The organism is Mucilaginibacter phenanthrenivorans, from assembly GCF_024721155.1.
GTDB classification, from domain to species: Bacteria; Bacteroidota; Bacteroidia; order Sphingobacteriales; family Sphingobacteriaceae; genus Mucilaginibacter; species Mucilaginibacter phenanthrenivorans.
The window spans coordinates 288,358-346,028 of the sequence record NZ_JAHVAP010000008.1; the positions used below are offsets into that span (position 1 = coordinate 288,358).

Sequence of the window (57,671 nt, forward strand, 5' to 3'; positions counted from 1 at the left end):
GATAATACCCTTTTTATTGTTGATGAAGCTTCCATGATCTCCGATGATATCGGGATAGGCCACAAGTCTTCACTATTATACGACCTGGTAAACTTTACCTATAACACTAAAAACTGTAAACTGATGCTGGTTGGCGATACGGCGCAGCTGCCGCCAGTAGGTTCCGATGATAGCCCGGCCTTGAACCCAAAGTTGATGAAGGACCGGTTTGGACTTGATGTTCACAGCTACGAGCTTACCGATGTGCTGCGCCAGCAAAAGGATTCGGGGATTTTATTTAACGTAACCAAAGTGAGGGATATCATTCGCCGGGGTAAGGAGAAAATGCCCCAGATAATTACCAAGGGCTATAAGGATGTTTACCGCATGGGCGGCGAGATGCTGGAAGAGGGGCTGAATTATGCCTATAACAAATACGGTAACGATAATACGCTGGTAATTTGCCGGTCTAACAAAAACGCCAACGCCTATAACAGGCAGATCCGTAACAGGATTCTTTATCGAGAAGAGGAACTTACCGGCGGCGACCAGGTAATGGTGGTTAAGAACAACTATTTCTGGATGCAGGAAAAGGAGGAGAGCAGTACAGGTTTTATCGCCAACGGCGATATTGCCCGCATAAAGAAGGTGCGCCGCTTTGAGGATATGTACGGCTTTCGCTTTGCCGATGTGCAGCTGGAGTTTATTGACTATGCTGAAGATCCGGTAATCGACTGCAAGATCATGATGGATCCGCTGTATTCCGAAGCGCCGGCGCTAACGCCCGATGATCAAAAGAAATTCTACCTGGAGGTAATGAAGGATTATGATCATATCCCAAACAAGCGCGCAAAGTGGAACGAGTTAAAGCAAAATCCTTATTATAACGCCCTGCAAATAAAATTTGCTTACGCTATTACCTGCCACAAGGCCCAGGGAGGGCAATGGGATGCTGTATTTATCGACCAGGGCTACCTCACCGATGAAATGGTGAATACTGATTTTCTGCGTTGGTTTTATACCGCCTGTACGCGCGCCGTAAGTGAATTGTACCTGGTTAATTTTAACAAACAGTTTTTTGTTAAGGGTGAAGATGATGATTAGTCAATAGTCATTAGTGTTCTTTTAGTCATAATCTACTTCGCACACAACCAATTACCACAAACGTTGTTATACCGCAAGGATGAAATCAAAAGTATTCATTTATATCTCCCTTGCCGTCGACCTGCTTATTGCAGTATCGAAATTTACAGCGGCCACGTTTACCGGGAGTTCGTCAATGATATCGGAGGGCATCCATTCAGTCATTGATGCGGTAAGCCAGTTATTATTGATCTGGGGAATAAAGACCAGTAACCGGAAACCTGACTTGAGCCGCCCGTTTGGCTACGGTAAGGAACTTTACTTTTGGTCGTTCATCGTATCGTTGATGATCTTTGTTTTGGGTGGATGTGTTTCAGTATACCAGGGGATCGTACGCATTCAGCACCCGGTGCTTGACGGTAATGAGGCGTGGGATTACAGCGTTTTAGGAATAGCATTCATATTTACATCAATCTCCCTTTATGCAGCTACAAAGGAATTTAACCGGCAGCGTGGCCGCATTTACTTCTGGAAGGCTATAATTCAAACAAAGGACCCGTCGACTATTATTGTTTTGTTGGGAGATTTAGGCGATATGGCGGGCCTGCTTGTAGCTTTCCTCGGCGTATTTTTAGGACATTATTATCATAATGCCTATTATGATAGTATTGCTTCCATGGTGATAGGCTTGATATTGATAGCTATATCGGCCGTGCTGGTGCGTGAAAGTAAGAGCTTGCTACTGGGCGAATCAACCAGTCGGAAAACGTTGAAGAAAGTGATATTACTTACCCAGGCTGACGAAGCAGTTATAAAAGTGAAAAAGCATTTCAGCACCTATATGTCTCCGGAGGAAGTTTTGCTGCAATTGAATACCGTATTTAAGGATAACCTGACCACCCACCAAATAACGGATGCCATTGAGCGCATCACCAAAACTATTCAAAAAGACTTTCCGAGATTTAAACAGATTTTTATTGAACCGGTTAGGGAATAGTCTTTAGCCATTAGTCATTAGTCATTGGGTCATTAAGTCATTTGTTATTGAGTCGAAATGGTGTAATAACCATGTTTGACGCGTGGAAACGTTTGGTTAAATTAATACCAAGTTGTCAATATAGTGCTTGATCATCAGGTACTCAATTAGTTGTTAAAGATTAAGTATCTGATATTCAGTATGTTTCACTTTGTTCCGGGTGTTCCACATATAAAAATGGAACACTTTGCCGGGCTGGACACACTAACTTGCGCTTCGTCTCACCTGGCGCCGAGACTGCACATGGTTGGAAAAAGGTTTGAGGTGAGGTAACCATTTGCTTAGTCGAAATCACATTAAATTAAGGCTTTTTTAAATCTGTCCATACAACCGTATTGTTTATAGAACATTTTATATCAAACTAAATAAAATTTTCTTGAAAAATTCTTTTGGCACGGTTTTTAAACTATGGTTAATACATTTAACTTAAAAAACAAACACCATGAAATCACTACTTTATATCATCGCAGTCATCCTGATCATAGGTTGGGCGATTGGAGTATTTGCTTACTCTGCAGGCGGAATTATCCATGTTTTATTGGTAATCGCAATTATTTCATTCCTGATCGGCATCATCAGAAGCCCGTCGGCTATTTAATAAAGACTTTATTTATTTTTAGTTGATAGTAAAAGGCGGCCATAAGGTCGCCTTCATTGTTTATAACAAGGGAGCTTCTTGCCATCATCTATGAACCATCAACCATGAACTCCTCACAAAAATCCGTATGTTTATAATTTCTTAAACACAACTATGCAGGAAACTATTCTATCCCGCCTGGAGGCATCGCGTAAGGAGCTTTTGGATTTGGGTTTACGCAATCCGCTGTTAAATTATAAAACTTCGAAGGCCCGCGGGCTTCATATCATACAGGAAAAGTCGGTTTATATTTATGAGATCCTCGTAAAGCAAAATAAATCGATGACGTTTTTGGGCCTGCCAGAAAAGGTTGGCGAAGAACAAGGTGCCTTGTTCCCTGAACTGTCGCAGCCCGAAATAATGGAGGCTTACCAGGACACCAAACTGCAAACCAGCGAGGTTGATTTGAAGCTGCAGGTAAAGTTGTTAAACACATACTATTTTTCTAAAACCAGCATTGAGGAGCAGGGTGTAAACACCTTGTATCTTTCGTTGGGGATGTTGAACTGGTACGAGGAAGGAAACGATGAGGATGTAAGACAAGCGCCACTATTGCTGATCCCGGTTTCATTGGAACGCTCAAGCGCCAACGAACGGTTCCGCTTGCGGTATACCGGGGTCGAAATTGGCGCAAATCTGTCCTTACAGGCCAAGATGATGGCTGATTTTAACATCACTATTCCCGATCTTCCGGAAACAGATGATTTTAATATCGAACAATATTTTGCCGATATAAGGGAACGTATCACACGTTATCCAAAATGGAAGATCGATGATGATGCTATGGAGCTGGGATTTTTCTCGTTCGGTAAGTTCATGATCTATCATGACCTTGACAGCAGCAAATGGCCCGAAAAGGATGCGCCTGCTATTCATCCTAATATTAATGCGCTTTTTTCGGATGGATTTAAAGATGCAGAGCCGACCGCCACTGAAGAGGATTATTTGGATACAGACACGGTAGCCAATGAATTGTTCCAGGTAGTGGATGCGGATAGCTCACAGGTGCTGGCTATGCTGGCCGTACATGAGGGCCGGAACATGGTAATCCAGGGGCCGCCGGGAACAGGTAAATCACAAACCATTACCAATATGATTGCCAATGCCATAGGTCAGGGCAAAAAGGTTTTGTTTGTGGCCGAGAAGATGGCTGCGCTCGACGTTGTAAAAAGACGCCTGGATGCCATTAATTTGGGTGAAGCCTGCCTGGAATTGCATAGCCATAAGGCAAACAAAAAGGAGTTGCATGAGGAATTGAAGCGCGTGCTCGAATTGGGGAAACCTACTTTTGAAGCCTTGCAGCAGGAACTGGTTTTACTGGAAGCTTATCGGAAGGAACTCAATGAATATTGCAGCGCCATCAATAATGCCATTATCGGCAGCGGCTTATCGGCACAAAAAATAATCGGTTTTTTGCTGAATATTTCAAAAACTTCGTCGCAGGTACACCTGCCAAAAATTGCCATAGAACAGATTGAACATTGGGACGCTAATCGCATGGGAATCGCCGAAGCTATGGCCGACAGGATCCAGGCGCGACTGAATGATATTGGGATCCCGTCAAAATTGCTTTTCTGGGGTAGCAAGCTCAACGTATTGATGCCTCATGAAGAGCAACCTGTTCAGCAATTATTATCAGGGGCGTTGCAATCGTTAAAATATTTACAGCAGGAAGTTGAAAATGTTGCAGCTCAATTCAGCATCGCTGCGCCTAAAAGCAGGTTGGGTTCAATTCAGCTTTTAGAGCTTTGCGAATTGGCCTCACAAAGCCCGGATCTAAAGGGTATCAGTGTAAATAACGACGCATGGCTGCTTAATCAGCATGATATTACCGAACTACTGGAAACCGGCAAGCGCTTTGCCGCACTTCGCCAGGAATATAAAGACATTCTGATCCCTGAGGCATGGGATCAAAATGTGCTGGAGATGCGCCAGAACCTTATGGCCTATGGCGATAAATGGTATAAGTTTATGATCGGCGCTTATGGCAATAGTAAGAAGCAGTTAGCTGCCATGAGCAAAGTGCCGCTGCCATCCGGCGCAGCCGAAAAGATAAGAATGGTTGATGCTATTTCTGAGTCGCGCAGATTAGAAAATACTTTGAATGAGTTGGAGCCGTTGGCTGCACGTTTGTTCGGCAACCGTTGGCTAAAACAGCGGTCGGACTGGGATGGATTGATTAAGGTGGCGACTTACCTGGCGCAATTACAAGGCGCCATTGCCTCCCGAACCGTTCCAAGGGAAATTATTGAATACCTGGCGAAAATAGAAAATGGCGATGCCGCAAAAGCAAGCTTTAATCTGCTAACCACTAAACTAAATGCACAGCTGCAAAGCTTACAAGCAGTTTTAGAAAAATTGCAGGTGGATTTAGCGGTTCGTTCACCCGGAACATCATTAGATCAAATCTTTTTCGAGGCGCAGCAGCAAATGCTTGAAAGCTGGATCAGCAAATTCCCGGAGCTGCAAAAGATGATCGCGTGGAACAACCTGGCAAAGACAGCCAAAGAGGAGGGGTTGTCAGTATTGATAAATTCGTCGTTGGAATGGGAGGGGGCAAGGGAACATTTAAAAACTGCATTGCAAAAAACATGGTACGAATATTTGATTGACCAGGTATTTGCCTTTAGCCCTGCACTGATAAAATTCGAACGTGCCAGCCACGAGGAAGTAATTGAGAAATTCAGGAAACTCGACCTGTTGAACCTGCATTATAATCGTGCCCGTGTCGCTTTAAAACATTGGGAAGGCGTGCCAAGACAACAGGCTGGCGGACAGGTAAATATCCTACGTAACGAGTTTAACAAGAAGGCAAGACTAATGCCGATCCGTAAGCTGATCTCGGAAGCAGGGTTGGCTATCCAGGCCATCAAGCCTGTTATCATGATGAGCCCAATGTCGATAGCCAATTTCTTTGCACCGGGTAGTATCGAGTTTGATTTGGTAATATTCGACGAAGCCAGCCAGGTGCGCCCGGTTGAGGCTTTGGGTGCTATTGCACGGGCCAAACAATTGGTCGTTGTGGGCGATTCAAAGCAATTGCCGCCTACCAGCTTCTTCGATAAGATGAATACGGATATCGAAGACGAAGACAACGTAACAGCAGATCTGCAAAGCATTTTAGGGATGTGCGATGCACAGGGAGCACCACAGCGCATGCTGAGGTGGCACTACCGCAGTCGGCACGAGTCGCTGATCAGTCTCTCGAACCGTGAGTTTTATGAAAATAAGCTGGTGATATTCCCAAGCCCGGGTTCACGAACGAAAATGGGCCTCGCGTTTCATTATTTGGAGGATGCCGTATACGATAGGGGGAAAACCCGCACCAACCCTATAGAAGCAGAAGCCGTTGCCGATGCGGTGATCCATCACGCACTAAATAATCCGAAGCAAAGTTTGGGGGTGGTGGCATTCAGTACAGCGCAAATGCAGGCTATTCAAAATACGCTGGAGGGCCGGAGACGGAAACATCCTGAAGTGGAGAACTTTTTTCGCAGTCATCCCAACGAACCATTTTTTGTGAAGAACCTGGAAAACGTGCAGGGCGATGAGCGTGATGTGATCTTTATCAGTATAGGCTATGGTAAAACCGAAGAAGGTAAGATCCCGATGAGTTTTGGCCCGCTGAACAATGAGGGCGGCGAACGACGGTTAAATGTATTGATAACCCGCGCAAAGCTTAGGTGTGAGGTGTTTACCAACATCACATCCGAAGATATCAAACCTACGGAATCCACCAAGTTTGGAATAAAGGCACTAAAAAGTTTCCTGTACTTTGCACAACATGGGCGGTTCGACTCGCTTGATGAAATTATTAATACTCAAAAGCGACCATTTGAAGACCAGGTGGCAGATCAGCTTGTTGCTAAGGGTTATACCGTTCGCAAAAAAGTAGGTTCCGAAGCTTTTTATATCGATATGGCAATTGTTGACCCGCAAAATCCGGGCAGATACATTTTAGGGATAGAGTGCGACGGAGAGGCTTATGCATCGGCAAAATCAGCTCGCGACAGGGACAGGCTACGTAAACAGGTAATGGAAACCATGGGCTGGAAGATCTTCCGTATCTGGAGCACCGATTGGTTCCGTAACCCCAAGCAGGAACTGGAGCGCCTGGTAGCAGCCATAGAAAAGGCGAAGGAACTTACCGCGCAGGATGATATTGACGACGAAGCACAGGATCACGAAGTGATTACCGTAAACCGCGAAAAGGGAGGCGAAGTAAAAAGCTCACTTCCGCCCTATGTTCTAACTAAATTACCTGCGGAAGTTGGGCTGCCTGAAATGCACCTGCACTCGTTTGCAAAACTTGCCGGGTGGATAACAGATGTTGTAAAAACAGAAGGCCCGGTGCATTTAGAAGAAATGACCCGTAGAATGGCCGATGCTGCACGGATAGGTAAAGTAAATTCGCGGGTTAAATATACCATCACCCAGGCAACTCAATATGCGCTTGACCAACGGATGATAAAGGCAAAAGGAGATTTTCTTTGGCCGGCAGACATAGAACAGCCAACATTGCGAGACAGGAGCGCTTTACCGTCAACTTCAAAGAAACTGGAATATATTGCACCGGAGGAAATTGACCTCGCTATACAGAAGGTGGTTGAAGAAGCCATCGGCATACAACCGGAAGCGGCGGTATCCTTTATCGCAAAAATGCTTGGGTTCGCGAGAGTGACAGAAGATTTGAAGAACGATATTTTGCATCATATCGACTTGAGTTTAGAAAAAGGCAGTGTTATCGAGGATGGAGAGTTTCTGAAGGCAAACTAAGATTTGTGAGATCGATAGGATTTCAGGATGAATTAATCGTGTTTCGCTTTTTCCTGTAGCTCATTCAAGTTACTGTCTATAGGGTTTGTTTTTAACAGCCTTGCAAAGTAGGTAAGATTAGCTATCATCCAGCGCAGCGTATAGTTGGTATAATAAAATTTTTCACCTCCGCCTTCTACATAATCTTCGCCACCTCCTGCCATACCCACCCAATAGGCATTTACGTTTGGCGGAATTGTAAAGCCAAGCTCCTGCATGGCCCAAAGCACCTGTGCCGCGCAGGCGTGTGCGCCATCCTCGTTGCCGGTTATCAAACAGCCTGCAACTTTGTTATATGTAAAATATTGACCAGTTTTTTCATCTGTAAACCCGTCTTCGTGAAAGATGGCATCCAGCCGTTCTATCAAGCGCTGGGTAGTTGATGCAAGATGCCCCATCCAGATTGGTGTGCCTACTATAAGAATATCGCATTTTTTTATCCTATTCAATACAGTTGGCCATTCATCGCCTTTGCCCATATCCGTTTCCGTGCCAGGTTTTACATCATAGTCAACCAACCGGATAACTTCTGTTTGTATGCCATTATCTTTTAATTGCTGCTCCGCTTTTTTTATAAGCGCGCCTGTATTCGAAAATTCGGGTGAGGGTTTTAGCGTGCAATTGATAATTAGCGCTTTCATATTGTTTTGATTAAATTATTAAACTACAAGTTTAACATCCAGTCAGTGATATTGTTAGGTGAAATATGAATTATTAATATATAAATTAATTATGCGTTGATAAAATTACTTTAAGAGGATAATACTTGTTTAAACATCTAATATTTTTGCTTCGATAAAAAAGAAGAAAATGTATAAGCTTAAAGTAATATCGTCTACAGTAAGGCCGGGCCGTAAAGGACCAATAGTTGCTGAATGGATAACAGCGTTTGCCAAACAACATGGCGAGTTTGAAGTTGAGTTTCTTGACCTGGGCGAAATAGACCTGCCGTTGATGAATGAGGCGGTTCACCCTATCATGCGTCAATACGAACATGAACATACCAAACAATGGAGCGCGAAAATTGAGGAAGCGGATGCCTTTATATTTGTAACTGCCGAATATGACTATAGCTACCCTGCGTCGTTAAAAAATGCCCTGGAATATTTGGTGCATGAATGGGCGTACAAACCCGTAGGTATTGTTAGCTATTCTGCAGGTCTGTTTGCAGGTGTAAGAGCAGTAATGAACCTGAAGTCTGATCTGCTTTCCTTAAAGGCCATATCACTTCACGAGATGGTGAACATCCCGGCGTTACAGCAGTTTGTTAACGAAGAAAACCAGTTTGTTGCCGACGAAAGATTAACTACTGCCGCAGGCGTAATGCTTAAACAATTGTTTAGGTGGACTAAAGGATTGAAAGTAATAAAAGAGGATAAGTAGTTCATGGTTAATAGTTGATGGATCATGGCAGCTGCGAATTCTATTTTGGCTATGAACTATGAACCATCAACTATGAACTTCCTCACTTCTCCAGCTCAAATCCCCAATCCCGTCCCTTGTTTATAGCAGGTACGCCCTTATCCAGCCATACCGGCAGCGGGGCGCCTTTTAAAAAGTGATCGAAGAACTGTTGTTCGCGAATAGAGATATCCTTGCGATTTTGGCGCTGAACGAGATTATGTGCCTCGCCATTATATTCCAACAGCCAAACGGGTTTGCCAAGCCTGCGCAACGCGGTAAACATCTCGATGCCCTGGTACCATGGCACTGCGCCGTCTGCATCGTTACTCATGATCATTACCGGCGTTTGAACCTTTGGTAACTGAAACAATGGGGAATTTTCAATATAAAGCTCAGGCTTTTCCCACAATGTTGCTCCAATACGGCTTTGCGTTTTTTCGTATTGAAACTGCCTGTTTACACCGCTTTCCCAGCGGATGCCACCATAGGCTGAGGTCATATTGGCCACAGGTGCGCCCGCCCATGCTGCTGCGTACATATTTGTCTGGGTGATAAGGTAAGCCACCTGGTAACCACCCCAGCTTTGTCCCTGGATGCCGATATGTGCGGCATCAACCCAGGGATTCTTCTTCAGCGCTTCAACCCCCGAGTTCACAAACTCTACAGCTGATGCGCCGGGATGCCCGGTTTGATAGCTGATATCGGGCGCAAAAACCAAATAACCATTGCTTACAAAAAATGAAATTGGCAGGCGGGATGGTGTAGGAGCGGGAGGAATATAATTATATAAGCCGTCGGAAAGCTTCTCATAAAAATAAGCGATCATCGGGTATTTTTTTGTTGGATCGAAGTCTTCGGGCTTGTAAAGGATGCCTTTTGAATGATAACCCTTTGGTGTTGTCCATTCCACCAGTTCAGCAGTACCCCAATTGTATTTTGCCTGCTGCGGATTGACGGTGCTCAGCCGGGTTTCTTTTTTTAGGTCAGTGGATAGGTAAAGATCAGGTGCTTGTTGATAGCTGTATTTAGTATAGATGAACACAGTTTCGTTTTTCGCTTTTTGCAGGCTGCTGTATCCATTTGGCGCTATCACTATTTTTTCGGGTGCGACCTCGCTACCCAGTTCCTTCTTATAATAGCCCCACTGTTTATCCCCTTCATTTTGAGCAATTATCCAAAGCATTTTTTTTGACGGGATAAACTTTTGTTCCGGGTCTGAATTGGTATACCGGAAGATGATCTTATTTTTTCTGCCGATGCCGCTGGTTAAATTAACTACACTACCTATAGCCGGATCGATGCTCCAGATATCATAACGATCATAAATCAGAATATTTTTATCGTGTTGCTCCCATCCGGAAATACCATACGGAGCCGGATCATCAGGGACATCATTTTCCTCTTCGCCCATTTTTACATGGGTTGCGGCGGTTAAATTTATTTTTTTACCGGTAGCAATCGAGTAACTGTGCCAGTTCTGATCCTTTACATCAAACCATACCACATACTTTCCATCGGGCGAGATGCTGTAGCGTGCCTTTAAGCGCTCGTTAATCCGTACCCTGCCGCCTGTTCGGGTATTTATCAGGTAAGCTTCCTGGTTCGATCCGCCTTCCCACTGGCTTTGCACGCGGGCACCGGTATCAGTTAGTCCTAACACAAAACCTGCATCGGTATTGTCCGGCACCAGGATATCCCTCATGTCATCATCCCCCAATTGAATAAGTCTTTTATCACCATTTGCCGGGCGGATCACAGCAAGGTAATTGCGCTTTAGGTCACGCTGCAAATTTTTTAATTGTTGGGGCTGCAGGTAATCATCCTTATAATTCCAGATATCCAGTTTTGCTACCTCGAATTCAACAATTGTCGTATCAACGGGTTTTGGGATAGGAGCAGTGCCGAAAAATAAACTACTGCCGGTTTTGCTAAAATACACCTTGCCGTCGCCGCTTACTGCCCATTTATCGGGCATGCCCATTGAATTTGGCGCGGCAATGGCCTCTGCGGTATCCTTTAATGTGCTATAATAATATAGCTTAAAGGGCTTTACCTGGGCCTTTTCCGGATTTTTTTCCGCGGTAAATGCCAGTTGTTTGCCCGCATCATCAAATACCAGGTTGCGGTAGTTTCCCCTGCCGGTACTTATCTTCTTTATGGTATCCCTGTCAATGTCGTAAATGTATAAGCCGGAAATAACTGTTTTTGATTTCTTTGGGGCAGTTACTGCATACGCCAGCAGCTTTCCATTTTTAGTAAGCAGGTATTCGGTAACGTATGCAAACGATCTTGTTTTACCGGTAATCAATTGTTTTACCGAAAGCTCAGCACCCTCCCGAATAGGTGGTGCGATGGTTGTTGCTATCGCTTTTTTTGAAGTATCGGATGCTGCTGGTTTCTTTACTGTATCGGCAGGTGATAAATAAGCCACAACAGCAGCCTTTTCAGCTATTTTAAACGAACGGATTGCCGGAATTTTTTCTACGTAGTTTTTCCCAAGCGCTACGATACCCAGCGTATCCTTAGGGAATTCGGCCGGTTTCTTCTTTTTTATTTTTGCCTGCCTGAGATCCTTAAAAAATGGCTTGATCAGCATTACTGCAAATTTCGAATCGGGGGTGAAGCGGGCCGTATCTGCTCTTGGCACCGTAAATTTACTGCTGTTTTTGGAATCAGCTATAACAAGGCTGGCATCGCCTTCCTGTTGCTTAATTACATATAGCACCCACTTCCCATCATTACTGATGCGTTCATTTTCGACGCTTTGCCACGAATCATAAACAGAATGATCCAGCGGCTTTTTGGAAACTTTTTGGGCAGATGCGGAAACAAATAAAGATAAAAGGGCAACAGCCAGTAATAATTTCCTCATAGCAATTTAATATCACTTAAATATGCTAAAAAATCCGCTTGTTTGTTAAAATTGAAGCGAAAAAGTTACAGGACGAGGTATTCGTAAAAGAAAAAACCTGCTCAACTGAGCAGGTTTTTGTAAGGTCAGTTATATGTCAATGATAGTTACGGATGGGCGTTGGTTACCAATACCGGTGTTAGTTTATCCGTTCCGCTTGAAGCAACAAGGCCCTCAAGGTAGATGGTATAAACATAACCATTGCCAATGTTCACGTTATTTAACGTTGCTAAAACGGTACTGGTGCCGGCCTGTCTTATCTCGAACGAATAAGTTTTACCTGTGATGGAGAAGAACGAGGTAAATCCTTTAAATCCTTTGTTTGCAGCTATTACCGATGCGTCCTTTACAGCAAGATCCACAGCAGGTGCGTCAGGGCTTAAGTTAACAAAACGCAGATAGGCGCTGCCGGATGCAGGTTGTGACAGAGAGTCGGTGAGTAAAAGATATGACAGTGTTGGCGTTTTACCCACGAGGCATAACGAATATGCAATGTTTTCCTTAAGGTTCACGGTGTCGCTAAAAATTTGTGTACTTGTACCTGTTTGACTAAAGCTTGCTGTTCTTTTGCCTGAATATGCCCTGAAATAGTCAAGGTTATTTCCCAGCGCAAGGCCGCTTCCGTTCACTCTTGTACCATCCAGGTAAAAGTCAAGGACAGGTTGCCCGGGGGAGGCCTGTACCACGCTCATCACAGACACAGCCGGTAACGGGGTGTTACTTGTGTGATCTTTTAGACACGAGGATAACATAACGGATAATATGCAAACCGCACCGATCCTCGCCACTAATCCCTTTGAAATGTTTTTAAAGTTTTTCATAATAAAAATTTTTATTGATGGAGTAATTATAATTACATAACGGGTAAAATAAACGGAACGCTACAGCGCCCGGCGGAAAAAAATGAATTTTTATAAAGATGCCTCAACATATAAGGAAATCGGTATGTAATTTATTTAGTTAATTAGATAATATATGTTTTAGTAGTTAAAACAAGGATACTTTTAAATGGTTGTACAAATACACAAATATCTATTTAAAACTAAATAACATGGCAACTAAAACATCAAACAGAAAACCTGCAGGTTTAACCGGAAAAATGGAAGACTCAGAATTTCACAAATTCTTTGTAGACGAACTTAAGGACATTTATTGGGCCGAAAAACACCTGGTAAAGGCACTCCCTAAAATGCAAAAGGCGGCAACAAGCGAAGACCTGGCTGCAGCTTTTCAAAAGCACACTGCCGAAACGCAAACTCACATTGACACCCTTGAACAGGTGTTTTCGCTGCTTGATGAAAAGGCAGTGGCAAAAAAATGTGATGCGATGGAGGGCTTACTGGCGGAAGCAACCAGTATAATAGAAGATACCGAAAAAGGAACCCATACACGCGATGCAGGTTTGATACTTGCTGCTCAAAAAGTTGAACATTACGAAATTGCTACATATGGTTCCTTGAGGACTTTTGCACAAACAATGGGACATACAGATGTAGCTGATCTTCTACAACAAACACTTGACAATGAAAAGGCAACAGATGAGGCTTTAACCCAGGCTGCCGAAAGCATGGTCAATGAAGCTGCCGCAGCGGAATAAGTAAACTCGTAAAATAAAGAAGCCGCCCACCAATATTTTGAAGGGCGGCTTTTTTGTTGTAAGTTGAATTCTATAAGCCGTCGAATACAAAAACTCCTTTTTCCAAAGGTTTCCTTGGCATCATATCAGCCCTGGTGCTGGTTTGGTAAACAAACGAGGCTACAATAATAGCCGCCTGTTTAAGATCCTCCATTTTCAGGTGATCGTAATTATCCATGTTGCTGTGGTGCGTGCGGGTTTCGTAATCTATAGGATCCTGGATGAACTGAAAGCCCGGGATGCCCGCCCAGTCAAACGAAAGATGGTCCGTTGAGCCGGTATTCGCCATTGTTACTGTGCTTGCTCCCAAATCAGCAAATGGTTTAAACCATTGTTCGAATATTGGCTTTATGGCTGTATTACCCTGTGCAAATATACCCCGGATCTTACCTGTACCATTGTCAAGGTTAAAGTAAGCAGATACTTTTGCCTGCTCTGGCTTAACTGTAAGGTCAACACCTCTGAAGTGATTTTTTACATAACCGTATGAGCCTAATAAACCCTGTTCTTCACCGCCCCACAAAGCTATGCGGATGGTGCGTTTTGGTTTTAAGCCCAATGAATCAAGTAAGCGAACAGCTTCCAGCATCACAATACAGCCTGCGCCATTATCGGTTGCACCGGTTGATGAGGCCCAGGCATCCATATGGCCGCCAAGCATTACCAGTTGTGATTTTAGTTTAGGATCAGTTCCGGGAATCTCGCCTACAACATTGTAGCCTTTAATGTCGGCATCATTAAATTTGCCCTGTACATTCAGGTTTAATTCAACTTTGTGTCCGGACTCAGTTAATCTTTTTATTCTTTGTCCATCTTCCGAAGATATAGCCACTTTAACTATGCTTTCGCTGGTATTGGTTTTATAGCCTATCAGTCCCTGTACAAAAACAGTTCCGTTCCTGTCCTCAGCGCCGGCAGTCAATATTGCCAATGCGCCTGATTGCTGAATCAGCTTCGGGACCCTGTCGATAAGGTTAAAATATTTAAGGTAGCCTTCCAGTACTTCCCTGCTCAGCATGTAGGTATCCTTCATGTTGGCCAGTTCGGTATCAGACAGGCGTTCGGCTGATGGCTTAAAGTCAGGCTCATAGCTTGGCGCTTTCCCGGCTATCAATACAAATTTTCCTTTAAAATCAGCGGCATGTTTTATGATGTAAACGGTGTCCATAGCGTTGGCCTGGGGCAACACGACAACTTCGCCGCTTATCGGGCCCTTTGTGTTGCCACTCCATGGTTCAGGATACGCAGTTATGGATTGCGAATAAGGTGCTTTAAACGAGATGCTAAAATCCTGGATCTCCCAGCCCTTGCCAAAATTGCCCCATGGTTCAAGTGCGGTGTTTGCCATGCCCCATTTTTTCATGGTTTCAACAGCCCATGTTCCGGCACGCAGATAGCCCGGAGAATTGGTAAGCCTTGGCCCGGATACATCTGTAAGGTAATGTGCAATTGACGGGATGTGCGAGTTGGTCATCTCCGCCTTCCTGATCCTGCTGAATACTGCTGTGTCAACAGTTTCCTGTGCATACAAGCTTGCGCTGGCCAGCATCAACGCAGCAAAGGCTGATTTAAAGTATAAATGCTTCATGTTTTGTGGTTATGATTTTTTAGTCAGTTAATTTATAGCTAAAACTATGGTATTACGCGTACAAACACAAGTTTATTTGTATGCTGAATTTAGAGCCGGTAATATGAAAAATGTTACAGGTCTAATATCAGGCAACCAATGATTCTTTGATCTTTTTGTCCTGCAATCCGGAGAAAAGCGTAACCATACAAATGGCGCCAATAGTTGCAAAAAGCATGTCCGACTGCGTATCCCAAACATCGCCCTGTGTGCCTAAAAATGAATCGCCGGACGAACCTGAGCTAACTGAAACGAACCATTCTAAAAACTCATAACACATGCTGATGCTCATACAAACCACTACGGTTAAAAACGGGATCCATGATTTTTTTTGAATGATGTTTTTGCGGATATAGATCTCCCTCACAATAAATGCAGGTATAAAGCCCTGTGCAAAATGACCAAGTTTATCGTAATTATTCCTGCCTTGATGAAAAACATCCCTGATCCAGTTAAATGCCGGTACCAAAGCGTAAGTATAGTGCCCGCCAATAAAAAGAATACAACAATGAACCAATATTAAGCAATAGGTTAGATAGGTGAACCGGAAATTCTTAAAGGTAAAAAGCAATATAAAAAAGCTAATGATAGCGGGAAAGACTTCCAGGATCCAGGTAAAATAATCGTGTGGGTTTATTGCTGAACCTATAAGTGCCGCGAAGAACAAAATGATAAGCAGGTAATATTTTTTCATGCACTAAGATGTAGATTAAAATCGAAACTAAATAATATGGTCTGCTGTGTATCAATAAGGCACTATCTGATAAACCTTTCAGTTTCTAATTTAAAGTGTATTTAAAAAATATAACTTTGATATTCATAAACCGAAATATCAAAGACAAGCGAAAAGACCGAGAAGCAGAAAAATGATCCTGTAGGTCGGCAGGGATTTCTTTTTCTATTATTCAAGAATGAAAACCAGGGTATTTCAGGGTGTGGGTTTATAAGCAAGCCTGCTCTTGATATCTGCAATATTGCATAGTTAAACGTTTATTAAGCCAATTTAATGTTTTACTGTATACATCATTTCTATGACAGATAAAAATTTTAGCGGACAAGTTGCAATAATAACCGGAGCAGGGCAGGGCATAGGTTTTGAAATTGCCCGGCAACTTGCTTTTAATGGCGTGTCGGTTATTCTTAATGACATTGACCAGGATCTAGCTGCGGAAGCCGCCGCCGCAATTGAAAAACAGAATGGCATTTGCTTCGCCATGGCAGGGGATGCCTCGGACGTTGATTTTATTCAGCACCTGGTTGACGAGGCGGTTGCGAAATTCGGTAAGCTTACCATCGCGATAGCAAATGCAGGGATAACCACCTTTGGAAAGTTTTTAGATTATCGGCCGGAATCGCTACAGAAAATCATGAATCTTAACTTGTATGGTAGTTTCTTTTTAACACAAAAAGCTGCGCTGCAAATGAAGAAGCAAGGCGATGGCGGCAGCATATTGCTAATGTCGTCGGTTACCGGTCACCAGGCGCACGAAAATTTAACCGCTTACGGAATGACCAAGGCAGGACTGAATATGCTGGCGAAAAGCCTTGTAATCGAGTTGTCTCCGTTCAACGTCAACATAAACACTATTGCGCCCGGCGCTACGCTTACCGAAAGGACCTTAATGGATGTAGAGTACCTGGAAACGTGGTCGCGCATTACGCCGATGGGGAAGCCGGCTACGGTTGAAGATATTGCCAATGCTGCGTTGTTTTTTGTATCGCCTGCATCAAGGCATATCACAGGACAAAGTTTGGTAATTGATGGCGGATGGACTGCGATGAGCCCTTCGCCATATTAAAGCAAAAGAGCGATGATTCAAATCATCGCTCTTTTATATTAGCTACAAGTACGATTGCAATGCACCGCTTCGTGATGACTGCTTTATCCTTTGTAATGCTTTATCTTTTATCTGGCGAACCCTTTCGCGGGTTAAAATGAATTTTTCGCCAATTTCTTCCAAAGTATGCGTATGGTTGTTGCCCAGGCCATAAAACAAAATAAGCACTTCGCGATCGCGCTCACCCAACTTGGAAAGGGAACGGTTTAGCTCGGTAGCCAACGAATCATGGATCAGCATGCTATCGGTTGACGGATCGCTGTTTTGCATTACATCAAGCAGTGTTCCTTCTTCGCCTTGTTGGAAAGGTGCATCGATAGAAACCTGGCGACCTGAATTTCTTAATGAATCGGCAATTTTTTCAACCGTAGTTTCCAACGTTTCTGCAAGCTCCTCAGGTGTTGGCTCACGCTCAAATTCCTGCTCCAATTGCGATTGTACCTTCCTGATCTTGCTTAAAGTGCCAATCTGGTTAAGGGGTAAGCGAACCGAACGGGACTGATCAGAGATAGCAGATATGATCGATTGCCTGATCCACCATACAGCGTATGATATAAATTTAAAGCCTTTGGTTTCATCAAAACGTTTTGCAGCTTTAATTAAACCAAGGTTACCTTCGTTAATTAAATCACCAAGTGTTATTCCCTGATTTTGGTATTGCTTGGCAACAGATACTACGAAACGTAAATTTGCCTTGGTTAAACGCTCTAAAGCTGCCTGGTCGCCGTCACGGATCTTTTGAGCAAGGATAACTTCCTCCTGTGCAGTGATCAGATCTACCTTGCCAATTTCTGTTAAATATTTATCCAGAGATTGGGTTTCGCGATTAGTTATAGATTGACTTATCTTAAGTTGTCTCATTGAAAATGAATTGTGCCGCAAAAAAGAGAGGCGGCTTTGAATGATTTTTTTAAATCGTTCGTTAGGGGAAATCTGCTGTTGATTAACAGCTAAGAAAAATAAAAGCATTTTCCGTTTTGGGCGGAAAATGCTTCGCGAATAATTATATAGATTGTTAAGCTATTTTTACTCTTACTGCGTTGGGGCCTTTTCTGCCTTCTTCCACTTCAAACTGTACGGTATCGTTTTCACGGATACGGTCGATCAAGCCTGATGAGTGAACAAATACTTCTTTGCCACCATTAGATGGGGTGATGAATCCAAAACCCTTTTCTTCATTAAAAAATTTTACTGTTCCTTCTTGCATTATGTTTATTTTAAATAGCCACAAAAGTAGCGTTTATTATTGAATAAACATGTTTAATTCTTACTTGTTTTCTTTTCATGGCTTTTTAGTGACTTAAGGCCATTTTTATAGGTAAAATAAATTTAATATAGCCTAAAAAGCAGCCAGCAAACCGCAGCTCCTGTCAATGTATTTGAAAAATTAACCAGGTTATTGCCTATTAAATGCCTGCGTTCCAGTGTGGCGCCTAAAAGGGAGTCGACAATATTTCCAATTATACCGGCAAGAATAATCCACAAAAAATTAATATTCCAATCATGACCAATGGAATAAATACAAGCGATAATAGCTGCTCCGGTTATGCCTATTAACGTCCCTCCTAGACTAATTACCCCGTCCTGCCCGCGTTGATCTTTTTTGAAGGTGATAATGCTATAAAACCGCCGCCCAAGGATGGTCCCCAATTCAGACGAAAGCGTATCGGCGGTTGCGGCGGCCAGGCTACCGGCCATCATTATTTGCACTACACGAGCATACTCCGGTCTGTACCATGAAATTGCGCCGAGTATTGCTGCCATACCGCCATTGGCCATTACCTGTCCGGCGGTCCGTCCACCCTTATTCTCTTCGGCTGCGCCTATTGCTTGTTTTTTATTCAGGCCAATACTTGTAGCGCCGGAGCCCAGGATAAAAAATGACGTCAGCATAATGATCCCGGTGTATCCACCGCCTTCAAAAACCGAAAAGCCAACTAAGCCGCCTAACAACGCCGCGCGAACGGTGAGTTTACGGGCAACGATGCTGAAAACAATACCTGCAACAAGGACGAAATATATTACATAACTGCCGAAGCCCATACCTAAAACCATTGTGGCTAAAGTATAAAATCTTTAGGGTTATAGAGTACTAGTGTGCGAATTTAGAGATTGCTGCCCGCAAACGATCTTTCAGCGATCTTACTCATTTGGTTGAAAATAAATGAGGGTAAAAAGCGGCCTAACAATGCCAGTATGAATGCTATCCCCGGAAAGATTTGGTATTTGTCTTTTTTTAATCCTTTGATGGCTGCAGCAACGAGTTTATCAGGTTCCATCATGGTTTTAGGATCTACATCGCCCGCAAATTTATCATTCAACGGGGTGTTTGATCCCGGCGCCACCAGCTCAAATACTTTAATATTATCCTTTTTTAATTGGCTACGGAGCGACCGGGTATAAGATTGCAAGCCTGACTTTGTTGCACCATAAATAGGGGCGAGAGGAAACGGTACAAAGGCAATGCCCGATGTAACATTCATGATTGCCGCGTTGGGCACACGTTGCAAATGTGGCAAAAATTGCTGCACCATCCGTACAGGCCCTGATAGGTTGATCTCGATTTCGCGGGTAATGTTGTCCAGGTCAATAGATTTGTCATGCAGATCAAGTTTACGCATTTCACCCGCGTTGTTTATCAAAATATTAAGGTTAGGGAATTGTTCTATCACCCGGCTATATAAAGTTTTGATAGCCTCCGGATCGCTAACATCGCTTTGAAAAGTATGCACTTTTGGGAGCTTTAGTTTGGTTGCGTCGAGCTTTACCGGGTCGCGACCGGTGATTATTACTGTATTGTCCAGTGCAATTAATTGGCGGGCAAATTCAAGGCCTATACCGCTTGCGCCGCCTGTTATTAATATGGTATTGTTGGTGGTTTTCATGTTCGTTTTTTTTAACAAAGATCAGGGGATCAGTAATATAAAGTTTGCAAGCATCAATCCATTGTTTGCGAAATTCAAATGCTAGTGGTTGATTTTAAGGTGCGCCTTCCAAGGTGTTTGTTCTGAATTGAGGTTTCAACCAGTTTTATTTTCAAAACTTTTCCCCGATGCTTTGTTACATATTCACTACCTTGTAAATATCAATTATGGCTACAGTAGCGCTTCGCAGTGCGGCAGGTAAATGGATCATGGTTTCGGCCATCCTCGCCTCTGCAATGGCATTTATCGACGCTACTGCGCTAAATGTTGTGTTGCCTGCACTGCAGCAAAGCTTGCAAGCCAGCGGCGCCGATCTGTTCTGGATCCTGAATGCCTACCTGCTTATGCTTGCTGCGCTCATCCTTATCGGCGGCTCATTGGGCGATAAGCTTGGTCGCAAGAAGGTATTCATGGCCGGCATTTTTATTTTTATTTGTGGATCGGCTGCATGCGGGATCTCGCCCGGCGTAACTTATTTGATCGTCTTCAGGATAATCCAGGGTGTTGGCGGGGCATTGATGATTCCCGGTAGTTTGTCGCTGATCTCTTCATCCATCAATCCGAAGGAAAGAGGAAAAGCAATCGGCACATGGTCGGCGTTTACAACTGTGGTAACCATGGGCGGCCCTATATTAGGCGGGGCTTTGGCCGATGCAGGTTTATGGCGGTATATTTTTTTTATTAATGTACCTATCGGCATTGCTGCCCTGGTAATGCTTTGGTTTAAGGTAGCAGAAACAAAGGACGAAGACAGCGACCACGCCATAGATTTTCCCGGAGCCATTGCTATAGCGCTCGGGCTGGCATTGGTAACCTTCGGCTTTTTGCGGATCCCTGCGGTTGGTTTGCATAACTGGCAGGTTTATCTTTCATTGCCTGCTGGTTTGTTGTTATTGGCATTGTTTATCATCATCGAGAAAAAAAGCAAACACCCGATGATGCCTTTGCAGCTATTTGCTAATCCAACTTTTACGGGGAGTAACCTGCTTACGTTTTTTCTATATGCTGGGCTGGGAGCAGGGATGCTTTTTCTTTCACTGAATATGGTACAGGTACAGGGCTATAGCCAGTTACAAAGCGGCTTAACATTTTTGCCCTTTACTATAATGATGATTTCCATTGCCCGGTTTGCAGGGTCACTTGCTGATAAATTTGGGCCGCGGCTGTTCCTCATTTGCGGGCCCGCGGTTGCCGGCACCGGCTTGCTAATCTTATCGTTTGTAAAACAAACCGCAGGCCCTGCTGATTACTGGACAACGTTCTTTCCCGGAGTGATAGTTTTAGGCTTGGGGATGTCGTTCACGGTGTCGCCGTTAACTGCCGCTGTGATGGGTTCGGTTGATGATCACTTTTCAGGTACCGCATCCGGGGTAAACAATGCGGTTTCGCGGATTGCCGGGGTGTTTGCTAACGCGATTTTTGGGGCGCTGGTGGTATTGTTCTTTGCCGGAGCACTACGGCAACAATTGAATGGCATAAAGCTCGATCCTAAACAGAGAGAAGTGGTTACTCAACAGGCGTCAAAACTAGGCGATGCTAAGGTCCCGGCAGGCGTGAATGTAAATAGTAAACAGGTAATTGCAAAAGCCTATCATGAAAGTTTTATAAGCGCCTACCGAAAAATTATGCTTATCTCTGGCGGGCTGGGCTTTTTAGGGGCTTTGATGGGAATGGTGTTTATTAAGGGAGTGGGGAGAGTCCGGAAGCCCGAAAGTCAGTAAAGTCCGAAAGATGGAAATGATGCATGGCGTGAATATCGCGTGCAGAGTGGACTCACCCGGTCGACGCTTCGCTGGACCTCCCTCTCTTCGCTTGCGCGGAAAGAGGGAAGAAAAAATCACAGCTTAAATAGTCCTTTTTTCTTTTACCTCTTTGCCGCTTGCGGCAGAGAGGTAAAAGAGCGAAGCAATGTTGGGTGAGTCCACTCTGCACCATGCTTTTGGCCGATGAGTTAATCTCCGCACGTATTTCCTCAATCAGGAATTTTATTTAAATTGCTACTGTAAAACTGACCGAATTTGAAAAAACTGTACTTAATCAAGGCCCTTCTAAAATACCTCTGCTTGTTCATTTTTTTGTTGCTTAATGCCGGTGCATTTTGTCAACCTAAAACCGTAGTGGAGCCTGATTTTTCATTAATTGTTGTAAATGAGAAACATCAACCAATTGATGGCGCTACAGTTAAGCTGTTAAAAGACGGGACGCTTATGAAAACTGTAGTAACCGATGCTGCCGGAACAGCTAAGTTTACTAATTTTCAAACAGGCGTTTTTTCAATAAGCTTTACAGGATATAAATCGCAAATCAGCAGGGTTTACCGTTCTGCCGGGGATGTAAATACTGATACCATAAAACTGCAACCATCAAACACCATTTTGCAGGAGGTAAATGTTACCGCGCACACACCTGCCGTTGAACAAAAGCAAGGCAAGGTTGTGCTCAATGTTGATGCATCGGTTACCAACGCCGGCTCCACGGTGCTGGAGGTGTTGGAAAAATCGCCGGGGGTGACGGTTGACAGAAACGGGGGCATCACCTTACAGGGTAAAACAGGTGTGCTGGTAACCATCGATGATAAGCCAACCTATCTTTCGGGTGCCGACCTGGAGAATTTGTTGAGCAGCATGAGTTCGTCTCAGGTATCGCAAATAGAACTTATTGCCAACCCGACTGCCAAATATGATGCAAGTGGTAACGCTGGGATCATCAACATAAAAACAAAAAAGAATAAGCAACGCGGTTTTAACGGCTCATTTACCACTTCGGCAGGGCAGGGTGTTTATCCCAAGAACAACAACAGTCTTGTTTTAAATTACCGGGTAGGAAAGATCAATACCTTTTTCAATTATAACATGAACTGGGTTAAATACCTGACCAACCTTTACGCCTTAAGAAAGTATTACGATGATAACGGTACCTTAACCGCAATGCTGCGGCAGCCATCGTATTTTAAGGGAACACTTTTTAACAACACCATTAAAACGGGGCTCGACTATTACATCAGTCCAAAAACCACCATCGGCATTGTTTTGGGCGGCTCCACCATTCACCGGCAGGGAAATAATACGGCAACTGCTACCTGGCTTGAACCGGCCGGTATTGTAGATTCGGCAATCGCCACCGGCAACAAAAATACCAGTCAATTTAAAAATGGATCGATTAACCTGAATTTGCGACAAACGCTCTCGTCGACGCAGAGCCTGGCCGCCGATTTTGATTACCTGCATTATAACATTCAAAGCGAACAGGATTTTATTAACCACCTGCTTGTCGACGGCGGATATACCGATGAAACGCGCAGCAATATTCCCACTACTATCAATATTACATCAGATAAGGTAGACTATACACAAAAAATAGGTGAGAGCGCCACGTTTGAGGCGGGCTTAAAATCATCATACAGCAATACAGATAACTCTGCAGCTTACCAAAACCTTTTGAGCGGCGGATGGGTTGATGATAACACCAAAAGCAATCATTTTTTGTATCGTGAAAACATTAACGCCGTTTATAGCTCCATCGAAAAAAAGTATAATAAACTAACCCTCCAGGCTGGTTTACGATACGAGCATACCGGGTATAAGGCCCACCAATTGGGTAATGCTATTCAAAAGGACTCAGCATTTTCGCGTAATTACGGCCAGTTTTTTCCGAGCGGTTACTTAAGCTATCAGGCCGATTCATCAAACAGCTTTACCCTAACTGCAAGCCGCCGGATCGATCGCCCGGTGTTTCAAAGCCTTAATCCATTTTACTTTATCGTTAACAAATACACGTATGAAACCGGCAATCCATATCTTTTGCCTCAGTATAGCTGGAATTTTGAGCTAACCCATCAATATAAAAACCTGTTGACCACAAGCCTGTCATATAGCCGGATAAAAAACTATTTTTCGCAACTGTTTTTGGCCGATACGACTAAAGGGATTTTGTTGTATTCGCAGGGCAATGTAGGCAGTACTTACAATATCGGGCTGTCGTCGGCTGTTTCGGTATCGCCGCTAAGCTGGTGGTCGCTTACAGCGCAAGCTACCTTTAACCATAAACAATTGCGGGGCTTCAACGGGAACACTTATACCAGCCAGATCAACCAACTGAACATCAACGTAAATAACCAGTTTACCATCGCAAAGATCTATACTGCCGAAATTTCGGGGTTTTATACCACCAGGGCGCGTAACGATGTGCAGGAGCTGTTGTATCCAACCGGGCAACTGTCAACTGGGATTGCAAGGCCCATTTTAAAAAAGAAGGGTACGTTGAAATTTAGCTACCGCGATATTTTTTATACCAATGCCATGGAGGGATTCACCTCGTTCCCTAATGCTACGGAATATTTTAAGATCCTGCGCGATTCGCGGGTGTTTACGGTAACATTTATTTATCGTTTTGGTAAGAGCTATAAAACAGTGAAGCGTACAGATGGCAGCGCTGCTGAAGAAATGGAAAGGGTAGGGAACGGGTAAAGGTTTGAATGCCGAATATCGAACAATGAATTTTGAATGATGAAGTAAATAGGCGGGGGATTCGATATCAAACATTTTGAATTATTTCTTTATCGAAATAAAAAACGTCGCTCCCTCGCCAGGAACAGATTTAACATAGATATTGCCATTCAAGACATTTAGCAGATCCTTTATGGTTGATAAGCCAATCCCCGAACCTTTTTTGTTATAGCGATCGGTTATTTTGAGGGTAAAGTTATTGCCGAAGATCTTATCATGGTATTGCTCGGGGATGCCCATACCATTGTCTTCAACTTCCAGCCGGTAAAAATCATCGTCCTGATTAAAGCGGATGTTAATGATACATTTCTCCTTGTTGTTATAGCGGATGGCATTACTCAATAAATTGATCAGGATCTGTTCAAATGCTATCATCGAGAAGTAAATCATTTGCTTTTCTTCGGGCAAAATAACCTCAACATTTTCCGGCACCGCGAGCATGCTGATTACCTTCTGAATAAGACTGTTCAGATTAAATTCCTGCTTTTTAGCTAAAAGTAAAGATGGCGACTTTGAATAAGCCAGCATCTCCTCGACCAGCTCAAGCAGATTTTTGGTAGCCGTAATATTTAAGTTTACGAGGCGCAGGCAACCCTCATCCTGCAGCTTTTCCTGTCGGATCTTTAGCGCCTGCGAGGTAAGCAGGATGCTGCTTAGCGGATTTTTAATATCATGGGCCGCCATTGAAGCAAACTTCTGGATCAAAACGTTTGAATTTAACAGGTCCTGGTTGGCTTTTTCAAGGTAGGCTACTTTTCTTCTTAGTTCCAGTTTATCAACTACTTGCCGACCGAGCGTTTTCAGCGCTTCGCTTTGCGTATGGGTAAGGGTTTGCATTTCCTGGTCTATCACACACAAGGTGCCGAGGGCAAAACCATCTTCATTAACCAGCGGTACCCCGGCATAAAAAGTTACGCTGGTTGGCCCTGTAACCATTGGGTTGTCAACAAAGCGTTCGTCAAGGGCCGCATCCTCAACTATCATAATATCATCGCCCGAGGCTATAACGTGGGTGCAAAATGAAAATTCCCTTACATTTTCTGTAAAATCGGTGCCATGATGCGATTTAAACCATTGTCTTTTTTCGTCGATAAAAGTGATCAGCGCAATAGGTACTCCGCAAATTGCTGAAGCCAGCGACGCTATAGCATCGAAATCTTTTTCCTCGGCAGTATCAAAAATATTGTAACTCTGAAGCGCAGCAAGTCTTTCAACTTCGTTTTCAGGAAGCGGGATTGTGAGCATAATTTAAATTAATACACAGGCAACAAACATACGATAATATAATAAGTTTGGGTTTGCTGCAATTATTAGTGAATGGAGCTAAATAAAAAAGTAAGTTTTCTCCCAACTAATTCCACATATATTTGTTGACATTTTAAAATATTAGGCAATGGATAATCAGCATAAGGTGCTTATAAACGAGCTTACAAAATTACTTACCGGGGGTACGGCCCATGCCTCATTTCACGATGCGGTAAACGGATTGAAACCCGAATTACGTGGTGTAAAGGCCAAGAATATGCCCTACAGCATCTGGCAACTGGTGGAACACGTCCGGATAGCCCAATGGGATATGCTGCAATTCAGTAAGGATGCCGATCATGAATCACCGAAATGGCCCGATGATTACTGGCCGAAGGAAAGCGAACCGGAAGATGATGATGCCTGGAAGGGGTCGATCAAACAAATTGATGATGACCTGGACGAATTTATTGAACTGTTGGAACATAGTGATATTTACCAGCCGCTTGAACATGGCGACGGGCAATCAATTTTACGTGAGGCCTTGCAAATGGCCGATCACAATTCATACCATATCGGGGAGATTATTGCGATCAGAAGAATTTTGGGCGATTGGAGGACTTAGTCGTTAGTTGGAAGTCCTAAGTTTTAAGTCAAAAAAACGACTTAAAACTTAAAACTCTTGACTTAAGACTTAAAAATAGCTTCCTTATCTAACTTTATTTACAAACTCAACAATAGCCGGGATCAGTTCCGGCTTAAGGGGGAGGTCGGGTTTACTATAGGTGGCCACATTTTGCTCTTCATCTGCCGGCGCTTCTTTTAAAATGTGGTTCATGTTTTTAACCTCGATATAACCGGCGTCTGACTTTGCCTTTTTTAACCGCTGGCCATTATCTACTGCAACAACCTTGTCGGTAGTTCCCTGGATGATCAATAGTGGGACTTTTATTCTTTTAACCAATCTTAATGGTTCATACCTGCACCATGAAAGCAGGAATTTCTGGATGCTTGGCCGGGCAATGTAGTATAGTGACGGGTCGATATTATCGGTGGTTTTTCCTTTTTTGAGGCTGTCCATAAAGCTTTTAAACTCGTCCTGTAAAAACTGTGCTTTTCCCTTCATTTGGTCATTAAGGATCTTATCTGCGCGATCTGCAGGCCATTCAGCGGCTATTATCCCTTTTACCGGCACGTCGTTTATTATTAAAGAGCTTACTAACGCGCCTTCGCCATGACCGAAAAGTATTATTTTTGAGAAACGCTGATCATCATTTAGCATGTTTACCATTCCAAGTGCATCATCGCCATAGTCTTCTAGCCGAAGTTCCGATTCTTTGCCTTTAGTCATGCTTTCGCCCACCATACGTTTGTCATAACGAACGGTTGCGATGCCATTTTTACCAAGATCGTTTGCAAGTATTTTATATATATTTCCGCTTAGTCCTGTTTTTACATTGTTACCATCGCGATCAGTGGGGCCGCCATCACCAATAATAATCACAAGAGGGACTTTACCTGATGGGTTTTTAGGCATAACCAGCGAGCCGGAAATGGTACCTGTTAACGTTTTTAACAAAATGGGTGATTCGTCAAGCGAGGCATCGAGCGCTACGCCATGTGCAGGTGCATCCTCATAAGGGCTTAACAGCAACCCGGTTAATTTATTTTGCGAATTAAGCGCCAGGTTCAGTAAAAATGTATTGTTCTGAAATGTAGCCTTATAAACCGCAAGCGAATTGGTGATCTTCACAAATTCAGTTTTAATCAAATTGCCATATTGAGATATTAACTGTTCCGTAGTGGGCTTAAATTTCTCTATTGGCAGGGCCGCCTTCATTTCAGTGCTAAACATGCTGAAAATACTATCGGGTTGATCATGGTTGTAGTAATGAGTAAAGCGAGCCATTGCAGTAGAATAGTTGGCAGGCTCGGCCTGCGCGATAGCCCTTACTGTAACAAGCAGTATGGCAATAAAAAATATTATTTTCTTCATTTAAGTAATATCCAGGGGCAAGATTTGCAATCCCGAAATTAGTAAAATTCAGATAGCTTTTGCTAATCGGAGTTAAATTAGTGTGTTCCCTGGAAGCATAATAAATGGTTATTGAGTTAATGCGTTATTTGCGTGGTTCCTTTCGGTAAATTTTGATCATTGTTAGATTTTATAAGTACAAGGCCCATTTTTTATAAAGATCAAGGCAAATCTTAAGTATATCTCCCTGTGGCTGCGATGAAAATGATTGCTCCGTTTCATTTTTACCAACCCACTGCCATTCAAGCTTAGCACGTTGCGTACCAAACTCCTTCATATCGGGAGGGGTTCCGGCATTGATCGTCTTGCGCAGGTAATCAAAAAATAATTCCCAGCGGGCTTTGTAATAGGTTTTTATTAAGCCCGACCAATCCTTTGCGGCGTAATCTGTGTTTACATTGGCCTCGCCACCCCAGGTAGTGATCAATACGCGTGCATCTTTTTCATAAAAATCCTTTTCGAGTGGGGTTGTGCCAAAAGCTCTGGCCTTCGCTACCCAACTGCCCAATAACAGGTCACTTTGAGTTGAAGCAACAAGGTCAACATCATCGCATAAGGAGGTAAACAGTTTTGTAAACTTTTCAAAGTTCCGGGTGTCCTTTGCATAATAAGCTTTGCCTATGCTGTCGCGGAATGAAGAAGCCAGGTTAACCAGTACTTGTTTTTCAACCAAAACAAGGTCGCGTTGGTATTGCGGAGATGACTTGGTGGTGGAGTCGGCCATAAAAAACGATGGCAAGATGTTGCTCAATGCGCTGTATTCATAGTTGCTTAATGATGAATAGTCTCCATGTCCCTTAAGCATCGGCTCCGACTGGATCATATTGCCCAACCCAATGCCCGACACCTGAGAATTGTAGACCACAGACATAAGCTTTAACCATGCCGATTGCAAAACTTCGTCATGATGCCCGCCGCGACTGTCGGCATATTGTTTCATCCAGTCGTTTACATTGGCTGCGTTGGCATTCCAGGCATAATCGAACAGCCACTCAAACATAAACTGGTTGACACCAAAACCTTCAAGCGTAGTGCCAATGCCGTCCATCTGCCTGTGGTTAGGGTCTTTTTCGGCAGCGGGCAGTAATTTTGACATCTTTAAAAGCGGGGCTGCCAACTGCGTATTGCCACCAAAGTTGCCGAGGTAGCACCAGATGTAAGGCGCATTAAAAAAGCCGTCGGTTAAGCGCCAAACTTCCGTTTGCTCGCAAAAATAATCCAGCAACAGCATCTTATTGGGCGGTACAGCCTTTATCATGGCTTCTAAACGCGGGTTGGTCCAGTGTTTCCGGTCATAGTAAAAGGTCCATCCCATTTGTACCCAAACTGCATTAGGATCAATGGCCTTCATGCCGTTGTATATAGTTTTTGAAACACTGGCCAGGTACGCAGGTTCCCAGCTTGGCGGGTTCATTTCATTAAACGGATCGGCGCCGTAATAGTGATCAGTTCCCAGAAGCTTTTCTTGCTCGCTAAGATATGCCTTTTGAATTTTAACAAACAGGGGATCCATCGGGTCAAGGAAATAGGCATCGTTTTCGGGGTCAGTATCATATGATCCAAGGTCGGTAACCTTCATGTTCGGGAATTTTGCGATCAAATCTTTGGGTACATGGCCGGCAAAGGCTGGTAAAATGGGCTTCATTCCCAGGCTTCGTTCCCGTTGCAAGATCTGTTTTTGCAGGGCGAACTGTCCGTCGATAAACGTTTGTGGCAAAGGGCCCAGCCACCTGTCGAGATTGCCCATGCGCTGCCATGGTAAATGCGATGGCCCGGTGAAAAATGCGCGGCTCTGTTCTTCGGTCATCCCGAATTTTTTCCATACACGCTGCCAGATATATTCCTGCCCGGTAATTGCTAGTGGCATATTGATGCCGTTTAGCGCCATCCAGTCAATCAGGCGCTCCCAATCGCGCCATTGCCACCAAAGGGTGGTATAGCCAAAAGTGCAGTAATTTAAAAAGAAACGCTTATCAAATCGGCAAGCTTCGCCGGTGGGCTGATCAATTGCAGGTAATTTTGCGGGAACTACAATGGCTTCATCTGCATACCAGCTAACAGAGATATGGCAATAAGTTTTAAGATAATAGTTTAGCCCCTTAGCCATTGCCAGGGGATTGGTAGCCTCAATTAAAATTTTGTCGCCCCGACTTTGTACATAAAAGCTATCCCGGCTGGTTTTTGCGGGGATGGTTTTCAATATAAAATAAGATGATTTTCCGGGCAATAAGCGGTTTATTATTCCCTTAATTTCAGTATTATCGTCATTTTCTGTGACAGTAGCTGAGATTGCTTTATGCGGATTTAAAACAGTTAACAGTATTAGAGCGATTAAGTAAAACTTTGCTTTTTGCAGGAATGAGGTCATATGTTAAGTAATTATGTCGTAAACATAATAATTCCGTGCAATACAAAAATTCCATTAGGTAAATATTGGTGACTATGCTTAAAAAGGGTAAAATATTGTAGATAAACTCTGACTTAAAAATAAAACTTTTTTGCCGCTTTCACACTTATAACACCATGGAATTGAGCACACAGGTTGCATGGTTGTTTTTAGTGGCTATCCCCATTGCCTGTATAGCATGGACGGTTACGCATGAAGAGGTTTTTCGTGAACCGCGTGAGTATTGTCTGCAACGTTGCCACAACGGCAAAACCATTGTGGAGCGCAAATTTTTTTACCTGTTTACCTGTGAGTATTGCTTTAGCCATTACGTTACGATTATCATGCTGTTTATCACTGAATATAAATTGCTGTTTACTGATTGGCGCGGTTACCTCATGGCCGGTTTTGCGCTGGTGTTTATTGCAAATGTGTATATGAGCCTTTTCGCTTTGGTTCGGGTAGATTTAAAAAAGGTGCGTTTAGAGGCTGAGCATGAGGAACAAAAAAGGTAAATTCCGGGCTATCCAGGCCGCCCCAGGCTGCCGCGAGTTTGCAACTCGTGGTATAGCATGTTGTAAGCTTTCAGCTTACAGCAAAAATTTCAATTGAATCGTTAAATATTTTGGGAAGCTGAAAGCTTCCTAAATGGCACACCACGGGTTACACTGCGTTAAACCCGCGGCAGCGATATTTTATTATAATACCAACTGATTAAATAACTTATTGAGCGTCGCTTCGGCATCATCACTCATTCCCGGATGAACTTTTGAGGTTTGGATCACGGTGCTGCGCGTGGCTGTTAACCACCTGAAACGGGAGGCTACATCAAGCTGGCCAATCGGCCCGGCGGCTTTATCGCCCCGGCAAATACGTTCGAAGGAGCACAGGTGTTCCTTTAGCTCATCCAGGTCGAGCCCGGTATAAAACGCCTGCAGGCGTGCTTCATCCAAGTGATAGCGGGTTTTTAAAAACTGGTGTTTTTTGCAATACAGGATCACCCCGATATTCAGAAATTCCTCGCGCTCCACCCTTGGCACAACGCGGATAACGGCATATTCAAATAAGTGTTTCTGCTGCATTTTGTGCTTCCTTTACAAAAATATCTGAATGTGCTATCCTTGTTGTTAAAAATTGAGTGTAGGCATCCCGGTATTGATCCGGCGTTTCAAAAGATGATTCGCCGGTAAGCCATTCATCAGGAATGATGTCAACTATCGAACGGATCAGTTCCTCCGTAATTATCGTCTTAAATTCAGTATCAACCTCGTCAAGTAGCGTTGCCTTTGATAACAATACGTGATCCTTTACCTGCAGAAACGGTTTTTTTGCAGCCTCTATCCAGTTGTTCCAGGAGTGGTGGAAATATAACGCCGCTCCATGATCTATCAACCAAAGTTCCTTGTGCCAAACCAGCATATTGGTGTTGCGCGGGGTACGGTCCACATTTGTTAGCAGGCAATCCAGCCAAACAATTTGCGAGGCCAGCTTTGCATCTATATTGAAAACTCCGGCATCAAAAGTGATCGCCCCCGAAAGGAAGTGCACAGCCAGGTTAAGCCCTACGCTGGCTTTGAGCAGGTCCTGGATCTCCTCGTCGGGTTCGGTACGGCCGAACGCTTCGTCGAGATTGGCAAAAACTATTTCGGGCATTTTTAAGCCGCAGGCGCGGGCAAGTTCGCCGCCTATCAGTTCGGCAACCAAAGCCTTTGTGCCCTGGCCTGCACCGCGGAATTTAAGCACATACAAAAAGCCGTCATCCGCCTCGGCAATGGCAGGCAGTGAACCGCCCTCGCGCAGGGGCGTAACATAACGGATAACGTTAACGGTACGGAGCTCTGGTTTAAAATTGTTCATAGGCCGGTGTTTTATCTGCAATTGCCGGCTGTAAATTTACAGGAATAATGAGGGGAATCAAATGATAGCAGATTAATCTACCGTTTTTGCGCTAACATGCTCTTTATTAAAAAACGCAATTTCCCTTATTCAATAAAGTTAATTCTCCCGGAGGCCGAAATATTTAATAAATTAGTTCCCCATACCAAACATAAAACCTGGCGAATGAAAAAGCTCATCCTGCTTCTTTTACTGGTAAATCTCAGCGTTTTTGCACAGCAAAGGACGATTGTCAAAAAGACCATTATAGTGCTTACTTATGACGATGCATTAATGTCGCAGTTAAATGTTGCCATTCCGCAGCTGGATTCGGCACATCTTAACGGTACGTTCTTCCTTACCGGGAACGTTACGCAGCAAACCTTGTCGCGCTGGCGCGAGGCTTTTAAACACGGTAATGAACTGGCCAATCATACCCTATATCATCCCTGTTTAATTAAGGATGGAAAGGGCAATCCGGCGAATAATTCGGCAAACTACACGGTGTACACCATGCTGCGCGAAATAGCAATGATGAATAACCTGTTGGGTGCAATAGATAACGAAAAAACACATACCTATGCTTATCCCTGTACGGAGCCCATGGTTGGCGGCGTGAACTACGTCGACTCCTTAAGAAAATCAGGGATCGTAAAATATGCCCGGATGGGCGGCGATAAAAATACTTTTGTTACAGATTATAGCAAGCTTGATCCGTTGCTGGTACCATCTTACCCATCGATAAATAAAGACAACGGTGATGACCTGATCGCCTATGTTAAAAAGGTACAAAAGGAGGGTGGCTTGGGCATTTTTATGTTTCACGGAGTAGGTGGGGATTACCTGACAACGTCGGCAAAGGCCCACCGGGAATTATTAAGCTATTTAAATAAACATCGCGACGAAATTTGGGTTGCTACCTTTAAACAGGCTATGGATTACATTACATCAGGCAAGCAATAAATTATTGAAAAGCTAAAATGAATTATGGAAGATCAAGAAATAGTTTACGCAAGGGAGCTAACACTTCATCCGGATGAGTTTGTCGACGTTTTAAAGCGGAGCACACTGGCGGAACGGAGACCTGTTAACGATGCAGATCGGATCCAGGCGATGTGCCAGAATGCCAACCTGATAGTAACCGCTCGGAAGGATGGTAAGCTGGTTGGCGTGGCGCGTTCATTAACCGATTTTATTTATTGCACCTATTTGTCGGACCTGGCGGTAGATGAAGGTTTGCAAAAGCAGGGGATAGGTAAACGGTTGATTAGGGAAACCAAACTGCATTCGCCGCAGGCAAAGCTGATCCTGTTATCGGCTCCGGCTGCGGTAAACTATTACCCCAAAATCGGCATGAGTCAGCACGACCATTGCTTTATGCTGGATAATGTGGATGATTTAAAGATTGCCGAATAACCAAAGGATTATTCCGTTTTTAAACTCTTTATCGGATTTGCCAGCGCCGCCTTTATCGATTGAAAACTTACCGTCAACAACGTAATCGTTACGGCACCAAGCCCGGTTACAATGAAGATCCAGGCGGAGATTGTCGACCGGTAATCAAAGCTTTGCAGCCAGCCGTGCATCAGGTACCAGGCAAGCGGGCTTGCAATTACCAGCGAAATCACGATAAGGCCAATAAAATCGGTTGACAGTAAACTCCAAAGATTAAATACTGAGGCACCCAAAACTTTACGAACGCCAATTTCCTTAACGCGTTGTTCGGCCATAAATGACGCCATACCGAACAAGCCAAGGCAGCTGATCAGGATTGCCAGGCTGGCGAAAAATGCTGCCAGCTTGCCTATACGCTGCTCGTTACCGAATTTCTGAGCGTATACTTCGTCAACAAAATTATATTGGAACGGCTGCTCGGGGTTAAAACGCTTAAATACAGAGCCTATACCTTCCAATGCTTTATTTGCGCTAATTTTTGGATTAATTTTCAGCAAAACTGTATTTCCTGCGCCCTTATTAAAGAAGAACACCGATGGCTTTACCTGCCCGTAAGGCGAATCAACAATAATGTCAGTTATCACGCCGATGATCTTAAATGAGTGACCATAATAAGTAAGGTTGTCATTAACCGGGTTTTTAAGCCCCATGAATTTAACTGCAGCTTCGTTAATTATAACCGCAGTTGAGTCGCTGAGGAACTCCCGGGAGAAATCGCGGCCTTCTTTAAATTGCCAGCCGATGGTTTTACCGTATTCGGCGGATACCGCTGCCTGTTGAAAATCGACGCTTAGGTTTGGATCCTTATCCTTCCACTCGATGGCGCTGGTGCTGCCGGCCGATTCCGTAGGCGCAACATCACCCTCGGCCATGGCGGTAACGGCGCCGGTTTTAAAGAGCTCATCCTTTACTGCGTCGTAATTTTTATGGATCTTATCCGTACCAGCATACACTGAAACTAATCCATCGCGGGTATAGCCCACAGGACGGTCCTTTGCGAACTGAATCTGCCGGAAAACCACTATGGTGCCAATGATAAGCGTTACCGATACCGAGAACTGGATCACCACCAGGATTTTACGCGGAATAGCGGCAAAACGCCCCACGCGGAATGCTCCTTTAAGTACCTTTATAGGCTGGAATGACGACAGGTAAAAGGCGGGATAGCTGCCTGCAATTAAACCAGTCAGCAATGTGAAACCGATGGTTAACATCCAAAACATCGGATTTGCCCACAGAACGGCCATTTGTTTATCTGCCACCTGGTTGAAAAATGGCAAGCTGAGCTGTACAAATAAAATTGCGAGTAAAAATGCTATAACAACGCATAACAGGGATTCGCTAAAGAATTGATAAACAAGCTGGCTGCGCAACGAACCGATTGCCTTACGGATACCTACTTCCTTAGCCCGCTTTTCTGATTTCGCCGTACTTAAATTCATAAAGTTAATGCACGCCAGTAACAGCACAAATACACCGATGATGCCGAACATCCATACATACTGAATGCGGCCGCCTATGTTTTTGCCATCCTTAAAATCATCATAAAGGTGCCATTTGCTCATCGGTTGTAAAAACAGAGCAGGCTTCTTTTTGGCAAGTACTGCATTTACGTTGCGCAGTTTTGCGTCCCGGATTCTTAACGATACAACAGCGAGGTCGGTTTCATTGGCCATTTGGACATATAGCTCACAGAAGTTGGGCCGCCATGGTTCCTTCATTGATTTCATGTCGTTGGCGTTATAAAACATCTCCCATGCGCCAATGAAGCCAACATTTGCAAACGTTGCATTTTGTGGCAGGTCGTGGTAAACGCCGGCTACCTTTGCAATTATCTGGTTGTCGATCTTCAGGGCTTTATTCATCGGGTCGGCGTTGCCAAAGTAAGCCCTGGCAGTTGATGCCGAGATGATAACAGATGTAGGATCCTTAAGGGCATTTCTGCTGCCTTTAAGCATTTGCAGGGTAAACATTTCGGGCCCTTCCGATTCCATATATATACCCTTCCGGGTTATTTTTTTATCGCCGTATGTTACCAAATGGTCGCCCATGGCAACGGTCAACACTACGTGCTTAAAATCGTTGCCATAGTTTTTGCGGAGTTCTGCTGCAAGAGGGTAAGGCACGGATTCCCAGGTTTGCACCTCGCCGTTATTGGTTACGTTTTGAATTACCTTGGCAATGCTGTCATAATTTTCATGAACCTTATCAAAGGAAAGCTCATTCCAGATCCAAAGACCGATGAGCACGGCAACTGCCATACCAACTGATAGGCCCGTAATATTAATAAAGGAGTGAACTTTATTTTTAATAAGGTTGCGCCAGGCGGTTTTAAGATAGTTTTTGATCATGCTAATAGATATTGATGCGTGTACAACTTAAAATTTCATGCCATAGTTTTAATTTATTAATAATCAGTTATTTGTATTGTATTTTCTGGTGATTGATGTATCATTTGCGGACGGTTGATTGTGCGGTTATGAAAGGAAGAATGAATTATTGCAGCTTGATCCGATAATTTTATAAATTTAGCGTCTTATTGAAGTAGCACTCCCAGACCATACTATCAAAATTAAATACAACATGAAAAAAATTCTATTCAGCCTTTTACTAGTATCGTCGATTGTTTTTGGTGCATTTGCCCAACAATTCGAGGTAACATACATTTCTTCTGCTTCTGATAAGTCGTTTACCGGCTACGTTGTTTTGTACCTGTCGAAGGATAGCAAGGTGCCTACAAGCGGTATGGTAGGTTTCGGGCCTACCGCCTACTTTTCGGTATATGTTAAAAATTTAAAACCAGGTGGTGTTGTTAAAATTAATGACGAGGCCAATGGTTATCCTGCTGCATTATCAGATATTGAGCGCGGGCAATATTATGCAGAGGTAGTATGGGATAAAAATTTAGGCGGACGCGCCATATCCTCCAGCCCCGGTAACATATACAGCGAACCAATAAAGGTCGAATTCAACAAAAGCACCAAAACAGTATACCATTTATTAGCCGACAAGGTTATCCCAACGCCGGAATTTAAGGAGACGGCCGTTGTTAAAGAGTTAAGAGCTCCATCGGCATTGCTGACAAAATCTCAGGGGCGGCCGGTAACAGTTGATGCAGCGGTGATTTTACCTAAGGAATATAACACGGAGCCTAACAGAAAGTTCCCGGTGCTTTTCAAGGTTTCAGGTTTCGGCGGCGATTACCATCGTTATTCGGGTTCGGAAATGCCGAGCGCACCTATTGACAGTATCCCGGTAATTACAGTTTATTTAGACGGCAATTGTTCGCTCGGTCACAGCGTTTATGCCAACAGCGATAACAATGGTCCGTGGGGTGATGCCTTAACCACGGAGTTTATCCCCTTGCTGGAAAAACAATTCCGTTGCAATGGCGCAAAGTTATTAACCGGGCACAGTAGCGGTGGCTGGACAGTAGCCTGGCTGCAAACGCATTATCCTAAGGTTTTTGATGGAACGTGGTCGAGCTCACCTGATCCTGTTGATTTCAGGAACTTTCAAAAGATAAACCTTTATACCGATAAAAACATGTTTTACGGCAAGGACAGCACTTTAAATTCTGTTGCTACCGTTGCCGGATTTTTTCCATGGGTTACCATGAAGAATATTTACCAGGTGGAAAACGTGGTATACCGCGGTGAACAAATGCACTCGTTTAACGCAGTTTTTAGTAAAAAGGGAGCAGATGGCAATCCACAACAGCTTTGCAACAGCACAACCGGTGTAATTGATACCGCTGTTGTTTCGCATTGGAAGAATTATGATATCTCCCTATACCTGCGCTCCAACTGGGAACAAATAAAACCTGATCTGGACGGCAAGTTGCGGATCTCTGTAGGCAGGCAGGATAACTTCCTGTTGAACTATGCGGTAGTATTGCTGGAAGGTGAGATGAAGAAGCTAAACTCAAAGTTCCAGTTTGCCTATTACCCCGGCGATCATTTTACGGTGTCATCTCCTGAATACATGAAGGATGGTAACCAATTCTTAAAGCAAAAATATATGGAGTGGGTGGCTAAGAATAAGCAGTAGTTCTTAGTCGTGAGTCCGGAGTTCTTAGTCTTGAGTCTAAAGTCAGAAGATAAATATTGACTTAAGACTCTGGACTCAAGACTATCGACTAATAACGCTACCTTCACCGGATTGGAACTTATATTTAACGAATTGATAGATAGTTACCTTTCCGACAAGGTAGGGGTAACTAAAGATTTTCTTAGCGTAGCGCTGGCCGCTGACCTAACCGCAAATTTGCACCGGCTTTATGATGGCGATAAATTATTGTCGGCAGGTACAGGCAATAAACCACTAGTAAATCATAACAAGCAATTAAGAGGGGATAAGATCCATTGGCTTGACAGGCTGCACAAAGATGTTCATGAGGATGCATTTTTCGACCTGATGGATCTTTTTGTAGCCTACCTGAACCAAACCTGCTACGCCGGCATCACCGGGTATGAGTTTCATTATACGCTTTACGAAAAAGGCAGCTTTTACGGCAGACACCTGGACCGTTTCAAAAATAATGGCGACCGGGCCTATTCAATGGTGATGTATTTGAATAAGGGATGGATAAAGAAGGATGGCGGCGAATTGCGGATTTATCATTTGGATAAGCAGCAGGACATTGAACCCCTGAATGGTAACAGCATCTTTTTTAAAAGTGATGAGCTGGAGCATGAAGTGCTGCTGACCAACAAATCAAGAATGAGTATAACCGGCTGGCTGAAGACCAACTAATATGTTTCATCAAAAAGAATATATTTGCCTATAGGCGACAATGCCCGTCATTACCTAAAATTAAACCTCTACAATGAAGAATAGGTTTTATAAGACAAAAACTTTTAAGGCAATTTGCTTTTTATGTTTCGTTGCTGCAGCGATATTTGCAAACGCGCCTGTGGCTGCTGCTCAAAATATGACAAGTCCCGATATTTCAAAAATAATTGATCTCTGGCCAAAGGACAGGTTGATCGATACTGCGTACGGCCATAAACTGGTGGAGCATGATGTTACCAAACCAACCGACGATAAGGTCCAGGAGAAAAGCGTGATCCGTTTGGGTGATATAACCAATGCTACGATACAAGTTTTTACGCCAAAAAATCCAAACGGTACGGCAGTGATCGTGTGCCCGGGTGGTGGATATTATATTTTGGCGATGGATTTGGAAGGAACTGAGCTTTGCACCTGGTTTAACTCGATAGGTGTTACTGCTATATTACTAAAATACCGGGTCCCTGCGCCTCCGGGAAAATTAAGATATGAGCTGCCGCTACAGGATGCACAAAGGGCATTGGGCTTGGTCAGGTTTAATGCGGCGAAATGGGGCATCAAGCCGGATCATATTGGCATTATGGGTTTCTCGGCCGGTGGCCATCTTTCGGCGCTTGTAAGCAATAGTTATGATAAGCGAACCTATCCAAAGGTTGACGCAGCCGATGATGTTAGCTGCCGGCCTGATTTTACCATATTAACTTACCCGGCATATCTTGTTGATGAGAAACATGAGGGCAAGCTGGCCCCCGAAATCGTAGTTACTCCAAAAACGCCTCCCACATTCATCATGCAAACCGAAGACGATCCGGTTAATGTGGAAAATGCCTTGTTTTATTACCTGGCGCTTAAAAAAGCCAAAGTTCCGGCAGAGATGCATTTGTATCCGACCGGTGGCCATGGCTACGGAATAAGAAGCAAAACGGGTGGTATTGGCACATACCCGCAGCTTATTGCAAAATGGCTGGCAGATAATAATTTATAGGTTTGAAATTCTGCTTTTGGAGCGCCAAAAATTGTATCAAAAACAGAGACGCACTATTCAAGCTTTTTCTTAACCTGGGCCAAATGCTCCATCTTCTTTTCCTGACGCAGTTTTACAGTTGTTTGAGTGAAATAGTGATGGCCTTCTAAAAACTTCACCTGCACGCGGTTCCACTCTGTTTCGGTGCTCAAAATTCCGAAGACGGATAGTTCTTTAAATAACTTATCTCCAATAGCGAAAAAATCGTCCCTGCCCAGGTAATCAAGGTCGGCGTCGGCGAGAATTTCTTCCAGGTGGTTTTTGGGCAGCTGCGGTATTTTAGTTGCCATAATTAAACCGCAGATTCGCTCGATTTCTTCGGCAGTATATCCAAAATTTAATAAACTCTCCTGCGCAATCCGGCACGATTCTTCCTCGTGTGCGTTTGCGCCGCGTAAAAAGCCGGAATCATGATATAAGGCCGCAGTGAGTAAAAGCTTCATTTCATAAGGGGAGATCTTTTCTTCCCGGCCTATTTCCCTGCATGAATTGTATACATCCTTTACATGGTCCACGCTATGATAAGAAAGGTGTTTGGGTAGTTCTTTCTTTAACTTCCTTAAAATAAATTTCGAGGCTTGCGTAAACTGCATGGCTACAGGGTTATTAATTGGTATACAAATGTAAAAATTAACGCAGCAATTGTGTAGTCAATAGGGGCCAATTATTAACGTGAAGTGGCGTCATACGGATAAATTGGTCTTGGTTTAAGGTATACGTTGTAAATCGTAATATCCGCCCCCGGCAAGCGCTCAATCAGTCTTTTTAAATTTTATTGTATTACGGGTTATTTTTCTTTTGTTTGTTACAATATTGTTACCTTGCCGTAAATAAATGCTCAATAAATTGAAGAACTCAAAAGCCGATATCAGCGCTCTTTGGTACAATATCTGTACTAATGATGACTTGAAGGCATTTGAGCTTATTTTTCATTTGTTAAATACACGGCTCATCAGGTTTTGTGTTTTTTACATTCACAACAAGGAAGCGGCCGAGGATATAGTATCGGAGGTATTTGTTAAATGCTGGGAAAACCGAAAGACCCTTGATCAAATCGCCAACCCTGAGACCTATTTATTTGTATCCGTAAAAAATCAGTCGCTTAATTATATAAAAAAATATTCCAGCATACACCTTGTTCAGCTAGAGGAATCGGACGAACTGGAATTTATAAATACCTACGATCCGCAAAGGGAGCTTGAAAAAAAAGAGCTTTACTTTTTAATGGATAAGGCAATAAGCTCATTACCCCCACAAGCTTCCATTATTTTCAGGCTGATAAAAGAGGACGGCATGAAATATAAGGACGTAGCAGAAATTTTGAACATCTCGCCCCGTACGGTGCAAACCCAATTGTTCAGAGCAATGAAAAAGCTGGCCGTAATACTGATCGCTCACCGCGAAGGGCAAAAACCAGCCGCAAAAAATGCCCTCTCAATTACCCAATTGGGTACCCTTGGCATGCTCCCAATTATTTTCAAAATATTTTTTTTAAACCTGTAGGCATTTTTCAAATAACTATTGTCCTTACATAAAACAGGCAATTGTTTTATTGACGATGTTGAACGAAAGATTTATAGAACTTCTTAGTAAGAAACTATCTTCAGAGCTTAGTGCGGAGGAATTGGCAGAATTTAACCGGTTTATTGCCGAAGATGAATCTTGCAGGACGCAATATGATTTTTTTAAGGACTACTGGCAGCAGAAGGATGAGCAATATGCCAATAGCGAATTGATGCTGAGCAGGATAAAGCAAAGAATAAATGTTGCTGATGAATCTTTTCAGATACATGCTGCTCCCCGCAAAACCTACCGCTTATTTATACGCAGTGCCGCGGCTGTGTCATTGGCATGCCTTACCATGTTTGGAGCTTATAAGTGGATAAAGAGAGGGCAGCAGTCAACAAACACGCTGGCCGAACTTCAAAAAACATCTACCAAACCTAAAACCCATTCCATCATTACGCTTACGGACGGAACTAAGGTTACCCTAAACGCCGAGAGTACTTTAAAATATCCGGCGTCTTTTGACGGAAGCACCCGGGAGGTATATCTTATTGGTGAAGCCTATTTTGATGTTCATAAGGATCATCAGCACCCCTTTATTATCCATACCCAAAAAATGAACGTGAAGGTGTTGGGCACGGCATTTAATGTTAAGGCTTACCCACAAGATGCTACTACTGAAACCACACTGATAAGGGGAGCTATTGAAGTTACGCTTGCCGACAGGCCATCAGACAGAATAATTTTAAAGCCTAACGAGAAACTGATATTAAAAAACCATACTGATGTAAGGCATAAGGACGTGCACAAAATAACGGCTGGCGAAAACAACGAAACGCAATACACTTTAACTACGCTTACACATTACAAAGCCAATGACACTTCGGTTATTGAAACGGCCTGGCTTAAAAATAAGCTAGTTTTTCGGAACGAAGACTTCAGTACGCTTGCTGAACGGATGCAGCGCTGGTATGGCGTAAATATCATTTTTGAAAATGAAGAACTAAAGCAATATCGCTTTAACGGAGTTTTCGAAAATGAAACCATTGATCAGGCGCTTTTTGCCCTAAAACTTACCGAAAGTTTCCATTACAAGATTCAGAATTCAAATGTTTATATCTATTAAATCAAACTATGGTGTGCCTATGAGAATAAATTAACCAAAAAATAAACGGGACTTACCTGGTGGTAAAATCCCGCTCAAGATGACTAACGAAAATTATTAAAGCAGATTCCCTGGCCGGAACTCTGCTATTTATCACCTTTAATTCAGTAAAAATATGAAAATTTTTAAACACCCCATGGGTGTAAGAGAAAAGTATTGGCTATTAAAGTCCTTATTAATAATGAAACTAACATTTGCATTAATATTGTTCTTCAATCTTCAATCAGTTGCAAGTGTATATTCCCAAACTAAGGTTACATTAAACCTAAAATCAACCAGTTTTAAAAAGGTATTATCAACTATTGAGCGTCAAAGCAGCTATCACTTTGTTTATAGCGAACGAAAAATACCGACCGATAAAATAATAAACCTTAATGTAAACGATGAAGAGGTTACCACGGTTTTAAATAAGATTTTAGTAAACTCGGGATTTACCTTCAATGAGCTTGAAAATCACTTAGTGGTGATAACTCCGGTCGGTGAAAGTTTGATCCCGATAAAAGTTTCCGGCAAGGTACTTGACGAGGAGGGTACCCCCCTTATTGGTGCGTCTGTTAAGATAAAGGGAACAACTACAGGCGCTATTACGGATGTAAACGGCGCCTTTAGCCTCGATGTACCTGACGATGGAACATTGGTTGTAAGTTATATCGGCTACCAAACCCAGGAAGTTGCTGTTGGCGGTAAAAACCTTATCAACATTACGCTGAAAAACTCAGGCAAGCTGAACGAAGTCGTGGTAACTGCGCTTGGAATTAAAAGGCAAGAGAAACAATTAGGATATTCTATTACCCAGGTAAGCGGTGAAGAAGTATCAACGACGCGCGAACCGACGTTCATAAACTCGCTGGAAGGTAAGGTAGCGGGTTTGGTTATACAATCACCACCAAACGGCCCGGGAGGCTCATCGCGTGTGATATTACGCGGAACCTCAAATATTTCGGGATCGCAACCACTTTATGTTATAGATGGAGTACTGATTAACAGCGACACCCGTGAAAATACCAATGATGGCGGCAAATATTATGGCGGCTCAGATCCCGGTGATGGCTTGTCATCCATAAACCCGGATGATATCGAGACCATCAGTATCCTGAAGGGCGCGTCGGCAGCAGCACTTTACGGCGGGCAGGCGCAGGCGGGCGTTATATTGATCACCACAAAAAAAGGAAAGAAAAATCAAGGCTTCGGCATAACCTTTAACAGCAATACCGTGCTGGAAAGAATGGTGCCTTATGATGATCTGCAATACACCTATGGCCGTGGGTATTTGGGAAGGCCTTATACGCCGGCTGACTATTCTGACCCGATATTTTACGGACAATTAGCCGATAACTCGGGCGATGCACCGGGATGGTCATGGGGCGGTAAACTTGACGGTAGGCCATTTTTGGACATCGACGGTAAAACAAAACCTTATGTGGCACAAAAGGCCTCTACAAATTTCGATAGGTTTTTCAGAACTGGTGTTACTACAACCAATAGTGTAGCCCTTACTAAAGGGCTTGATAACGGGTCGTACCGTGTATCAATTTCAGATACCAAGGACAATCTGCCTACACCTGGTGAAAGCTATGACCGTTACAATGGTGTTTTTAGGTTGGTGCAGGATTATGGTACCAAACTGCATACCGATTTTAAGGTTGATCTCTCTAGAACCAGCCGCTACAATGCGCCATTATTGCGTAGTGACGGCCGTGGTTCATTCAGCCTTGCTTACCCGCGTATAGCCAACACCACCGACATCAGGTTGCTGGATGATAAAAATGCTGCCGGAGGTTTCGTTTCAACCTACAATGCGAATCCATATTTACAGATAGAAGATGTAACCAATAACCAGATTCAGAACCGTGCGTTAACCTCAGCTAATATCACTTATGATATTACCAAGCATTTCCATGCTAACGTGGTTGCAGGTTATGACTATATAAACACCAACGCTTTGTTTGTTGTTAAGCCCAACAACATAGCCAACACAGATGGTGTTTACAGAACCACAACTATTGAGCAACAGCGGTCGGACGTGAGGGGTTTATTGTCTTACGAGAACAAGTACAAAAACTTTACTTTTAGCTCGTTTGTAGGCGGCGAACTGGAGCAGTCGCAGCAGTACTCAATCGATTTGTATTCCCAGGGCCTTGCTGATCCCAATTTGCTGAATTTTAACAATGCCAGTAATGTACACTTGCCTACTGAATTGCACGGACCAAGATCAAAAGTAAATTCAGTTTTTGGAGAGGTTCAATTTGGATATAACGATTACCTTTTCCTGGAGGCAACAGGCCGTAACGACTGGTACTCTGCACTTGCATCAACACGCCCCAACTTTAAGCTGAATTTATTTTACCCATCGGTTAATTTAAGTTACGTGTTTACCCAGGCGCTTAATATAGAGTCTTCAGTGCTTTCATTCGGTAAGCTAAGGGCCTCTTACGGACAAACCGGCAGCAATCCTATCCCGGGCTTTACCGATCTGACGTTTACGCTAAAAGCGCCTGTGAATGGTATTACCAATGCACAGATCACTGGTTCAACAGTGCCGCCGCCAAGCCTTAAGCCAGAAACAACAACTGAAACTGAAGTTGGTACTGAGCTAAGGTTCTTTAACGATAGAATAGCTTTTGATTTTGCTTACTACTACAAAAAATCGGATAATTTCCTGCTTCCATCAACCGTGAGTGTTACTACAACATTCAACTCGGTATATGTTAACGGCGGTTCAATGTATAACAAGGGGATTGAGATGCTTTTAACCGGCAGCCCTGTAAAAACAAAGAATTTTAGCTGGAATGTTAGCGTAAACGCCGCTAAAAATAAAAACATGGTGACCGCGCTGATCCCTGAACTTGCAGCTAATGGACTTAACCTTTACTACAATATCGCTGCAAGGGTTGGTTATCCATTTGGGTCGATATTTGGAAGCACTTTCCTAAAGAATGCCCAGGGACAAAACGTTTATATTCCTGTTAATTCAAGATATGGTACTTCTGACCCCACACAGCCTAATGATGCAGTAATAAAAGCGGTTGACAATAACCAATCATACCTTGGAAATCCGAATCCAAACTGGTCTGGGGGTATTACCAACACGTTCAATTATAAAAACTTCTCCTTCAGCTTCCTGATTGATGCGCAATTTGGCGGCCAGATCTATGAAGCAGGTGCCCGCTGGACAAACTACTTCGGTAATTCACAGGCATCGTTGCTGGGCAGGGATGGCACTTATATTCCTACAGGTGTAATTAACACCGGTACTGCAAGTGCGCCGGTATATGTTAAAAATACCTTGCCATACAGCGCGTACATACAATACAACGACGGCGGTAATGCTGATAAGAGTGCGGACGAGGCACATGTTTTCAGCCGCACGTTTGAAAAATTACGCCAGGTATCATTCGGTTATACACTGCCGAAGGATGTATTGACAGGCACCTTTGTAAGATCAGTGACCTTCTCATTGATTGCGCGGAACCTGTTTTACATTCATAAGGCATTGCCAACGTTTGACCCGGAAGCATCGGATAGTATCGGCAGCGGCTATGGCTGGGATACAGGTGCGCTCCCTTCAAGCAGAACCTATGGTTTTAACCTGAATATCACTTTTTAATTAGAAAGGAGAAAAATATCATGAAAAAAATAACGAACAGCATTTTATTGTTCTTTTTTATAGCATTTGTATTTACATCGTGTACCAAAGATTTCGCTAAGTATAACTTAAGCCCCGACGCCATATCAAGTGTGTCGCCAGGTGCCTTGTTTTCAGACGCGACAGTTAATACTTCTACTACAGACATGTTTCCGCGTACGGCTTATTGCCATGCCTTTATGCAGTATGGCTATGCTAATGACTGGCCCGGAAATGCCTATGTATCTACAGATGACGTAAATTCACGCTACTGGAATAATTTCTACCGCCCGTCATTAAACGACCTGGAATATGTAATTCCTGTTTTGAAAACCCGTACCGATCTGCAAAGTACTTATGCAGCGGCCAGGATCTGGAGGGTATTCATTTTTCAAAAACTGACCGACTATTATGGCGACATTCCATACAGCCAGGCCGGTAAAGCGTTAACTGATAAGATTTTTACCCCTGTTTACGACCCGCAGCAGCAGATCTACGCCGATTTTGTGAAGGAGTTAAGGGAATCAATTGCGCTTTTAAATGCCAATTCAAGTCAAAAAGTAATCGGCGACCAGTTTTATGCCGGGAGTAGTTCGCAATGGGCAAAATTGGGTGCTTCACTATTGCTGCGTGTTGGTATGCGCATGATAAAGGTTGACCCAACGCAGGCTGCCACACTTGCCAAGGAAGCCGTTGCAGATGGGGTTATGAGCAGCAATGCCGACATGCCGATATTATTGCACAATGCTGCATCGCCGAATGGTTTCAATTTTACGCTTAACGATGGTGTGAACCATTTCTTTTTGCACAAAACGCTTATTACACAAATGAAGGTTTCAGGCGACCCGCGTTTGCAGATTTATGGGGCGGTATATGATACTTTTGTGGCCAACAGCGGCAGTATCCAGTCAACCGATACCACCAAATATATTGGTTACAGCTTTAATGCCGCCGATCCAATACCGAACACAAGGGTAAATTACCCTGTATTCGGTCCCTTAGCAACGCCGTTTTTTGACTTTCCTTATGCTGAAGTAGCATTTTTGGAGGCGGAGGCTGTGGTACGTGGCTATATCTCGGGCGATGCCAATGCATTTTACCAGGCTGGGATTACAGCGCATATGAAATCGCTTGCTTTGTTGCCAACTAACCCAACAATAAGCGATGTGCAGATCTCGGCTTACCTGGCTAAAAATCCGTTTCCGGCAACGTCTGAAGCACAAATTGCCCGCATAAATACCGAATTTTGGCTTACCGGCTTTATATTTGATGCTGATGAGGTATGGGCCAACTGGCGCCGTACCGGCTATCCTGTATTAAAGCCTGTTCCCAATTCATCTGGTTCTATTCCCCGCAAAATCCCATATCCGCTAAGCGAGTTCCAGTTAAATAGCGCCAACGTGAATGCCGCATTGGCCAATTACGGTGGCACTAATGACTTTAACGCTAAAGCCCGCGTGTGGTGGGATAAATAATACTAATAAAAGTTAGGTTTTGATTGGTTTGAGTGGCCGTTCCGGGTAATATCCGGAGCGGCCTTTTTTTTGTGGCTATTTTCCGGACTATGTAACTGGAAAAGTAAATGTGCGATCATCCCAAATTCTCAGGACTAAAAATTAGCGGAGATGCAACTGTTTGATTTTCAGCGAAAAAATAGTTGTCAATCGTAACAATTGTATGATGCAACCAGCTTAACAAGAATGTTACTATAGGGTAATTTGTTTTTTTACCACATTTGTTGCGCCCCTATTAAGATAACCGGAAGTCCCCGCGCAACCGCCGATTCCTGGCTATCGCTATAATATTAAAGCAAGTTTAATTTTTTACACACATCGTTCTTAATCAGAATGTTGTATAGCTTTTTTTATGGATAACATCCGCTTTAAAATACTGATCTCCTGTTTGTGCTGCCTGCCGCTAAGCGCTTTATGCCAGGTGAAGCAAAAAAACAACTTACCGCCGGTTACCCAGCCCGATACCAGCAAAAATACCTTGTTAATCCCCTTTAATCCGCAGGACACGGGTAAAAACAGCTCGGGCCAATTCCTCACCCTGCAGCAATGTATCGACTATGCCATGATCCACCAGCCGGGAGTGAATAAGGCTTCGATAAACGTTAGCATCGCTAAAGAAACCAACGGCGTAAATTTGGCTGGGTGGCTGCCGCAGGCGACCGCCTCTGGCGATCTGATCCATTACCTGCAAACATCCAGCAATGGAGCCGCCGCTACAACGGGCACAACTACGCCAACCGGCGCATCAACAACAAGCTCAAGAACGCAGTACACCAATACATTTATTCCTGGCATTGCGGTTTCGCAGGCTATTTTTAGCCCAAGCCTGTTGTATGCCTATAAAAGCGCTCCTTTATATTTAAAACAAGCACAGCAGGTTACGGATAGCACTAAGATCTTTTTGGTGTCGTCTGTCAGTAAAGCCTTTTACAATGTGCTGCTTACGCTGGAGCAGATCAACGTGTTAAAGGAAGATACTACCCGCCTCGGTAAAAATCTGCGGGATGCTTACCATCAATATAAGGGCGGCATAGTTGACGAAACCGACTACGAGGAAGCCGCAATAAGCCTCAATAACTCTAAGGCGCAACTGAAACAGGCCAACGAAAACGTTGTGCCGCAATATGCTGCATTAAAACAGTTGATGGGTTTTGAGCTGGATAAAGAGTTTAACGTGAGCTTTGATACCGTGCAAATGATCAAAGGCATTTATATTGATACAACACAGCAATTGCAATATGAAAAACGCATTGAGTTTCAACAGGTGCAAACCAGCAAGGCGCTGCAAACGCAACTGGTAAATTATTACCGCACATCGTTTTTGCCAACGCTTTCGGCATTTTATAATTACAACCTTGCTTTCGAAAGCAACAAGTATTCGAACCTGCTGTCCAATTCGTATCCAAGCCAGCTAATAGGCCTGTCATTTAGCATCCCAATCTTTACCGGGTTTGCCCGCGTCCACAATCTTCAAAAGGCCAAATTGCAGGAGCAGGTAATCGGCTGGGATGAAACAGATCTTAAACTCCAGATAAACAAGGAATATAAAACCGCCCTGGCTAACTATAAAAGCAATTTTTATAACCTGCAATTGCTGCAGAAAAATGTGGCTATGGCAAAGCGCGTATACTTTGTAGTAACACTCCAATACAAGCAGGGCATTGTGCCTTATTTAAATGTGATCACTGCCGAATCGAACCTAATAACATCGGAAACGAGCTACCTGAATGCCCTGTTCCAGCTGTTATCGAGCAAAATCGATCTTGAAAAATCAATGGGAACTATCTCTTATTAATATTAAAACAACCTCCTCAATGAATAGAGCAATATTGAATGCTATTTTTTTAAGCTGCCTGGCAATTACCGCCTGTAAAAAAAAGCAACCACCAGTAAACCCCGAAGTACCGGTTAACCTGATAAAGTTACAATCGAAAAACGTTTTATACTTTGATAACTATCCCTCAACCACGGCGGCGTTGAGCCAGGTTGCCCTGCTGCCCCAGGTACAGGGCGCCATTACCGGGATCTTTTTTACCGAAGGCACCAACGTTAGAAAAGGACAAAAACTTTATGAAATAGATCAGCGCATCTACCTTGATAACTACGATGCCGCCGTCGCCAACGCAAAGGTAGCCGAAGGGAACCTGGTACAGGCCCAGCAGGATGCCGACAGGTACGAATACCTGAATAAATACAATGCGGTGGCCAAACAACAATATGACCACGCTATAATTACGCTTGAAAATGCCAAGAGCTCCGTAAAGGCGGCTGAACAGACAGTAAAAACGGCAAAGACAAATCTGACATACTCCATCGTTACCGCGCCTTTCGATGGGACGATTGGCTTTAGCCAGGTTAAGCTTGGCAACGTGGTTACGCCGGGATCGACCGTTTTAAATACCATCTCAACTGTTGACCCTGTTGCCGTTGACTTTATCGTTAATGAAAAACAATTACCGCATTTTGAAAAACTGCAGGACGGCAAAAAAAATGTCGACTCCTTATTCACCATTCTTTTACCTGATAACAGCCTGTATCCATACACAGGTAAGATCTCGGTGATTGATCGCGCGGTTGATTCGCAAACCGGATCGATCAGGGTGAGGCTGGTATTCCCTAATCCTAAAAACCTGTTGCGGGTGGGCATGAGCTGCGTAGTGAGGGTGCACAACCAGGAAAATACACCGCAAATGATATTACCGAGCAAGGCGGTTGTTGAGCAAATGGGCGAGTATTTTGTGTTTATGGCGAAGGACAGCATGATTAACGATAAAACCGGCCCCGACACTACCAAAAAGATTAAGGCGTTGGTTGCCGCTCAGAAAAAAGTAATGGTTGGTCAAACTATCGGGCCCAATGTTATTATAAAAAGCGGTTTAACGCCCGGCAGCAGGATAGTTACAGACGGGGTTCAGCTATTGCATGACGGCTCGCAAATTACTACTGCTAACAAGGTTGCTCCGGCACAAGGTAAAGGCAGCAAGTAATAAAATCACGCAGTTTATGCTGCATTTATTTAGATGAAATTAAAGTATGATCGCTAATACCTTCATAAAAAGACCCGTTACAGCTATAGTAATATCTATTGTACTGGTAATTACGGGTGTTGTATGTATCCTGCTGCTGCCTATTGACCAGTACCCGGATATTACCCCGCCTATAGTGACGGTTAACGGGCAGTTTACGGGTGCAGATGCCCAAACGGTAGAACAAACCGTGGCCACGCCCATAGAGGAACAGGTGAACGGAACGCCGGGCATGGAGTACATGCAAAGCAACAGCACCAACAACGGGCTGATGTCAATGAATGTTACCTTTAAAATAGGTACCGATATTGATGTTGCTGCGCTTGATGTACAAAACCGGGTAAGTATTGCCACTCCGCTGATGCCAGCGGTAGTAAGTCGTTTAGGCTTAACCGTGCGTGCGCTTAATCCAAGTATGCTGATGATGGTAGCCATTTATGCGCCAAAAAATTCGCACAACATCACTTTTTTAGATAACTACACCAATATATTTATACAGGATGCTTTGCTACGCGTGCCGGGTGTTGGCAGCATTAATCGCTTTACAGACGATTTTAGTATGCGGATCTGGATGAACCCGGAGAAAATGGCTTCATACAGCCTTACGCCAACTGACGTTATCAATGCGCTTAATGCCCAAAATGTACAGGTAGCAGCCGGAACAGCCGGTGTGCCGCCGCAATCCTCAAGTCAGACCTATGAGCTCGGGATTTTGGTGAACGGGCGTTTAAGTAAAGTGTCGGAGTTTGAGAACATCGTTGTAAAAACAATCCCTGCCACCGGCGCACTGGTGTATCTTAAAGACGTGGCGCGGGTTGAACTGGGAAAATTCACTTTTTCCAGCAACTCTTTTGTTGACGGGCACCGGGCATCATACCTGCAAATTTACCAGGCGCCGGGTAGTAATGCACTTGAAACAGCTAAGGGCGTTTATGACGAACTCGCAAAGCTGAGACAAACCTTCCCCGCGGATGTTGAATACAGCGTTCCGTTCGAATCGGTTACGGTGGTAAAGGTTTCTATGCAGGATGTTGTAGGTACTTTGTTGAAAACCCTGGGACTGGTTGCCGTGGTGGTATTCTTGTTCTTGCAAAACTGGCGATCAACATTGATCCCTGTACTGGCAATCCCGGTATCCATCTTCGGGACGTTCTGCTTTTTTATACCGCTGGGCTTTACCATTAACACGTTAACCATGTTTGGCTTTGTGCTGGCGATAGGTATTGTAGTGGATGATGCCATTATTGTGGTGGAGGCTGTACAGCATTATATCGACCATGATAAGATGTCGGCCAAGGAGGCTACCTACCAGGCCATGAAGGACATCTCGGCGCCGGTAGTGGCCATTGCGCTCATCCTTGCAGCGGTGTTCGTTCCCGTTGGCTTTATTCCTGGTATCGTGGGCCGTTTGTACCAGCAATTTGCCATCACCATAGCTATCTCGGTTATGATATCAGCATTTATAGCGCTGTCGTTAACACCTGCATTGTGTACATTGTTATTAAAACCAACCGATCCATCCAAACAGCAAAAAGGATTAAATAAATATTTCAATAAATTTAATGCCTGGTTCGACAGGATCACTGCCCGGTATACCAATGGCGTAAAATCGAGCATAAAGGGATCTAGGTACATTATTATTTTACTGTTATGCCTTTGTGCAGGCGCTTACTTTATGTTCCAGATGAAGCCATCGGGCTTTATCCCGTCGGAAGACGACGGCAACCTGTATGTAACCTTCCAATTGCCGCCGGCCGCATCAACAGCAGCTTCTGTAGAAGTAATGAATAAGCTGATGAAGGTAATTGGCAGCACGCCAGGTGTAGCACATTATGCAGCATTATCCGGACTTAACGTGGTAACCAATGCCAGTAACTCCAACAACGGCACCATCTATTGCCAGCTCGCACCATGGGACGATCGTTCAAAATCGAGCGAACAGGTGCCGGGTATAATCGGTGTGCTGCAGAAGCGGATCCAAGATGCTGGGATCAATAATGCTAACGTTGAGGTTATTCAACCGTCACCATTACCCGGTGTTGGCTCAACAGTTGGCTTCAGTATGCAGATAGAACAGCGCAGCACTAACGACGATGTACATGCCTTTGAAAAAGTTGTGAACGATTTTGTAGCTCGTGCAAATAAAAACCCGGCTATAACCAAGGCATACACGTTTTTTACAGCGCATACACCAAATGTGAGCCTGAATGTTGATCGCGAAAAATGCGAAAAACTGGGGGTAAACGTTGCAGATGTTTTTACTACCATACAGGCTTATATGGGCAGTTTGTATATTAATGACTTTACTACTTATAACCGTACCTTCCATGTAGTTGTACAGGCCGATACGGCATTCCGTACCCTGGTGTCTGATATGGATAAGTATTATGTGCGTAACCAGGCAGGCACCATGGTTCCGCTGGGTACGGTCATCAGCTATAAGCCAACAGAGGCCGCGCCGCTCATCTCGCACTTTAATATTTTCCGTACTGCCGAGGTAGACGGATCAAATGCGGATGGCTACAGCAGCAGCCAGGCGCTGGCAGCCTTGCAGGAACTTGCCAAAACATTACCTGAGGGTTATACTTATGAGTTTTCTGGCTTAAGCTATGAGGAGCAAAAGGCTGGCTCAACTACCATTTACATCTTCCTGTTCTCGATAACGTTCGTGTTCCTGTTCCTGGCAGCGCTTTATGAAAGCTGGTCGGTGCCGTTTTCTGTGTTACTGGCCGTGCCTATCGGCGCGTTCGGGGCTATACTGGCACTGTTAATGGTACCGGGACTCACCAATAACGTTTATGCACAAATAGGTTTAATAACACTGATAGGTCTTGCAGCCAAAAACGCCATCCTGATTGTAGAGTTTGCAAAGGTGCGGGTTGACAGGGGGGAAGACCTCATCAAATCAACCCTCGACGCGGTGAGCTTGCGGTTACGACCAATCATCATGACTTCGCTGGCGTTTATACTTGGCGTACTGCCGCTCGTGCTGGCCACGGGTGCCGGCGCAGTAGCCAGGCGTACCATCGGCTTTACAGTATTGGGCGGGATGCTTGCCGCATCAACCATAGCCATATTTGTGGTGCCGGTACTGTACGTAGTAATCACCCGCTTGTCGTACGGAAAAGAACAGCTGGAGTACCTGAAATCGCACCACGAGGAATTGATGGAAAAAGCAAGAAAGGTGGAAGCACAAAATATTGACCCCGAGCTGGAATACGAGATTGAAAAATCGCGCTCGCTTAGTAACCCCGATCATATATGATTGCAAATACCTTCATAAAACGACCGGTTACTGCTATCGTAATCTCGATAGTGTTGATGATCTCGGGTACGATATGCCTTTTTAACCTGGCTGTCGACCAGTATCCCAACATATCACCGCCCAGCGTTTCGGTAAATGGCTCCTATACGGGTGCCGATGCACAAACCGTGGAGCAAACAGTAGCCATCCCGGTTGAAGAGCAGATAAACGGAACCCCCGGCATGGAGTACATGACCAGCACCAGCACCAATAGCGGCGGTGTAGGTGTAAGGGTGACCTTCAACATTGGTACCAATGTACAAATTGCGGCATTGAACGTGCAAAACCGTGTTGGAATTGCCAAGCCCATATTGCCCTCGGTTGTGAGTAAGCTTGGCTTAACGGTGCGTGCAAGTAACCCGGATCAGTTGATGCTGATTGCTATTTATTCGCCAAAGAAAACGCATAACATTACCTTCCTGGATAACTATACCAATACATTTATTGAGGACGCGATATTGCGCGTTCCCGGAGTTGGGGATGTTAGTGCACGTACGGATAACTTCAGCATGAGGATCTGGATGAATCCCGAAAAAATGGCCTCGTACAATTTAACGCCGGCAGATGTTACAGCGGCACTGGATGCCCAAAATGTGTACGTTGCAGCCGGTTCAGCAGGTGCACCTCCCCAGAAATCAAACCAGGCAAACGAGATAGGAATACTGGTTAACGGGATGCTCAGTAAAGTGCCGGAATATGAAAAGATTGTTGTGAAATCAATCCCGGCAACGGGTCAGCTGGTATATCTAAGGGACATCGCGCGTGTTGAGCTTGGGAAATTTACATTCTCCAGCAACGCCTTTGCGGATGGGAACCGCTGCTCAACCATCCAGGTGTACCAATCGCCTGGGAGTAACGCCCTTCAGACCGCCGAAAACGTGTACGCAGAGCTCGCAAAGCTAAAAAAATCATTCCCCTCCGATGTGGATTACACCATACCGTTCGAGTCGGTAACCATCATAAAGGTTTCGATGCAGGAGGTGATAGGTACCCTGCTTAAGGCGCTCGGACTGGTGGCGATCGTTGTATTCCTGTTCCTGCAAAACTGGCGTTCATCGCTTATCCCAATCCTGGCTATCCCGGTATCTATCCTGGCAACATTTTGCTTTTTTATCCCGCTTGGCTTCACCATAAATACATTAACCATGTTTGGCTTCGTGCTGGCTATCGGGATTGTTGTGGATGATGCCATCATAGTGGTGGAGGCTGTGCAACATTATATTGATGAGCAGCACATGTCGCCGAAAGAGGCCACCTACCATGCCATGAAGGAGATTTCTGCCCCTGTTGTTGCAATCGCGCTTATCCTGGCATCGGTGTTTGTGCCGGTCGGTTTTATTCCCGGTATTGTGGGCCGTTTATACCAGCAATTTGCTATAACAATAGCCATTTCGGTTATGTTCTCTGCCTTTATTGCGCTTTCGTTAACGCCTGCTTTATGTACGCTGCTTTTACGGCCGAGCCATGTCAGCAAAAAATCGTCAAACTGGCTGGATAAGTTCTTTTATCATTTTAACACCTGGTTTGAAAAGGTGACCTTCAAATACTCCAACGGCGTAAAGCGGAGTATAAAAAATACAAGGTTTGTCATTATTATTCTTGTCTGCATTTGCGCCGGCACCATCTTTTTATTCAAGGCAAAGCCATCAGGTTTTGTGCCGTCCGAAGATGGGGGACGGCTTTTTGTTACTTACCAACTCCCCGAGGCATCATCAACCACGCAATCTGTCAACGTGATGGAAAAGCTGATGAAGATTGTGGGTTCAACGCCCGGGATTTTACACTATACGGCCATATCCGGCTTTAATATATTAAACGGCGGCGCCAACTCAAACAATGGGTCGATGTTTTGTATGCTCACGCCATGGGATGACCGTACCACCAAGGCAACGCAGGTTGAAGGTATAACCGCCAACATAAAAAAGCGCATCGCCAAGGCGGGGATAAAAAATGCCAACGTGGTGGTGATCCAGCCGCCGCCGATCCGCGGGATAGGCCTTGCTGCCGGGTTCAGTATGCAAATTGAACAGGGAAACTCAACAGACGATATTCACCAGTTTGAAAAAACCGTGAAGAAATTTGTAGCGGAAGCACATAAAATTCCTGCTATAGCAACTTCATTTAGTTATTTTTCGGCGCATACACCAAGTTATGACCTTACGGTCGACAGGGAAAAATGTCAAAAATTGGGAGTGAATATCTCCGATGTTTTTTCAACCATGCAGGCGTTTATGGGAAGCTTGTTTGTAAACAACTTTACGTTGTACAACAGAACTTATCACGTAGTGGTGCAGGCCGATACCACTTACCGCGCGCTCATCAGCAATATGGACAAATATTATGTCCGGAATTCAGTGGGCAATATGGTTCCGCTCAGCACGGTAATCCATTACAAGCCTACCGTTGCCGCGCCGCTGATCTCGCACTTTAACATTTTTCGATCGGCAGAAGTTGACGGAGCGATCCCCGAAGGTTACAGCAGCGGGCAAAGTTTGGACGCCTTAAAAGCGCTGGCGAAAAAAGCCCTGCCGCGCGGGTATACCATTGATTTTTCGGGTTTAAGCTATGAGGAGATCAAAGCAGGATCAACTACTATTTATATCTTCCTGTTTTGTATCACTTTTGTATTCCTGTTCCTTGCTGCGCTGTATGAAAGCTGGTCGGTGCCGTTTTCGGTGATGCTGGCGGTGCCAATTAGTGCATTTGGTGCGATATTGGCGCTTACCTGTATCCCCGCTCTTACCAATAACGTTTATGCACAAATAGGCCTGATCACGCTAATTGGCTTGTCGGCCAAAAACGCCATCCTGATTGTTGAATTTGCTAAAATAAGGGTAGATCGGGGGGAGGAACTCATCAAATCGACACTCGAAGCTGTGCGTTTACGTTTGCGCCCTATTATCATGACTTCGCTGGCATTTATCCTCGGTGTATTGCCGCTTGCCCTGGCAACAGGCGCAGGCGCGGCTTCCCGGAACACTATTGGTGTAACCGTGTTGGGCGGCATGATCGCATCATCAACCATTTCCATTTTCATCGTACCGGTGTTATTTGTGCTTTTTACCCGTTTCTCGTACGGTAAAAAGGAATTGAAATGGCTGCAGGATCATCACGAAGAACTGATGGAAAAAGCCAAAAAAGTTGAAGAACAAAATATAGACCCTGAATTGGAATATGATATAGCTATGGCTCATGCCGAAAACAAATCATCGCGCGAGGCGCATGAACGCGACAAGCCAAACGGAAAATAATTTACCCCTATTAAATTAAATGACCCATGAAAAGCGTACAGTTGATATCGCAGCGATTAAAAAGGATCAATCATTTGTATACCAAAATGATCTCGAAGGAGCTTTCCGCCTTTGAGCTCGAACATCATTTTGAAGTATTACTGGCGCTTGCTTCCCAGGAAAAACCCGTAACGCAAAACAAACTTGCTGAGCTGCTCCAGGTCGATAAGTCGCGCATGGCGGTGATCGTTTTTGAGTTGGAAAAACGCGGGATGATGCAAATAAGCGTTAACCCAAACGACAGGCGTGAGCATTACGTATCGCTTTCGCCCTCGGCTGTCACCTCCATACCCCATATTGAATTGAGTGTTGAGAAAATAAACCAACTGGCCGAAGCCGGCATCGAGCGGCAAAAACTGATGACATTTTTCGAGGTATCAGAAATGATCCAGCAGAATTTGGTGAAAAAGGTGGCCTTTTAATTGCCCCGCTTTTTACCGCGAAATGATGAATGCTAATCGAAGTACCGTAAATGATTTTTAAGCGAACGCGCTCAATAAAAAAGCCTCGAAATAAATCTTAGCGCTTTCTTGTAGAGAAAAGGAGGATTGAATTAGAACTCAATGAAGCTTCATTGACTAAAAACGAAGATTTTATTCTAATAATTAAAGGCTTGCTTGATGTAATTGAGGAAATGGAAAATCAACAAATGAATTTGCAGAATTTTAATAAAACCATTTATTCCAAATTAGTATATTCGTTTGGTACACCCAAGTTGTAAAATAACATGAGAAAAATTGTTTTGGTGCTTTTTGTTTTGCTTTCGTCATGCTCTTTTAGTGATCAAGATAGAGCTGAGAGTTTGGTGAAGGATTATTTAAAAAAGACACTAAACGATCCCGATAGCTATGAATCGGTATCTTTTGGGAAATTGGAACCTAATTATGACACATTTATCAGCAGCAGTCCGGAAGGAAAAAGACTTGAAAAGACCGAAAATCAATTAGATAGCATAGCTACAATTTACAGGACAAAGGCTGATAGTATAAGTACATATAGTCTTGGTAATACAACCCTCCTCAATGAATATACCGC

42 protein-coding genes (2 of these 42 only partly in view) are annotated in these 57,671 nt (G+C 44.0%); 26 read left to right on the top strand and 16 right to left on the bottom strand.

Going from position 1 to position 57,671, the window contains the following annotated elements:
* The 4 genes from KXD93_RS20660 to proA form a co-directional block, all read left to right on the top strand.
* A protein-coding gene (locus tag KXD93_RS20660) for an ATP-dependent DNA helicase (protein WP_258139248.1) crosses the window boundary here: on the top strand, positions 1 to 1,083 show its 3' portion. 339 nt of this gene lie to the left of the window's left edge; 1,083 of the gene's 1,422 nt are visible here — the last part of the coding sequence; the start codon falls outside the window, past its left edge; its stop codon occupies positions 1,081 to 1,083.
* A 79-nt stretch (positions 1,084 to 1,162) separates the two neighbouring features.
* Positions 1,163 to 2,059, top strand: coding sequence for a cation diffusion facilitator family transporter (locus KXD93_RS20665; RefSeq protein ID WP_258139249.1), 897 nt, complete (start codon positions 1,163 to 1,165; stop codon positions 2,057 to 2,059).
* 481 nt (positions 2,060 to 2,540) lie between these two features.
* The gene (locus tag KXD93_RS20670) at positions 2,541 to 2,696 is read left to right on the top strand and encodes a lmo0937 family membrane protein (RefSeq protein WP_258139250.1); all 156 of its coding nucleotides are present in this window, start codon (positions 2,541 to 2,543) and stop codon (positions 2,694 to 2,696) included.
* A 153-nt stretch (positions 2,697 to 2,849) separates the two neighbouring features.
* Complete coding sequence (gene proA / locus KXD93_RS20675) at positions 2,850 to 7,511, top strand: anti-phage protein ProA (RefSeq protein ID WP_258139251.1); 4,662 nt, start codon at positions 2,850 to 2,852, stop codon at positions 7,509 to 7,511.
* Positions 7,512 to 7,543: 32 nt separating this feature from the next.
* Here the strand turns inward: proA and KXD93_RS20680 are convergent, their stop codons facing one another.
* Positions 7,544 to 8,191, bottom strand: coding sequence for a flavodoxin family protein (locus KXD93_RS20680; RefSeq protein WP_258139252.1), 648 nt, complete (start codon positions 8,189 to 8,191; stop codon positions 7,544 to 7,546).
* A 169-nt stretch (positions 8,192 to 8,360) separates the two neighbouring features.
* Between KXD93_RS20680 and KXD93_RS20685 the strand changes: the two genes are divergently transcribed.
* A complete protein-coding gene (locus KXD93_RS20685; RefSeq protein ID WP_258139253.1) occupies positions 8,361 to 8,933 on the top strand; it encodes an NADPH-dependent FMN reductase in 573 nt (190 codons plus the stop codon).
* An 82-nt stretch (positions 8,934 to 9,015) separates the two neighbouring features.
* Here KXD93_RS20685 and KXD93_RS20690 read toward each other — a convergent pair whose 3' ends face one another.
* Together KXD93_RS20690 and KXD93_RS20695 are read right to left on the bottom strand one after the other, a co-directional pair.
* A complete protein-coding gene (locus KXD93_RS20690; protein ID WP_258139254.1) occupies positions 9,016 to 11,826 on the bottom strand; it encodes a S9 family peptidase in 2,811 nt (936 codons plus the stop codon).
* A 146-nt stretch (positions 11,827 to 11,972) separates the two neighbouring features.
* On the bottom strand, positions 11,973 to 12,686 hold the full coding sequence (locus tag KXD93_RS20695) for a DUF4397 domain-containing protein (protein ID WP_258139255.1): 714 nt from the start codon (positions 12,684 to 12,686) through the stop codon (positions 11,973 to 11,975).
* A gap of 230 nt (positions 12,687 to 12,916) precedes the next feature.
* Between KXD93_RS20695 and KXD93_RS20700 the strand changes: the two genes are divergently transcribed.
* Positions 12,917 to 13,462 carry a YciE/YciF ferroxidase family protein gene (locus KXD93_RS20700; protein ID WP_258139256.1) on the top strand — a complete coding sequence of 182 codons (546 nt, stop codon included), beginning with the start codon at positions 12,917 to 12,919 and terminating at the stop codon, positions 13,460 to 13,462.
* Between the two features lie 70 nt (positions 13,463 to 13,532).
* Here the strand turns inward: KXD93_RS20700 and KXD93_RS20705 are convergent, their stop codons facing one another.
* Both KXD93_RS20705 and KXD93_RS20710 read right to left on the bottom strand, forming a co-directional pair.
* Positions 13,533 to 15,089: a M20/M25/M40 family metallo-hydrolase gene (locus tag KXD93_RS20705; RefSeq protein WP_258139257.1), complete on the bottom strand. Its 1,557-nt coding sequence runs from the start codon at positions 15,087 to 15,089 to the stop codon at positions 13,533 to 13,535.
* A 127-nt stretch (positions 15,090 to 15,216) separates the two neighbouring features.
* Entirely contained in the window at positions 15,217 to 15,822 is a 606-nt protein-coding gene (locus KXD93_RS20710; protein ID WP_258139258.1) for a DUF2238 domain-containing protein, read from the bottom strand.
* A 337-nt stretch (positions 15,823 to 16,159) separates the two neighbouring features.
* Between KXD93_RS20710 and KXD93_RS20715 the strand changes: the two genes are divergently transcribed.
* Positions 16,160 to 16,927 carry an SDR family NAD(P)-dependent oxidoreductase gene (locus KXD93_RS20715; protein ID WP_258139259.1) on the top strand — a complete coding sequence of 256 codons (768 nt, stop codon included), beginning with the start codon at positions 16,160 to 16,162 and terminating at the stop codon, positions 16,925 to 16,927.
* A 42-nt stretch (positions 16,928 to 16,969) separates the two neighbouring features.
* On the opposite strand, the gene KXD93_RS20720 is transcribed toward KXD93_RS20715, so the two are convergent.
* The 4 genes from KXD93_RS20720 to KXD93_RS20735 form a co-directional block, all read right to left on the bottom strand.
* Positions 16,970 to 17,827: a sigma-70 family RNA polymerase sigma factor gene (locus KXD93_RS20720; protein WP_258139260.1), complete on the bottom strand. Its 858-nt coding sequence runs from the start codon at positions 17,825 to 17,827 to the stop codon at positions 16,970 to 16,972.
* A gap of 154 nt (positions 17,828 to 17,981) precedes the next feature.
* Positions 17,982 to 18,173, bottom strand: coding sequence for a cold-shock protein (locus KXD93_RS20725; RefSeq protein WP_258139261.1), 192 nt, complete (start codon positions 18,171 to 18,173; stop codon positions 17,982 to 17,984).
* Between the two features lie 122 nt (positions 18,174 to 18,295).
* Positions 18,296 to 19,021 carry a DUF92 domain-containing protein gene (locus KXD93_RS20730; protein WP_258139262.1) on the bottom strand — a complete coding sequence of 242 codons (726 nt, stop codon included), beginning with the start codon at positions 19,019 to 19,021 and terminating at the stop codon, positions 18,296 to 18,298.
* A gap of 50 nt (positions 19,022 to 19,071) precedes the next feature.
* Positions 19,072 to 19,851 (bottom strand): SDR family oxidoreductase, encoded by a 780-nt coding sequence (locus KXD93_RS20735; protein WP_258139263.1) that lies wholly within the window; start codon positions 19,849 to 19,851, stop codon positions 19,072 to 19,074.
* A gap of 206 nt (positions 19,852 to 20,057) precedes the next feature.
* On the opposite strand from KXD93_RS20735, the gene KXD93_RS20740 reads away from it, so the two are divergent.
* Both KXD93_RS20740 and KXD93_RS20745 read left to right on the top strand, forming a co-directional pair.
* Entirely contained in the window at positions 20,058 to 21,611 is a 1,554-nt protein-coding gene (locus KXD93_RS20740; protein ID WP_258139264.1) for an MFS transporter, read from the top strand.
* Between the two features lie 297 nt (positions 21,612 to 21,908).
* A complete protein-coding gene (locus KXD93_RS20745; protein WP_258139265.1) occupies positions 21,909 to 24,356 on the top strand; it encodes an outer membrane beta-barrel family protein in 2,448 nt (815 codons plus the stop codon).
* 81 nt (positions 24,357 to 24,437) lie between these two features.
* Here the strand turns inward: KXD93_RS20745 and KXD93_RS20750 are convergent, their stop codons facing one another.
* Positions 24,438 to 25,640 (bottom strand): sensor histidine kinase, encoded by a 1,203-nt coding sequence (locus KXD93_RS20750; RefSeq protein WP_258139266.1) that lies wholly within the window; start codon positions 25,638 to 25,640, stop codon positions 24,438 to 24,440.
* A 148-nt stretch (positions 25,641 to 25,788) separates the two neighbouring features.
* Here KXD93_RS20750 and KXD93_RS20755 point away from each other — a divergent pair, with 148 nt between their 5' ends.
* Complete coding sequence (locus tag KXD93_RS20755; protein WP_258139267.1) at positions 25,789 to 26,265, top strand: DinB family protein; 477 nt, start codon at positions 25,789 to 25,791, stop codon at positions 26,263 to 26,265.
* Between the two features lie 84 nt (positions 26,266 to 26,349).
* On the opposite strand, the gene KXD93_RS20760 is transcribed toward KXD93_RS20755, so the two are convergent.
* The gene (locus KXD93_RS20760) at positions 26,350 to 27,636 is read right to left on the bottom strand and encodes an alpha/beta hydrolase (protein WP_258139268.1); all 1,287 of its coding nucleotides are present in this window, start codon (positions 27,634 to 27,636) and stop codon (positions 26,350 to 26,352) included.
* Between the two features lie 169 nt (positions 27,637 to 27,805).
* A complete protein-coding gene (locus KXD93_RS20765) occupies positions 27,806 to 30,043 on the bottom strand; it encodes an alpha-N-acetylglucosaminidase (protein ID WP_258139269.1) in 2,238 nt (745 codons plus the stop codon).
* A gap of 155 nt (positions 30,044 to 30,198) precedes the next feature.
* Between KXD93_RS20765 and KXD93_RS20770 the strand changes: the two genes are divergently transcribed.
* Positions 30,199 to 30,576, top strand: a complete 378-nt coding sequence (locus KXD93_RS20770) for a hypothetical protein (RefSeq protein ID WP_258139270.1) — start codon at positions 30,199 to 30,201, stop codon at positions 30,574 to 30,576.
* 183 nt (positions 30,577 to 30,759) lie between these two features.
* On the opposite strand, the gene KXD93_RS20775 is transcribed toward KXD93_RS20770, so the two are convergent.
* Both KXD93_RS20775 and KXD93_RS20780 read right to left on the bottom strand, forming a co-directional pair.
* The gene (locus KXD93_RS20775) at positions 30,760 to 31,143 is read right to left on the bottom strand and encodes a DUF3037 domain-containing protein (protein WP_258139271.1); all 384 of its coding nucleotides are present in this window, start codon (positions 31,141 to 31,143) and stop codon (positions 30,760 to 30,762) included.
* The gene (locus tag KXD93_RS20780; RefSeq protein ID WP_258139272.1) at positions 31,121 to 31,918 is read right to left on the bottom strand and encodes a HipA family kinase; all 798 of its coding nucleotides are present in this window, start codon (positions 31,916 to 31,918) and stop codon (positions 31,121 to 31,123) included. The genes KXD93_RS20775 and KXD93_RS20780 overlap by 23 nt, the downstream gene beginning before the upstream one ends.
* Before the next feature lie 204 nt (positions 31,919 to 32,122).
* Here KXD93_RS20780 and KXD93_RS20785 point away from each other — a divergent pair, with 204 nt between their 5' ends.
* Entirely contained in the window at positions 32,123 to 32,899 is a 777-nt protein-coding gene (locus KXD93_RS20785; protein ID WP_258139273.1) for a polysaccharide deacetylase family protein, read from the top strand.
* A gap of 24 nt (positions 32,900 to 32,923) precedes the next feature.
* The gene (locus KXD93_RS20790; RefSeq protein WP_258139274.1) at positions 32,924 to 33,352 is read left to right on the top strand and encodes a GNAT family N-acetyltransferase; all 429 of its coding nucleotides are present in this window, start codon (positions 32,924 to 32,926) and stop codon (positions 33,350 to 33,352) included.
* An 8-nt stretch (positions 33,353 to 33,360) separates the two neighbouring features.
* Here the strand turns inward: KXD93_RS20790 and KXD93_RS20795 are convergent, their stop codons facing one another.
* Positions 33,361 to 35,742 carry an ABC transporter permease gene (locus tag KXD93_RS20795; protein ID WP_258139275.1) on the bottom strand — a complete coding sequence of 794 codons (2,382 nt, stop codon included), beginning with the start codon at positions 35,740 to 35,742 and terminating at the stop codon, positions 33,361 to 33,363.
* Positions 35,743 to 35,974: 232 nt separating this feature from the next.
* Between KXD93_RS20795 and KXD93_RS20800 the strand changes: the two genes are divergently transcribed.
* The 3 genes from KXD93_RS20800 (at position 35,975) to KXD93_RS20810 (ending at position 39,167) form a co-directional block, all read left to right on the top strand.
* Positions 35,975 to 37,441, top strand: coding sequence for an alpha/beta hydrolase-fold protein (locus KXD93_RS20800; protein ID WP_258139276.1), 1,467 nt, complete (start codon positions 35,975 to 35,977; stop codon positions 37,439 to 37,441).
* Between the two features lie 111 nt (positions 37,442 to 37,552).
* Positions 37,553 to 38,146 (top strand): 2OG-Fe(II) oxygenase, encoded by a 594-nt coding sequence (locus tag KXD93_RS20805; RefSeq protein ID WP_258139277.1) that lies wholly within the window; start codon positions 37,553 to 37,555, stop codon positions 38,144 to 38,146.
* A 73-nt stretch (positions 38,147 to 38,219) separates the two neighbouring features.
* Positions 38,220 to 39,167 carry an alpha/beta hydrolase gene (locus KXD93_RS20810; protein WP_258139278.1) on the top strand — a complete coding sequence of 316 codons (948 nt, stop codon included), beginning with the start codon at positions 38,220 to 38,222 and terminating at the stop codon, positions 39,165 to 39,167.
* Between the two features lie 53 nt (positions 39,168 to 39,220).
* Here the strand turns inward: KXD93_RS20810 and KXD93_RS20815 are convergent, their stop codons facing one another.
* Positions 39,221 to 39,799: an HD domain-containing protein gene (locus KXD93_RS20815; RefSeq protein ID WP_258139279.1), complete on the bottom strand. Its 579-nt coding sequence runs from the start codon at positions 39,797 to 39,799 to the stop codon at positions 39,221 to 39,223.
* 253 nt (positions 39,800 to 40,052) lie between these two features.
* On the opposite strand from KXD93_RS20815, the gene KXD93_RS20820 reads away from it, so the two are divergent.
* The 10 genes from KXD93_RS20820 to KXD93_RS20865 form a co-directional block, all read left to right on the top strand.
* Positions 40,053 to 40,709 (top strand): RNA polymerase sigma-70 factor, encoded by a 657-nt coding sequence (locus tag KXD93_RS20820; RefSeq protein ID WP_258139280.1) that lies wholly within the window; start codon positions 40,053 to 40,055, stop codon positions 40,707 to 40,709.
* 55 nt (positions 40,710 to 40,764) lie between these two features.
* Positions 40,765 to 41,838 (top strand): FecR family protein, encoded by a 1,074-nt coding sequence (locus KXD93_RS20825; protein WP_258139281.1) that lies wholly within the window; start codon positions 40,765 to 40,767, stop codon positions 41,836 to 41,838.
* Between the two features lie 220 nt (positions 41,839 to 42,058).
* Complete coding sequence (locus KXD93_RS20830; protein ID WP_258139282.1) at positions 42,059 to 45,484, top strand: SusC/RagA family TonB-linked outer membrane protein; 3,426 nt, start codon at positions 42,059 to 42,061, stop codon at positions 45,482 to 45,484.
* Positions 45,485 to 45,504: 20 nt separating this feature from the next.
* Entirely contained in the window at positions 45,505 to 46,977 is a 1,473-nt protein-coding gene (locus KXD93_RS20835; protein ID WP_258139283.1) for a SusD/RagB family nutrient-binding outer membrane lipoprotein, read from the top strand.
* 391 nt (positions 46,978 to 47,368) lie between these two features.
* A complete protein-coding gene (locus KXD93_RS20840) occupies positions 47,369 to 48,811 on the top strand; it encodes a TolC family protein (RefSeq protein WP_258139284.1) in 1,443 nt (480 codons plus the stop codon).
* 19 nt (positions 48,812 to 48,830) lie between these two features.
* Positions 48,831 to 50,003 (top strand): efflux RND transporter periplasmic adaptor subunit, encoded by a 1,173-nt coding sequence (locus KXD93_RS20845; protein ID WP_258139285.1) that lies wholly within the window; start codon positions 48,831 to 48,833, stop codon positions 50,001 to 50,003.
* A 46-nt stretch (positions 50,004 to 50,049) separates the two neighbouring features.
* Positions 50,050 to 53,307 carry an efflux RND transporter permease subunit gene (locus tag KXD93_RS20850; RefSeq protein WP_258139286.1) on the top strand — a complete coding sequence of 1,086 codons (3,258 nt, stop codon included), beginning with the start codon at positions 50,050 to 50,052 and terminating at the stop codon, positions 53,305 to 53,307.
* Positions 53,304 to 56,597, top strand: a complete 3,294-nt coding sequence (locus KXD93_RS20855; protein ID WP_258139287.1) for an efflux RND transporter permease subunit — start codon at positions 53,304 to 53,306, stop codon at positions 56,595 to 56,597. Before KXD93_RS20850 ends, KXD93_RS20855 begins: the two co-directional genes overlap by 4 nt.
* A gap of 26 nt (positions 56,598 to 56,623) precedes the next feature.
* Positions 56,624 to 57,058, top strand: a complete 435-nt coding sequence (locus tag KXD93_RS20860; protein WP_258139288.1) for a MarR family winged helix-turn-helix transcriptional regulator — start codon at positions 56,624 to 56,626, stop codon at positions 57,056 to 57,058.
* A gap of 305 nt (positions 57,059 to 57,363) precedes the next feature.
* On the top strand, positions 57,364 to 57,671 hold the 5' portion of the coding sequence (locus KXD93_RS20865; RefSeq protein WP_258139289.1) for a hypothetical protein. It continues 190 nt past the right edge of the window; only the first 308 of its 498 coding nucleotides appear in the window; the start codon lies at positions 57,364 to 57,366; its stop codon lies off the right edge, out of view.

Coding starts and splice junctions, on each gene's coding strand:
- KXD93_RS20665 (WP_258139249.1), top strand. CDS start 1,163: ATGAAATCAAAAGTATTCATTTATATCTCCCTTGCCGTCGACCTGCTT.
- KXD93_RS20670 (WP_258139250.1), top strand. CDS start 2,541: ATGAAATCACTACTTTATATCATCGCAGTCATCCTGATCATAGGTTGG.
- proA (WP_258139251.1), top strand. CDS start 2,850: ATGCAGGAAACTATTCTATCCCGCCTGGAGGCATCGCGTAAGGAGCTT.
- KXD93_RS20680 (WP_258139252.1), bottom strand. CDS start 8,191: ATGAAAGCGCTAATTATCAATTGCACGCTAAAACCCTCACCCGAATTT.
- KXD93_RS20685 (WP_258139253.1), top strand. CDS start 8,361: ATGTATAAGCTTAAAGTAATATCGTCTACAGTAAGGCCGGGCCGTAAA.
- KXD93_RS20690 (WP_258139254.1), bottom strand. CDS start 11,826: ATGAGGAAATTATTACTGGCTGTTGCCCTTTTATCTTTATTTGTTTCC.
- KXD93_RS20695 (WP_258139255.1), bottom strand. CDS start 12,686: ATGAAAAACTTTAAAAACATTTCAAAGGGATTAGTGGCGAGGATCGGT.
- KXD93_RS20700 (WP_258139256.1), top strand. CDS start 12,917: ATGGCAACTAAAACATCAAACAGAAAACCTGCAGGTTTAACCGGAAAA.
- KXD93_RS20705 (WP_258139257.1), bottom strand. CDS start 15,089: ATGAAGCATTTATACTTTAAATCAGCCTTTGCTGCGTTGATGCTGGCC.
- KXD93_RS20710 (WP_258139258.1), bottom strand. CDS start 15,822: ATGAAAAAATATTACCTGCTTATCATTTTGTTCTTCGCGGCACTTATA.
- KXD93_RS20715 (WP_258139259.1), top strand. CDS start 16,160: ATGACAGATAAAAATTTTAGCGGACAAGTTGCAATAATAACCGGAGCA.
- KXD93_RS20720 (WP_258139260.1), bottom strand. CDS start 17,827: ATGAGACAACTTAAGATAAGTCAATCTATAACTAATCGCGAAACCCAA.
- KXD93_RS20725 (WP_258139261.1), bottom strand. CDS start 18,173: ATGCAAGAAGGAACAGTAAAATTTTTTAATGAAGAAAAGGGTTTTGGA.
- KXD93_RS20730 (WP_258139262.1), bottom strand. CDS start 19,021: ATGGTTTTAGGTATGGGCTTCGGCAGTTATGTAATATATTTCGTCCTT.
- KXD93_RS20735 (WP_258139263.1), bottom strand. CDS start 19,851: ATGAAAACCACCAACAATACCATATTAATAACAGGCGGCGCAAGCGGT.
- KXD93_RS20740 (WP_258139264.1), top strand. CDS start 20,058: ATGGCTACAGTAGCGCTTCGCAGTGCGGCAGGTAAATGGATCATGGTT.
- KXD93_RS20750 (WP_258139266.1), bottom strand. CDS start 25,640: ATGCTCACAATCCCGCTTCCTGAAAACGAAGTTGAAAGACTTGCTGCG.
- KXD93_RS20755 (WP_258139267.1), top strand. CDS start 25,789: ATGGATAATCAGCATAAGGTGCTTATAAACGAGCTTACAAAATTACTT.
- KXD93_RS20760 (WP_258139268.1), bottom strand. CDS start 27,636: ATGAAGAAAATAATATTTTTTATTGCCATACTGCTTGTTACAGTAAGG.
- KXD93_RS20765 (WP_258139269.1), bottom strand. CDS start 30,043: ATGACCTCATTCCTGCAAAAAGCAAAGTTTTACTTAATCGCTCTAATA.
- KXD93_RS20770 (WP_258139270.1), top strand. CDS start 30,199: ATGGAATTGAGCACACAGGTTGCATGGTTGTTTTTAGTGGCTATCCCC.
- KXD93_RS20775 (WP_258139271.1), bottom strand. CDS start 31,143: ATGCAGCAGAAACACTTATTTGAATATGCCGTTATCCGCGTTGTGCCA.
- KXD93_RS20780 (WP_258139272.1), bottom strand. CDS start 31,918: ATGAACAATTTTAAACCAGAGCTCCGTACCGTTAACGTTATCCGTTAT.
- KXD93_RS20785 (WP_258139273.1), top strand. CDS start 32,123: ATGAAAAAGCTCATCCTGCTTCTTTTACTGGTAAATCTCAGCGTTTTT.
- KXD93_RS20790 (WP_258139274.1), top strand. CDS start 32,924: ATGGAAGATCAAGAAATAGTTTACGCAAGGGAGCTAACACTTCATCCG.
- KXD93_RS20795 (WP_258139275.1), bottom strand. CDS start 35,742: ATGATCAAAAACTATCTTAAAACCGCCTGGCGCAACCTTATTAAAAAT.
- KXD93_RS20800 (WP_258139276.1), top strand. CDS start 35,975: ATGAAAAAAATTCTATTCAGCCTTTTACTAGTATCGTCGATTGTTTTT.
- KXD93_RS20810 (WP_258139278.1), top strand. CDS start 38,220: ATGAAGAATAGGTTTTATAAGACAAAAACTTTTAAGGCAATTTGCTTT.
- KXD93_RS20815 (WP_258139279.1), bottom strand. CDS start 39,799: ATGCAGTTTACGCAAGCCTCGAAATTTATTTTAAGGAAGTTAAAGAAA.
- KXD93_RS20825 (WP_258139281.1), top strand. CDS start 40,765: ATGTTGAACGAAAGATTTATAGAACTTCTTAGTAAGAAACTATCTTCA.
- KXD93_RS20830 (WP_258139282.1), top strand. CDS start 42,059: ATGAAACTAACATTTGCATTAATATTGTTCTTCAATCTTCAATCAGTT.
- KXD93_RS20835 (WP_258139283.1), top strand. CDS start 45,505: ATGAAAAAAATAACGAACAGCATTTTATTGTTCTTTTTTATAGCATTT.
- KXD93_RS20840 (WP_258139284.1), top strand. CDS start 47,369: ATGGATAACATCCGCTTTAAAATACTGATCTCCTGTTTGTGCTGCCTG.
- KXD93_RS20845 (WP_258139285.1), top strand. CDS start 48,831: ATGAATAGAGCAATATTGAATGCTATTTTTTTAAGCTGCCTGGCAATT.
- KXD93_RS20850 (WP_258139286.1), top strand. CDS start 50,050: ATGATCGCTAATACCTTCATAAAAAGACCCGTTACAGCTATAGTAATA.
- KXD93_RS20855 (WP_258139287.1), top strand. CDS start 53,304: ATGATTGCAAATACCTTCATAAAACGACCGGTTACTGCTATCGTAATC.
- KXD93_RS20860 (WP_258139288.1), top strand. CDS start 56,624: ATGAAAAGCGTACAGTTGATATCGCAGCGATTAAAAAGGATCAATCAT.